Source organism: Corallococcus interemptor (assembly GCF_003668875.1).
Classification (GTDB): Bacteria; Myxococcota; Myxococcia; order Myxococcales; family Myxococcaceae; genus Corallococcus; species Corallococcus interemptor.
Window position 1 is genome coordinate 1 of sequence record NZ_RAWM01000052.1, and the last position, 53988, is coordinate 53988.

Annotated in this window: 44 protein-coding genes; 17 read left to right on the top strand and 27 right to left on the bottom strand. The window is 70.3% G+C overall.

Annotation, left to right across the window (positions count from 1 at the left end):
- Positions 1 to 478 (top strand): transglycosylase domain-containing protein (locus D7X96_RS19765; RefSeq protein WP_244219658.1); only part of this gene is annotated, 478 nt, incomplete at its 5' end.
- Positions 479 to 580: 102 nt separating this feature from the next.
- Here the strand turns inward: D7X96_RS19765 and D7X96_RS19770 are convergent.
- Positions 581 to 1543, bottom strand: a complete 963-nt coding sequence (locus tag D7X96_RS19770; RefSeq protein WP_244219659.1) for a hypothetical protein — start codon at positions 1541 to 1543, stop codon at positions 581 to 583.
- Positions 1544 to 1621: 78 nt separating this feature from the next.
- Positions 1622 to 3490, bottom strand: a complete 1869-nt coding sequence (locus D7X96_RS19775; RefSeq protein ID WP_147468351.1) for a hypothetical protein — start codon at positions 3488 to 3490, stop codon at positions 1622 to 1624.
- A 121-nt stretch (positions 3491 to 3611) separates the two neighbouring features.
- Between D7X96_RS19775 and D7X96_RS19780 the strand changes: the two genes are divergently transcribed.
- Positions 3612 to 4754, top strand: a complete 1143-nt coding sequence (locus D7X96_RS19780; RefSeq protein WP_121770436.1) for a linalool dehydratase/isomerase domain-containing protein — start codon at positions 3612 to 3614, stop codon at positions 4752 to 4754.
- The gene (locus tag D7X96_RS19785) at positions 4751 to 5014 is read left to right on the top strand and encodes a hypothetical protein (protein ID WP_121770437.1); all 264 of its coding nucleotides are present in this window, start codon (positions 4751 to 4753) and stop codon (positions 5012 to 5014) included. The genes D7X96_RS19780 and D7X96_RS19785 overlap by 4 nt, the downstream gene beginning before the upstream one ends.
- Here the strand turns inward: D7X96_RS19785 and D7X96_RS19790 are convergent.
- The gene (locus D7X96_RS19790; protein WP_121770438.1) at positions 4969 to 6252 is read right to left on the bottom strand and encodes a metal-dependent hydrolase family protein; all 1284 of its coding nucleotides are present in this window, start codon (positions 6250 to 6252) and stop codon (positions 4969 to 4971) included. The two genes, D7X96_RS19785 and D7X96_RS19790, sit on opposite strands and share 46 nt — an antisense overlap.
- 129 nt (positions 6253 to 6381) lie before the next feature.
- On the opposite strand from D7X96_RS19790, the gene D7X96_RS19795 reads away from it, so the two are divergent.
- Positions 6382 to 7821, top strand: a complete 1440-nt coding sequence (locus tag D7X96_RS19795) for a hypothetical protein (RefSeq protein ID WP_147468352.1) — start codon at positions 6382 to 6384, stop codon at positions 7819 to 7821.
- A 27-nt stretch (positions 7822 to 7848) separates the two neighbouring features.
- Here the strand turns inward: D7X96_RS19795 and D7X96_RS19800 are convergent, their stop codons facing one another.
- The gene (locus D7X96_RS19800) at positions 7849 to 9786 is read right to left on the bottom strand and encodes an FG-GAP-like repeat-containing protein (protein WP_121770440.1); all 1938 of its coding nucleotides are present in this window, start codon (positions 9784 to 9786) and stop codon (positions 7849 to 7851) included.
- Between the two features lie 72 nt (positions 9787 to 9858).
- Positions 9859 to 11490 (bottom strand): cell wall anchor protein, encoded by a 1632-nt coding sequence (locus tag D7X96_RS19805; protein ID WP_121770441.1) that lies wholly within the window; start codon positions 11488 to 11490, stop codon positions 9859 to 9861.
- Between the two features lie 165 nt (positions 11491 to 11655).
- Here D7X96_RS19805 and D7X96_RS19810 point away from each other — a divergent pair, with 165 nt between their 5' ends.
- Entirely contained in the window at positions 11656 to 12246 is a 591-nt protein-coding gene (locus tag D7X96_RS19810) for a DUF938 domain-containing protein (protein ID WP_120549676.1), read from the top strand.
- 45 nt (positions 12247 to 12291) lie between these two features.
- On the opposite strand, the gene D7X96_RS19815 is transcribed toward D7X96_RS19810, so the two are convergent.
- Complete coding sequence (locus D7X96_RS19815) at positions 12292 to 12849, bottom strand: hypothetical protein (protein WP_147468353.1); 558 nt, start codon at positions 12847 to 12849, stop codon at positions 12292 to 12294.
- Positions 12850 to 12992: 143 nt separating this feature from the next.
- Positions 12993 to 13751: a DUF1338 domain-containing protein gene (locus D7X96_RS19820; protein ID WP_120549678.1), complete on the bottom strand. Its 759-nt coding sequence runs from the start codon at positions 13749 to 13751 to the stop codon at positions 12993 to 12995.
- Positions 13752 to 13870: 119 nt separating this feature from the next.
- Between D7X96_RS19820 and D7X96_RS40015 the strand changes: the two genes are divergently transcribed.
- The gene (locus tag D7X96_RS40015) at positions 13871 to 14020 is read left to right on the top strand and encodes a hypothetical protein (protein ID WP_158626603.1); all 150 of its coding nucleotides are present in this window, start codon (positions 13871 to 13873) and stop codon (positions 14018 to 14020) included.
- Here D7X96_RS40015 and D7X96_RS19825 read toward each other — a convergent pair whose 3' ends face one another.
- Positions 14021 to 15571: a hypothetical protein gene (locus D7X96_RS19825; RefSeq protein ID WP_121770443.1), complete on the bottom strand. Its 1551-nt coding sequence runs from the start codon at positions 15569 to 15571 to the stop codon at positions 14021 to 14023. It lies immediately after the preceding gene.
- 50 nt (positions 15572 to 15621) lie between these two features.
- Between D7X96_RS19825 and D7X96_RS41515 the strand changes: the two genes are divergently transcribed.
- Entirely contained in the window at positions 15622 to 15753 is a 132-nt protein-coding gene (locus D7X96_RS41515; RefSeq protein ID WP_255424959.1) for a hypothetical protein, read from the top strand.
- 28 nt (positions 15754 to 15781) lie between these two features.
- On the top strand, positions 15782 to 16360 hold the full coding sequence (locus D7X96_RS19830; RefSeq protein ID WP_121770444.1) for a hypothetical protein: 579 nt from the start codon (positions 15782 to 15784) through the stop codon (positions 16358 to 16360).
- A 7-nt stretch (positions 16361 to 16367) separates the two neighbouring features.
- On the opposite strand, the gene D7X96_RS19835 is transcribed toward D7X96_RS19830, so the two are convergent.
- Positions 16368 to 17120, bottom strand: coding sequence for a ferritin-like domain-containing protein (locus tag D7X96_RS19835; protein ID WP_121770445.1), 753 nt, complete (start codon positions 17118 to 17120; stop codon positions 16368 to 16370).
- Between the two features lie 95 nt (positions 17121 to 17215).
- The gene (locus D7X96_RS19840) at positions 17216 to 18139 is read right to left on the bottom strand and encodes an AraC family transcriptional regulator (protein WP_121770446.1); all 924 of its coding nucleotides are present in this window, start codon (positions 18137 to 18139) and stop codon (positions 17216 to 17218) included.
- 157 nt (positions 18140 to 18296) lie between these two features.
- Between D7X96_RS19840 and D7X96_RS19845 the strand changes: the two genes are divergently transcribed.
- A complete protein-coding gene (locus D7X96_RS19845) occupies positions 18297 to 19037 on the top strand; it encodes an SDR family oxidoreductase (protein ID WP_120549683.1) in 741 nt (246 codons plus the stop codon).
- A 66-nt stretch (positions 19038 to 19103) separates the two neighbouring features.
- Positions 19104 to 20675, top strand: a complete 1572-nt coding sequence (locus D7X96_RS19850; RefSeq protein WP_121770447.1) for a hypothetical protein — start codon at positions 19104 to 19106, stop codon at positions 20673 to 20675.
- Positions 20676 to 20726: 51 nt separating this feature from the next.
- Here D7X96_RS19850 and D7X96_RS19855 read toward each other — a convergent pair whose 3' ends face one another.
- From D7X96_RS19855 to D7X96_RS19870, 4 genes are all read right to left on the bottom strand, one after another.
- Positions 20727 to 24194: a methylmalonyl-CoA mutase family protein gene (locus D7X96_RS19855; protein ID WP_121770448.1), complete on the bottom strand. Its 3468-nt coding sequence runs from the start codon at positions 24192 to 24194 to the stop codon at positions 20727 to 20729.
- A 75-nt stretch (positions 24195 to 24269) separates the two neighbouring features.
- Entirely contained in the window at positions 24270 to 25253 is a 984-nt protein-coding gene (gene meaB, locus D7X96_RS19860) for a methylmalonyl Co-A mutase-associated GTPase MeaB (protein WP_120549686.1), read from the bottom strand.
- Positions 25250 to 27436 carry a methylmalonyl-CoA mutase gene (scpA, locus tag D7X96_RS19865; protein ID WP_121770449.1) on the bottom strand — a complete coding sequence of 729 codons (2187 nt, stop codon included), beginning with the start codon at positions 27434 to 27436 and terminating at the stop codon, positions 25250 to 25252. The genes meaB and scpA overlap by 4 nt, the downstream gene beginning before the upstream one ends.
- Positions 27436 to 29292, bottom strand: coding sequence for a methylmalonyl-CoA mutase family protein (locus D7X96_RS19870; RefSeq protein ID WP_121770450.1), 1857 nt, complete (start codon positions 29290 to 29292; stop codon positions 27436 to 27438). Before D7X96_RS19870 ends, scpA begins: the two co-directional genes overlap by 1 nt.
- Positions 29293 to 29436: 144 nt before the next feature.
- On the opposite strand from D7X96_RS19870, the gene D7X96_RS19875 reads away from it, so the two are divergent.
- Entirely contained in the window at positions 29437 to 29898 is a 462-nt protein-coding gene (locus D7X96_RS19875; protein ID WP_120549689.1) for a hypothetical protein, read from the top strand.
- On the opposite strand, the gene D7X96_RS19880 is transcribed toward D7X96_RS19875, so the two are convergent.
- Both D7X96_RS19880 and D7X96_RS19885 read right to left on the bottom strand, forming a co-directional pair.
- Positions 29875 to 30711 (bottom strand): NmrA family NAD(P)-binding protein, encoded by an 837-nt coding sequence (locus tag D7X96_RS19880; protein ID WP_121722656.1) that lies wholly within the window; start codon positions 30709 to 30711, stop codon positions 29875 to 29877. The genes D7X96_RS19875 and D7X96_RS19880 overlap by 24 nt on opposite strands.
- Positions 30708 to 31139 carry a nuclear transport factor 2 family protein gene (locus D7X96_RS19885; RefSeq protein ID WP_121770451.1) on the bottom strand — a complete coding sequence of 144 codons (432 nt, stop codon included), beginning with the start codon at positions 31137 to 31139 and terminating at the stop codon, positions 30708 to 30710. The genes D7X96_RS19880 and D7X96_RS19885 overlap by 4 nt, the downstream gene beginning before the upstream one ends.
- Before the next feature lie 58 nt (positions 31140 to 31197).
- On the opposite strand from D7X96_RS19885, the gene D7X96_RS19890 reads away from it, so the two are divergent.
- Entirely contained in the window at positions 31198 to 32199 is a 1002-nt protein-coding gene (locus D7X96_RS19890) for an AraC family transcriptional regulator (protein WP_121770452.1), read from the top strand.
- A gap of 158 nt (positions 32200 to 32357) precedes the next feature.
- Here the strand turns inward: D7X96_RS19890 and ileS are convergent, their stop codons facing one another.
- A complete protein-coding gene (gene ileS, locus D7X96_RS19895) occupies positions 32358 to 36101 on the bottom strand; it encodes an isoleucine--tRNA ligase (protein ID WP_121770453.1) in 3744 nt (1247 codons plus the stop codon).
- 166 nt (positions 36102 to 36267) lie between these two features.
- On the opposite strand from ileS, the gene D7X96_RS19900 reads away from it, so the two are divergent.
- Positions 36268 to 37440, top strand: a complete 1173-nt coding sequence (locus D7X96_RS19900) for a glycoside hydrolase family 26 protein (protein ID WP_121770454.1) — start codon at positions 36268 to 36270, stop codon at positions 37438 to 37440.
- 12 nt (positions 37441 to 37452) lie between these two features.
- On the opposite strand, the gene D7X96_RS19905 is transcribed toward D7X96_RS19900, so the two are convergent.
- The 7 genes from D7X96_RS19905 to D7X96_RS19935 form a co-directional block, all read right to left on the bottom strand.
- The gene (locus D7X96_RS19905; RefSeq protein WP_244219660.1) at positions 37453 to 39039 is read right to left on the bottom strand and encodes an SDR family NAD(P)-dependent oxidoreductase; all 1587 of its coding nucleotides are present in this window, start codon (positions 39037 to 39039) and stop codon (positions 37453 to 37455) included.
- An 81-nt stretch (positions 39040 to 39120) separates the two neighbouring features.
- Positions 39121 to 40287 carry a hypothetical protein gene (locus D7X96_RS19910; protein WP_121770455.1) on the bottom strand — a complete coding sequence of 389 codons (1167 nt, stop codon included), beginning with the start codon at positions 40285 to 40287 and terminating at the stop codon, positions 39121 to 39123.
- A gap of 79 nt (positions 40288 to 40366) precedes the next feature.
- Complete coding sequence (locus D7X96_RS19915; RefSeq protein ID WP_121770456.1) at positions 40367 to 41656, bottom strand: hypothetical protein; 1290 nt, start codon at positions 41654 to 41656, stop codon at positions 40367 to 40369.
- A gap of 66 nt (positions 41657 to 41722) precedes the next feature.
- Positions 41723 to 42607, bottom strand: coding sequence for a hypothetical protein (locus D7X96_RS19920; RefSeq protein ID WP_121770457.1), 885 nt, complete (start codon positions 42605 to 42607; stop codon positions 41723 to 41725).
- 25 nt (positions 42608 to 42632) lie between these two features.
- Positions 42633 to 43748: a hypothetical protein gene (locus D7X96_RS19925; protein ID WP_147442832.1), complete on the bottom strand. Its 1116-nt coding sequence runs from the start codon at positions 43746 to 43748 to the stop codon at positions 42633 to 42635.
- A gap of 235 nt (positions 43749 to 43983) precedes the next feature.
- Positions 43984 to 44412, bottom strand: a complete 429-nt coding sequence (locus D7X96_RS19930; protein WP_121770458.1) for a YciI family protein — start codon at positions 44410 to 44412, stop codon at positions 43984 to 43986.
- A 100-nt stretch (positions 44413 to 44512) separates the two neighbouring features.
- Positions 44513 to 45274 (bottom strand): SDR family oxidoreductase, encoded by a 762-nt coding sequence (locus D7X96_RS19935; protein WP_121770459.1) that lies wholly within the window; start codon positions 45272 to 45274, stop codon positions 44513 to 44515.
- A gap of 99 nt (positions 45275 to 45373) precedes the next feature.
- Between D7X96_RS19935 and D7X96_RS19940 the strand changes: the two genes are divergently transcribed.
- On the top strand, positions 45374 to 46273 hold the full coding sequence (locus D7X96_RS19940) for an AraC family transcriptional regulator (RefSeq protein WP_120550188.1): 900 nt from the start codon (positions 45374 to 45376) through the stop codon (positions 46271 to 46273).
- A 92-nt stretch (positions 46274 to 46365) separates the two neighbouring features.
- Positions 46366 to 46953, top strand: a complete 588-nt coding sequence (locus D7X96_RS19945) for a regulatory protein RecX (protein WP_121723775.1) — start codon at positions 46366 to 46368, stop codon at positions 46951 to 46953.
- 12 nt (positions 46954 to 46965) lie between these two features.
- Here D7X96_RS19945 and D7X96_RS19950 read toward each other — a convergent pair whose 3' ends face one another.
- A complete protein-coding gene (locus D7X96_RS19950; RefSeq protein ID WP_120550186.1) occupies positions 46966 to 47712 on the bottom strand; it encodes a hypothetical protein in 747 nt (248 codons plus the stop codon).
- Positions 47713 to 48009: 297 nt separating this feature from the next.
- Positions 48010 to 50451: an acylase gene (locus D7X96_RS19955; RefSeq protein ID WP_121770460.1), complete on the bottom strand. Its 2442-nt coding sequence runs from the start codon at positions 50449 to 50451 to the stop codon at positions 48010 to 48012.
- A 153-nt stretch (positions 50452 to 50604) separates the two neighbouring features.
- Between D7X96_RS19955 and D7X96_RS19960 the strand changes: the two genes are divergently transcribed.
- Positions 50605 to 51579: a YybH family protein gene (locus tag D7X96_RS19960; RefSeq protein WP_158626389.1), complete on the top strand. Its 975-nt coding sequence runs from the start codon at positions 50605 to 50607 to the stop codon at positions 51577 to 51579.
- 123 nt (positions 51580 to 51702) lie between these two features.
- Positions 51703 to 53145 carry a glycoside hydrolase family 6 protein gene (locus D7X96_RS19965; RefSeq protein WP_121770462.1) on the top strand — a complete coding sequence of 481 codons (1443 nt, stop codon included), beginning with the start codon at positions 51703 to 51705 and terminating at the stop codon, positions 53143 to 53145.
- A gap of 71 nt (positions 53146 to 53216) precedes the next feature.
- Here the strand turns inward: D7X96_RS19965 and D7X96_RS19970 are convergent.
- Positions 53217 to 53988: hypothetical protein (locus D7X96_RS19970; protein WP_158626604.1), on the bottom strand; the 772-nt coding region annotated here is incomplete at its 5' end.

Here is a 53988-nt window from a genome sequence, read left to right on the forward strand (position 1 = left end):
GGGCTGGGGCCGGTGGGTGCTCGGAGGCTGGCTGCTGTTCGTGCTCTGGCTCAGCGTGGGGTACGCGCGGCTGCCCGACGTGAGCGGGCTGCGCACGGAGAACCTGCGTATCACCGCGCTCATGGAGCAGCGGGCCGAGGAGGCGAATGAGGAGGGCAAGAAGCCCCGCGTGCGCCAAGCCTGGGTGTCCATGGGCGCGGTGGCCCCGCACGCGGTGGACACCGTGTTCATCTCCGAGGATGCGCGCTTCTACCGGCACGAAGGCGTGGACTGGAAGGAGGTGGAGAACTCCATCGACCAGTCCGTGCGCGAGGCCCGGCTGGGACGCGGTGCCTCCACCCTCACGCAGCAACTGGCGAAGAACCTCTACCTCTCCACGGCGCAGGGCGCGATGCTTGCGGCCATGCTGCACGCCCCCGCCGCTGGCTGCCCGCCCAGCGCCCGCAGACGCTGCGCACCCGCGCGGGCGTCATCCTGACGCGGCTGGAGCGCGAAGGCCGCATCAGCGCGGCGCAGGCCGAGCTCTCGCGTTTCTTCGGCGGAGGCCATCGCCCGGCTGCCCGCGGAGAGCTGAGCGGCGCTAGCGCCTGCGGCGCCAGAGCCTCAGCGTGGCCAACAGCCCCAGCACCGTCAGGCCCCCTCCCGCCTGGGTGCAACCGTCACTGGACGGGCCGCGGATGGGATCCGCGTCCCCGGGGATGCCACCGTCCGTGACGCCGCCGTCGTCGCCCGTGCCTCCGTCCGTGGCGGGCGGGTCACAGCTCAGCTCGAAGTCCACGCTCAGCGGCGGCAGCGTGAGGTTGGCTCGCTCCAGCGTTCCCTGGAGCGTGGCGCGGTGACGTCCGGGCGTGAGGCCCCGGCCGGGCGGTGGCGGGTTGCCCGGCGTGCAGACCGTGTAGAGGGACAGCAGCTGCCGGTTGTACTCGTACTTGTGGCTGTCGAAGTGGTCCGCGCCCGTCGAGTCCAGCCCGTGGTGATTGCTGAACGACCAGGGCTGTCCATCCACCTCCACCGTCCAAGTCATCCAGGGCAGGAACGGCACCAGCTCCGGTGACGGGGTGAAGCGCAGCGAGGTGAAGTCACCTTCCTGCGGACTCCCGCACTCCGCGTCCCCGAACACGGGGAACATCCCTCGCTTCGGCGTGTCCACGCCCAGCGTGCCCAGGGTCGTGGGCAGCGGAAGCTCCGGGCCCGCGGTGAAGGTCGCGGACTGCGTCAGCGTCTCCTGGAACTGGCAGAGGCCCTTCGCCTCGATGCGGTACTGCGTGCCCGGCACGAGCGGCGCCGTGGGGACCACGACGTGCGTCCCGCGTGCGCCAGCCGCCAGGGTGAAGGGCACCTGTGCGCCATCCGCCTGGAGCAGCTGGATGGTGGCGACCTCCGTGCTCTCCCGCAGCGGCGGCCTCACCACCAGCCCGGGCACGTTCGCGGGGACCGCTCCGCCGTCCTCGGGGAGCGGGAAGCGGACGTCGACGAGGCAGTTGGCCGCGACGCACGCCTCCGCGGAAGGCGGCGCGAGCGCTCCCAACCCCAGAAGGAACATCCCTGCCGCGCCCCATGTCCAAACGTGTCCGTGCATTTGCTTCATCAGACACCGGAGCGCGGGAGCGTGGGACATTCCTCAGGGGCGCTTCGTGCGCCGCCAGAGCCGGAGCGTGGCCAGGAGCCCGAACGCCGTGAGGCCTCCGCCCGCCTGGGTGCATCCCTTGTCCTCGGGCACCTCTGGCACTTCGTCCGGGCACTTGAGCTCGAAGGAGACCTCCAGCGGCGGCAGGGGCGTGCCGGACTGTTCAAGCACCGGGCGCAGCGTGGCCACGTGCTTTCCGGGCGCGAGCCCCTGGTCCGAAGGGGCCTGCTGGTCCGGCAGCACCTTGCAGACCGTGTAGACGGTGAGCAGGTCATGCGGGTACGCGAACCGGTCCGGGGGCATGACGTTGCCCGCCGCGTCCACCGCGCCGTGTTGCGCCGTGGCCCATGGCTTCCCATCCACCTCCAGCGTCCAGTGCACCCACGGCAGGAAGGGCACCAGCTCCGGCGCGGGCGTGAAGCCCAGCGTCACCGTACGGCCCTCCACGTCCACCGAGCACAGCGAGCCACCCCAGACCGGGAAGGTCGCGTTCTGCTCCGGACCCGCGCGCAGGGTTCCGGACGCCGCAGGCAATGCGACCGCGGGGTCTGCCGTGAAGGACGTCTCCAACGTGCCAGGCTCCTGCGGATATCTCCCGCAGAGGTTGCTGGCCTCCAGGTGATAGCGGGTACCCGGAACGAGCGGAGCCGCTGGAACCACGAGCCCGCTCCCGTGCGGACCCGGCAGGAAGGTGGCCTCCACGTCGGCGCCGTCCTCCGTGCGCAGGCGCAGGTTTCCGGAGTCCGCTTCGTAGCCGTTCGAGGACAGCACCACCAGGGCGGGCACGTTCGCGGGGACGCTCGCGTCCGTGGGCAGTGGAGCGTGGAACTTCTTTGCTTGGCATATGGGGCCGCCGCAGGCCTGCGCGGAAGGGGGCAATGCCAGTCCCCCGCCCACCATGAACGCCCCTACCGCCACACCCTGCTTCCATCCTCGACGCCAGAGACCCAGGGCCGCCAGTGCGCCCAGCAAAGACAGTCCACCTCCGGTCTGCGAGCACCCCTTGTCCTGGGAGTCATTGGGCACGGGCACGGGATCCTTCTCCATGCACGTCAGCTTGAAGGAGACCTCCAGCGGGGGCAGCGGCGTGCCGGACTGTTCGAGCACCGGGCGCAGCGTGGCCACGTGCGTGCCTTCCTCAAGACCCAGGTCCGACGGGGGCTGCTGATCCGGCACGGTCTCGCAGACCGAGTACACCGAGAACAGCGCATGCGGGAACCGGAGCCGGTCCAGCATCCCGAGGGTGCCCGCCGCGTCCACCGCGCCGTGCGGGGCCGTGGCCCATGGCTTTCCATCCACCTCCAGCGTCCAGTGCACCCACGGCAGGAAGGGCACCAGCTCCGGCGCGGGCGTGAAGCCCAGCGTCACCTGGCTGCCCTCCACGCCCACCGAACAGGAGCCGCCGCCCCAGACCTGGAAGGGCCCGTGCTCTTCCTGGCCTGCCTGGAGGGTCCCTGTCGCCGTTGGAAGCGCGGCCGCCGGGCCCGCGGTGAACGTCGCCGTCTCCGGAGGGCCCTCCTCCGACTCTCCCAGGCACGGGTCGCGGCCCTCCAGGTGATAGCGGGTGCCCGGGACGAGCGGAGCCGCTGGGACGAGGACGCCGCTTCCAAGAGGGCCTGGCAGGAGGGTCGCCTCCACGCCGGTGTCGTCCTCCGTGCGCAGCCGCAGGGTCCGCGCGTCGACGATGGGCCAGCCACCCGGCGACACCATCACCAGCGCCGGCACGTTCGCGGGCACGACCGCGTCCTTCGGCAGCGGGAACCGGGTCCACCAGGGGGAGCATGGGGCGCTGGTGCAGGCCTCCGCGGAAGGTGCGAGCAGCACCGCCACCGCGCACAGGGCACTCCATCCGAATCTCGTCATGGCCTTGAGACACGCCGGCCTGGCGCGTTGGGACATGGCACGCGACCGTTCAGTCCACGAAGGCGACCGTCCGGCTGGTGCGCCCACGATGCGTCCCTGTCCCCGGCGAAGACTGCCGGGCATGCGACGCAAGCTCGTGCTGCTGGTGCTGGCCTTGGTGGTGTGGCTGCCAGCACTCCACCTCCTGTTCCGTCCCCGCGACCGGCAGGCCTTGTCAGCGGCACTGGCCTCCCGCCAACGTGTGTTCTCGCTCCAGGAATCGAGCGCGGAGCGCGACGTGCTCCACCGCACCAACCCGGAGTGGGACCTGATGGTGCGCACCTTCTCCGTGCTGTCGTTCGCGAACCTCGCGCTGTCGGAGCCCGCGCGGAAGGCGGAGCACCTGGCCGTCGTGGACGCGCTCATCGCCCGGACCCTGCGGGACGAGCAGCGCGCGCATGAAGCCTTCTTCCTGCCCTATGTGCACGCGGGGCCCTTCAGGGACCCGGCGGGGCGCAGCCTCTTCGTGGACGGGGAGCTGGCGTTGATGCTCGCCGCGCGTCAGCTGGTGGAGGCGCGCTCGGAGTACGCGCCGCTCCTGCGCGAGCGCGTGGACCTCATCACCGGTCAGCTGGAGCGGGCGCCGGTGCTCGCGGCAGAGAGCTACCCGGACGAGGGCTGGACCTTCTGCAACACGGTGGCGCTCGCGGCGCTGCGCCTGTCGGACCGCGTGGACGGCCGGGACCATGACGCGCTCCTGCGCCGCTGGGTGGCCTCCGCGCGCGAGCACCTGACAGAGCGCCGGACGGGCCTGCTCGTGTCGAGCTTCACCTACGCGGGCGTGACGAAGGACGGGCCGGAGGGCTCCACGCTGTGGCTCGCGGCGCACATGCTCCAGGTGGTGGACGCGGACTTCGCGCGTGACCAGTACCAGCGGGCCCGCGCCGCGCTCCTGGGACAGGCGCTGGGCTTCGCGTGGGCAGGGGAGTGGCCCGTGGACGCGGACGCGGTGCAGGACATCGATTCCGGGCCCACCATCCCGTGGGTGAACGCGAACGCGGGCTCCAGCGGGCTCGCGCTCGTGGGCGCGGCGGCGTTCGATGACGAGGAGGCCCTGGACGGGCTGCTCACCAGCCTCCACTTCGCGGCCTTCCCGGTGCACGACGACACCGGCTTGCGCTTCGCGGCGGGCAACCCGCTGGCGGACGCCGTGCTGCTGTACGCGCTCGTCGAAGGACCGCTCTGGCGCCTCGCGCGGGCGCCCCACCTGGAGGCACACCGATGATGCGTCACCCGTTCATCCTGGCCGCGCTGGGCCTGGGCGCGCTCTTCCTGGCGCTGCACCTGGGCGGAGGCCGTGAGTCCGTGGGCGTGCTGTCCGGGACCGTCGTGGGCGGCCCCTGGCGCATGGGCTTCGGCGTCCTCTACGCGCTGGCCTGGTTCAGCGCGGTGCTGGTGGCGCCGGTGCTGCTGCTGGCGGGGCTGGCGGACGCCGCGCTTCAGCGCCGGTACACCGTGCCGCCCTTCATCACCCACCGCACCTGACGCGCGGCGGAGATGTCCTGCGTGGGGTCCCCCTCCACGGCGACGAGGTCCGCGTAGAGGCCGGCCTTCACCTGCCCGATGCGGTCCTCCCAGTGCAGCATGCGCGCGTTGCCGGAGGTGGCAGCCTGGAGCGCCTGGGCGGGCGTCACGCCGCTGGCCACCAGCAGCTCCAGCTCGCGCGCGTTCTCTCCGTGCGTGAAGACGCCCGAGTCCCCACCCACGCACAGGGGCACGCCCGCGGCCAGCGCGGCCTTGAGCCCTTCGCGCTTCTTCTTCGCGGACTCGGGCTCCGGGTCCACGCCGCGCTTCCAGCCCCGGTACTGGAGCATGGCGTCGCCCGCCGCCAGCGTGGGGCACAGGAAGACGCCCCGCTGGGCCATCAGCTTCCAGACCTCCGGCGTGCCGGCGTCGCCGTGCTCGATGGTCTCCGCGCCGGCCAGCACCGCGCGCTTCATGCCCTCCGGCGTGCTGGCGTGCACGGCCACCGGGCGCCCGCCGCTTCGGGCCGTCTCCACGATGAGGCGCATCTCCTCCTGGGAGAAGGTGGGCAGCGCCTCGCCGCGCGGGCCCCATCGGTAGTCGCCATAGACCTTGATCCAATCCGCGCCGCGCCCCATCTGTCCGCGCACCGCGCGCATGAGGCCGTCCACGCCGTCCGCCTCCTCGGCGCCCTGGGGCACGGTCCATTCGGACGCGAAGCCCTTGGGGCCGTAGCTGCCGGTGGCCACCAGCGCGCGCGTGGTGACGATCATGCGGGGGCCCGGGATGATGCCCTGGTCGATGGCCTGCTTGAGCCCCACGTCCGCGTCCCCGGCGCCCTCCGTGCCCAGGTCGCGCGTGGTGGTGAAGCCCGCCAGCAGCGCCGCCTTCGCGTGGTTCGTGGCCCGCGCCACGCGCAGCGCCAGCGACTCCTTGAGCACCTGGTCGTTCCAGGGGGCCTCGTTGTACGGGTGCAGGAACAGGTGCGAGTGGCCCTCGATGAGGCCGGGCAGCAGCGTCGTGCCGGGCAGGTCCACGACCTCCGCGCCCTCCGGCGCCTTCACGCCTTGCGCGGGCCCCGCCGCGACGATGCGCTCCCCGGTGACGACCACCACCCAGCCCGTGTGGGGCTTCGCGGTGGTGCCGTCGAAGACGCGCGCCGGGCGCAGCACGTAGGAACGGGCAGGGGGCGTCTGGGCCCGCGCGGACGCGGAGCCGAGGACGCCGAACAGGACGGTGGCAAGGAACAGGGCGCGCATGGTGGACGCGCAGTCTGCGCGCGCGGCCCTGACCGGGCCATGGGTTTGTGGGGCAGGCCCCACGGATTGCTTTTCTTCCTGCACACGGCCAGCGTGTCGGTGTCTGTTCTGCTTTTGCCGGGGATTGCCATGCATCGACTGCTTTCGCTCGCATTGCTGCTGTGCGTTTCTTGTGGCGACACGACGGACCCTCCCATGCCCCAGCCGGACGCGGGCATCGCTGACGCGGGCATCCCAGACGCAGGAATCCCAGACGCGGGAATCGCAGACGCTGGCATTCCAGACGCTGGCATTCCAGACGCTGGCATTCCAGACGCTGGCATTCCAGACGCTGGCATTCCAGACGCGGGAACCGAAAGCCCGGCCACCCTCACCGTCCACTCGGACTGGTGGGACTTCACCACCGACCTGGGCGCCATGCAGGGCATCACCGTCCTGCTGGGGGACGGCAGCCGCTTCCGTCAGCCGCTGGGCCGTGACGGCATCGCACGCTTCGACGACCCAGCCATCACCGGCCCGCAGGACATCACCATCGTCATGGTGGGGGAGCGCGACGTGGTGGCCAGCACGACGCTGGCCGTGGAGGGCTCGGAGGTGTGGATCCGCTCCGGCTTCGGCCTCCTGGGGGGCGAGCTCCCGTCCACCGTTCAGGCCACCCTCACCGGCCAGGTGACGAATCTGGCGGGAATCCCCGCGTTCGTGCGCGTGGTGGGGAAGGGCTTCGCGGGCAACACCTATACGGATGCGGATGGCGTCTTCAGTGTCATCGTGCGGGGCGAGGTTCCCGGCAAGGTGGCGCTGAGCGCCAGCAGCCTCACCGGGGACGTCGAGTCCGTGGGGATGCTGCGGGGCATCACCGTGGGAGGCGGACGGACCGTCAGCAACCTGGTCATTCCCCTGGACCACCGGATGGATCAGAAGCTGCCCGTCGCGCTCACGAACCTCCAGCCCTATGGCGGGGAGGCGGACGTCTCCGCCACCTTCATGCTCGGGTCGGAATCCCTCATCACCTCCAGCATCCGCGGTGCCACGCCCATTGGGGTCCCGGCCATGGCCCGGACGCCGCCGTTCGACACCGTGGACGTCCGGCTGGCCGTGACGGCGGGCAGCGATGAGCGGATCGCGTCCGGGCGCGTGGTCGTGAACACGCCGCTGGCCTCCGCGGGCGTCACGTCCGTGGCCCTGCCCACGCCCGTGACGCTCACCTCGCCCTCGCCGGGCACGCTGGATGCGCCCGGCTCCGGGCCGCGCTCCGGGCTGACGCTGCGCTGGGGCGCCGACCCCGCTGCCCACGGCGTGACGGTGCGCCTGCTGTCCCAGGAGGACGGTCCGAAGCTCATCTGGTACGTCACCTCCCCCGCGACCTCGGGCAGCTTCACCCTCTTCCCCCTGCCCGCGGAGGTGACGCCGCTGCGGGAGCTGACCGCGGGGCGCTACGCCTTGCTGTGGTCCTCGCGCTTCCTGGGAGCGGGGAAGGGCTACCCGGACTTCTACAAGGAGGCCGCCGCCGCGAACGGACCGGACGCCTGGTCCACGAACGCCTTCGGCCTCGCCGACCTCCGGGACTGAAAGCGCGTCCACCTTCGCGCGCTGGCGTCACGGCGCCAGCGCGCGGAACACCTTGGTGTCGCCGTTGTAGTTGCCGGGGTTCCAGTACACCTTGTCCGCGCCGTCCCGGCCGTCGATGTCCGCGAAGAAGAAGTCCGTGTTCTCCGAGCCGCTGAAGCCCGTGTTGTCCATCACCGGGCTGCCCGCGAAGTTGGAGCCGGTGCTCGGGTACACCTGCATCCGGCCCTCGCGGAAGTTGGGCCGCCAGAAGACCTTGTCCGCCTTGCCGTCGCCGTCCACGTCCGCGAAGTAGAAGCGGGACGTGTCCACGCCGCTGGTGCCCGCCTCGTGCAGGAAGAACAGCGCGAACGCGCCCGCGCCGGTGGAGCGGTACACGCGCGTGCGGCCGCCTTCCTGATCCGGGTTCCACACGATGCGGTCCGCCTTGCCGTCGCCGTCCACGTCCGCGAAGTACACGCGGGTGTCGGCGCTGGTGTTGGCGCCCGTCGTGCTCGTCACCGCGGCGCCGAAGGACACGGTGCCGTTGCACTTCGACGCGAAGGTGTCGAAGGCGCCGGACCTCTGCGTGGGGTTCCAGCGCACCAGGTCCGCGCAGCCGTCACCGGTGACGTCCGCGAAGAAGAAGCGCGTGGCGTCGCTGGTGCTGGCCGCCTGGGTGACGTCCACGCGGCTGTTGAAGGTGCCGTCGCACTTCGCGGGGTAGATGCGCACCTCGCCGTCCCCCAGGGTGGGCCGCCAGAGGACCTTGTCCGCGCAGCCGTCGCCGGTGACGTCCGCGAAGAAGAAGCGCGTGGTGGCGACGCCGCTGGTCGCGCCCGTGTTCTTCACCGCCGCCTCGAAGCCGCCGTCGCACTTCGACTTCGCCACCCACGTCTCGCCCTCGCCCACCGCGTAGTTCCAGCTGATGCGGTCCGCGCAGCCGTCACCGGTGACGTCCGCGAAGAACAGCTGCGTGCTGGTGGACGTGCCGGAGGGCGTGGGCGAAAGGGTGGAGCCCGCGGCGAAGAGGGCCGGGCGGAGGGTGGCCAGGACCGGGTAGTGGTCCGACGGCGTGAGGCCGTTGGTCTCCGTCCGGTCGATGGCGGGCGCGGACGAGGTGAGCGCGCCCCCGTTGTGGAAGATGTAGTCCAGCCGGTTGTACTTCGTGGACGTGGAGCCGTTCCACGCGTTGTTGAACGTGGCGTCGTCCACGCCCGTCACGCCGTCGAAGCGCGCGGTGCGGAACAGCCGGGCTCCGGACTCCAGGTCCTCGATGGTCGTCTCCCCCGGCGTGGACTGCCCCTGCGCGTCGGAGTTGAAGTCGCCCATGGCGATGACCGGCAGACCGCCGGGCTTCGTGGCCAGGAACGACGCCATCTGCTCGGCTTCCTTGAGCCGCCCCAGCGAGCACTCCGCCCCGTAGGCGAAGTGCGTGTTGGCCACGAAGTACACCTGCCCGGACGTCAGGTCGCGCAGGCCCACCCAGGCAATCTTCTTGCCCTCCGCGTGGCTGAAGCACGTGGCGCTGGAGGCATAGGGGTTCACCAGCGCCTCGTTGCCCTGGCCCACCTCCGGAGCGATTTCGAAGCGGCTCTTCTTGAAGAAGATGAGCTTCGGGCTGCCGCCGCCGGGGTTGTAGACGCCGTAGGGCTTGTCCGTGCCCGTCAGCCCCGCGATGAGGTCCGCGGGGATGCTGGGCCCGCCCGAGGGGGACTGGGCCTCCTGCACGCCGACGATGTCCGCGTTGTTCGCGAGGATGCGCTGGAGCACGGCCGCCTTGCGGTTGGGCCACGCGCGCACGCCCGTGTCCAGCGGCCCGCGCACGTTGTACGTCATCACCCGGAACGCCTTGTGGCCCGTGGCCGCCAGCGCGCGCGTCTGCCCGGACAGCGTGTCAGCAGCGCGCGGCGTGTCCTCCTCCGGCCCGCAGGCCAGGAGCGGCGTGAGTACGGAGAGCAGCGCGAGACGGGAACGGAAGCTTCGCATGGATGTGATTATGCATGTAAAACGTGAAAAAACATCAATTCCGTTCCCGCCTCGGACCGCCGGTGTGGCGGGCTACTGGCGCACGACGCGCTTGAGCTTGAAGGGCGAGGGGGACTCGCTCATCGTGTAATAGGCCGTGCCGGTCGCGTCGTACTCGATGGCCTCGCCCTGGCCCTCCACGGTGTCCGTGAGGGAGACGGGCGTGGCGGCGAACGCGGTCTCGAAGGCGGCACCGGCGGCGGCGCGGAACTCATACACCTTGCGGTAGGTGCGCAGGATGAAGCGGTTGGCGCACGGGTGGATGGCGCCGGACGTGGCCGCGCCGTAGTTGGTGTCCGTGGTCGTGGGCAGCGGGAGGTTCGCCACGAACACGAGCGTGCTCATGGTGCCGGGCGTGGGCAGCGGCTGGGGGAACTTGTAGACCTTGCTCGCGCCTGAGTAGGACTTGGTGACGATGTAGATGTCGCCCGTGGTGGGGTGGACCATGATGGTCTCCGCGTCCTTGGGCGTGTCCGGGTACTGGAAGGGGAAGGCCTCGGCGGTGAGGTTGCCGCTCGTCTGGCCCGCGCCGATGTTGGGCTCCGGGATGCGGTAGACGGCGAAGGTGGACGGCGGCGTGGGGAAGTTGGCGCTCGAGCGGCCGATGTCACCCATGTAGATGCACTGGCCGGCGGGGCACGGGCCGGTGGCCACGTCCTCCCAGTCCGCGGGCGTCACGTTGGACACGGTGAAGGTGCCCTTCGTGCTCGCGTCCGCGGTGCTGATGGCGACGATGGCGGTGGTGTCCTCGTTGTGCGCGTAGAGCACGCCCGGGGTGAGGCGGCTGGCGGCGATGCCGGACGGCTCCACCAGCGCGGTGGCCGTCACGGTGCCCTGGGTGGTGTACGCGGTGGAGAAGGTGTCCCCCACGGAGCAGGAGGTGGTGGCGTTGGCCGCGCGCAGCGCGACGACCTGGGCGGTGTTCGTCTCCGCGTAGGGGGAGGAACCATTGAACGAGCCCTGCGCCCCCGCGGCGCCCAGGTCCTTGTAGGCGACGTTGTAGATGACGCCGGTGGACGAGGACACGAGGCAGGTGTCCACGGGCTCGGTGAAGCCCGCGGGCGGGACGATGGGGCTCGCCGGGCACGCGGCGCCGGTCCACAGCTGCGTGCCGAACCACACCGCGACGCCGTTGGCGGTGTTGGTGGTGAGCGCGGGCGTGTTGAAGCTGGCGGTGAGGCCGTTCTTCTGGCCCGTCTGCGCGTCGATGGGGTTGGCCGTGTCCACGCCGGAGAACGCGGAGATGCTGCCGGCCATGTAGCTGGCGATGTCGATGTTGAAATCGTACGTGGAGGGCTCGGACGCGGTGGCGACCTTGTAGAAGACCCACGCCTTGAGCTGCGAAGCGCTCTGGTCCGAGCGCACCAGCGTCCAGCCCGCGGGCGGCGTCGCCACGGCGGCCACGTTGTTGCGGTTGATGATGCGAGCGAGCAGCACGTCACCCGCGGCGGTGCCGGTGGGCTTCGCGATGCTCAGCGACGTGCGCGTGCTGCCGCCCGCCGTGGCGCTGCTCCGGTACGCGATGGTGGACACCGCCTGCCGGGCGGTCGCGGTCTCCTGCTCCGGGAGCGAAGGGGCGTCCGCGTCCAGCGGCCCGCACCCCGCGAGCGCGAACAGGGACACCGAGCACAGCATGCGTGAAACATTCCGGTTGAACAAACGCAAGGTCACTCCTGCCTGGGGGATGAGGCGAGTCAAAGGCAGGAGGTTTTCGAGCGGACCGGGAAAGTGTTGCGGATGCCCCGTGCGAAAGATTCGCGTGTTGGCTGTGATTGGAAACTTCCGCGAACGTCCTTCCCTCGCGTGCGCGGGTGTGGAAGAGGGTGGGGCATGAAGCGTCACGCGCCCGCTACCGAACGCAACCGCGAACCGCTCCTCGCCGTGCTCCGGGAGGTGCTGCCCGCGTCAGGCACGCTGCTGGAGGTGGCGAGCGGCACCGGCCAGCACGCGGCCTTCTTCGCGAGGGCCTTCCCGGGGCTGACCTGGCAGCCGACGGACGGCGACGCGGCGGCGCTGGAGAGCATCGACGCGTGGCGCGCGGAGGAGGGGCTGGTGAACGTCCTGCCTGCCCGCCTGCTGGACGCGGCGTCGGATGCGTGGCCGGTGGAGCACGCGGACGCGATGCTCTGCGTGAACATGATCCACATCGCGCCGTGGGCGGCCTGCCAGGGGCTGATGCGGGGCGCGGGGCGCGTGCTGCGTCCGGGCGGACGGCTGGTGCTGTACGGGCCCTACTTCGTGGAGGGGAAGGAGACCGCGCCGAGCAACCTCGCCTTCGACGAATCCCTCCGCGCGCGGGATGCGTCCTGGGGCGTGCGCGAACTGGGTGCGGTGAGCCGGGAGGCCGGGCTTCACGGGCTCCAGCGCGAGCGCGTGGTGGAGATGCCGAGCAACAACCTCACGGTGGTGTTCCGCCGGTAGGGCCTTCACCGGGACGGCGTTGTCCCCGCCGTCCCGGCGCGGGGGCTACATGCCGGGGCAGTGGCCGCCCTTCAGCTGACGGGCGGTCTCGTGGACCTCGTCGATGAGCTGGCGCTTCTGCATGGTGTCCTGGGCGGAGTAGGTGAGGGTGATGCCGTTGGGCGTGTCCGTCGCCACGACCCTGGCGGGGACCATGGGCGCCCCGGCTATGCCCTGTTCGCCGCCTCCGCCGGTGCCGACCTCGTCGCGACCGCTCTGGATCTCCGTGGGGCTGTCGCCCAGGTCCTCCTCCTGAGCGAGGTCCAAGGGGGTCTGCGCGTTGGCGCTCTTGGACTGCTCGTCCAGCATGCGCCGGGCGCGCGTCTGGAGGTCCGACACCTGCGATGGGTCGGACGTGGTGAACATGAGCGCCACGCCGTCGGACGTGTCCTGTGTCTGGACCTGCGTGCCCGGCACGGACATGGGGCAGCGCTGGTCCGCCGAGGACTGGGCGGATGCGGGCAGCGGCTGCTTCGATTCCTGCTTGTGCATCTCCTTCTTGGAACAGCCGGCGGAGAAGCAGAGCGCCGCGGCCGCGGCGAGCGTCAGCGGAAGTCGGGACATGGGCATGGTGTGCCTCCTCTGTCTGGGTTTGTCGTGCGGCAAGGTGGAGAGGCGTCCCGGCCCCTGCAACACGTCCTCCCCGCCGCGTGCCTGAAGGCCCCACCCCGGCGATGGAAGCCTTCATCGGCGAGCGGACACCCGGCTCAGCCCCGCTTCGTCATGTCGAACAGCGCGCGGGCCTGCGGCCCCAGGAACCCGTCGAAGCCTCCCGAGCGTTCGGCGATCTCGAAGTACGCATACGGCCAGGCACGCGTGCCACCGCTCCGGAGCGTCAGGGGCAGCGGGGCCGCGTGCGTGGCTGTCTGTCTCAGCGACGTGCCGGGCGCGCCCTCGATGTCTGCCTTCATGGGCACGCCGGCCTCGCGCATGCGCCGCTGCCACGCCTCCACGTCGTCCACCGCGCCGGTGAAGTGGTTCACCTTGCGGCCGAAGGCCAGGAGCCACGCGCCGTACTGCGTCTCCTTCTCCAGCTCCAGCAGCGCGGCCTCGTCCGGAGGCGGCGGCGCCGTGAACCACGCGGCAAGCGCCTCCACGTCCTCCGGAGGCGGCGGATCCACCGGCAGCGCGGCGAGCAATTCGCGGGCGCGCGGCGACAGCTCCTCCTGCTTCAGCTCCGACAGGAAGACGCGCGGCAGCCCGTCCGGGTGCGACAGATAGATGGCGGACAGGTGCGCATCCGGGAACGTGTACGCGCCGGCCGGCTTCCACCCGAACCGCTCGAACACGCGGGAGAAGAGGGCAATGCCTCCCTCCGGCCGCGCCAGGGTGCGGAACGCGACGTGGTCATTGCGGAAGTGCCCTCCGGACAGCGTCACGAAGGTGCGCGCGAAGGGGACTTCGGAGGCGTAGCGCTCCCACAGCAGGTCCAGGAGCCGAGAGGCGTCGGAGGCGGAGGTCGTCATGCGCGGCAGTCTACGCCGCGCTTCCGGGCGCTTTGAGCGCCATCCGCCTCCTGTATTGACAAGCTCAAGACCTGTCCAGGGTGTAAAAACTGTAAAACACGGAAACGAAGATGGGCGCGATGAGGATGGGGCTTGTGGCCCTGGTGTCGGGCCTGCTGTGTGGTTCCTGTGGCGACTTCATCTGCGGCCCCGCCACGGAGAACCCGTCCAGCTGTCCGCAGGACTGCCCCGACCTGTCTGACTTCTGCTACGTGACGCCCGCGGACTGATCAGCGCAGCTCCACGGTGAGCCCGCCGAAGGTCATGGCCTCGGCGTGGCCACCGTCTCCGGAGTGCGTCATCGGCGCATCCGCGAGCCCCACCGCCACCAGGGAGTCCCCATCCGCGTCCACGCCCAGCAGGTGGGTGTGGCGGTCCGGTGCCTCGGGGCCGGCCCGCCGGGTGCGCACCGTCAGGCCGTCCGTGGACGCGAGCGTGAGCAGCGCCCCGGCCCCGCGCGAGATGCTCATCCCTCCGGACCACCGGTCCCACCCGGCGGCGCCCACGGCGACCAGGCCCGCGTCCGTCCAGCGCAGCGCGGAGAAGTGGTCCGCGCGGCCCGTGTCCACGCGGTGCTCGAAGCGCAGCGCGCCCGAGTCGAGCGACAGCACGCCCAGATAGCCGTCGTACGGCGTCATCTGGTCCTGCACGCCGGGCGCGGACGGGTACCAGGCGATGGTGCCATCCCCACCTTCCGTCACCACGGTGCCCGCGAGCGCCACCTCTCCGCCGCGCACCGCCATGTCGAAGACGACGAACTCCGCCGCCCGGGCGGGGACGAAGACGTGCGTGCCAATGCGCGTGCCCACCGGCGTGAAGGCCGTCACGGCGAAGGGCTGACGCTCGGTGTCCGAGGGCGTGGTGACGTCCTCGCCGGACCGGCAGTGCACGGCGGTGAAGTCATTGAACGTGCGGCTGGAGGCCATGCAGCGCGAGCTGTTCCAGGTCCGCCCCACCACCAGCCGCCCCTCCGCGTCCACCGCGAGCAGCGGCCGGAGCGAGGCCTCGCGCCAGCGGAACTCGTCGTAGGCCCACGCGGCCGGCTGCGTGGAGTGGCGCCCGTCGACGATGCGCGTCCACTGCTCGCTGTAGCGCCCGTCCGCCCACTGGAGCGTCATCAGCCCCGACACCAGCTCCTGCGTGGTGGGCGCGTCCTCCGGGACGGCCACGAGCGACAGGAAGGCCACGGCCACGTCCTCGCCGCGCGCCTCGGTGCGCAGCCAGCCGTCGGTGAGGGCGTGGACCCAGGGCGACTTCATGCGGAACGCGGGGGAGGGCAGGGTGCCGCCCAGGTCGGCCTCGGGCACCGTCGCGGGCGTGGGCAGCGGCTGCCGCGACAGCACCTGCCCCTCCGCGGACAGGCGCACCAGGTCGTACGCCTCCGCCGTCGCGCCGGTGCGCTCGATGCCCAGGGTGACGTCCCCGGACGGGTGCACGGTGAAGTCGCTCAGGTGGTCACCGGCCGCGGCGTCGAACGCCCACAGCCGCGTGCCGTCCCGCGAGGACACGGTGAGCCGGCGCGTGTCCCGCCCTTCCGCGTCCCGCGTCGTCTCCAGCACGAAGGTGCGTCCGGAGGCCCGCCGGAGCTTGAGTCCTCCGAAGCCCGCGCGAGGCTGCACCTGGAAGGACGGCGTGCCCCGATCGAACGCCCGGACGAGCCCGGGCACCCCCGTGCAGTCCGAGCACTCCTCGGGGGGCGTGGGGCCCTCCGTCCCGTGGCAGGCGGAGGCGCCCCACGACAGCAGGGCACCCAGCAAATACCGCGTCCGGCGGAGGTTCATGGCTCGCATGCCCCTTCATACGGAGGCATGCGGTCCGGCGGGTCGTAGCCGTGGGCACGATGGCGGCCGTGACGCTGGAGGACGTGACGGCGTCCGCGGCGGAAGGGCGCTTCGTCTACCGCTGCGAGGACGGCGGCCAGCTGACGTGCACCTTCGATGTGTTGGAGGCCCCCGAGGAATGAAGGGCGGGGCCTGCTAGCCTCCGCTTCCATGGGCGTCCACGACTACCGATGCAGTGTCTGCGGTCCTCCGTCGTCGTTCGTGTGCGGTGAGAAGACCGGCAAGGAGTGCGAGGAGGACGGCATCGGCAACGACGAGGCCGTGCTGGACCTGTTCTTCTTCGCGGCCGATGACGCGCCGGAGGACGCGGAGGAATTCGAAAAGGCCCGGGGCCGCGCACGGCGCACGAAGACGCAGGCCTTCGGCTACGACTGGGGCGACTGGGAGTTCGTCCCCAGCCTCAACTACCGGCAGCTGCTCATGGATGACGACGACGCCACGGGCCTCTGGCGCATCGAGCCGTACGAAGAGGACATGAGCGACGGCAGCCCCGTGTCGCTGGAGATCCCCGAGGACGAGCGCGTCTGGGTGGTCAACTACTGCCCCACCTGCCATCCGCTGTTCGCCGAAGGCAAGACGCCCGAGGACGAACCCTGTCTGGAATACCTCCGGGCCATCGCGGAGAACCTGGACCTGGACTTCGACGGGGTGAAGGGGAGCGCGGACAAGCCGCGCTTCATCGCCACCGTGCGGGAGCTCGTGTCCCGGCGGCGGCCCGTGTCCCGCTAAGTGCTCTTCAGCTGGCGGCGATGCGCGCTCTGGTGACGCGGATGTCCTCCGGGAGGTTGGCCACCCAGTGGGTGACCTCTTCCAGGTGGAGCGTCTCCTCGCGCAGGACTTCGCGGAAGGCGTCCGCCAGGTCGGGCGGCCCCAGCTCCTGGGACAGGTCCACGAGCAGCGCCCAGCCGGCGTTGTTGAGGATTTCGGAGATGAGCACCGCGCGCAGCGCGTCCTGGAGCGTGGCGCACGGGTCGTCCACGGCCCGCAGCAGCCCATGGGGCCGTGAGTCCGCGCTGTCCCCGTGCGTCGTCAGCGGGGGCGTGTCCACGCCGAGCCGGTAGATGCACTCGCGGATGAGGTTCAGGTGGTCCAGCTCCTGGTTGTGCAGCTCCACCAGCCGCTCCGGCGTGGGGCCTCCCGGGTAGCTGCCCAGCGCATGCGTCTTCACCAGCAGGCCCGCGTAGAGCCGCGAGCTGGTCCGCTCGAAGGCCAGCCGCTCCCGCAGCTGTGCGACGAAGAGCAGGGGCGGGGGGCCCTCCACGGGCTGGAGCGCGGAGCCCACCACCTCGTGGAGGTCCGGCAGGTGCAGCTCGCCCAGGTGCCCCGCGATGCGCATCAGGTTCACCCGCAGGAACCGCACGGCGCTGCCCGAGGGGGGCAGGGATGCGTCCCGGAGGGGCTCGTCGCGGGCCACCTGCTCCAGGTCCCCGGCGGTGAGCTGCTCCGCCGTGCGCTTCAGCCCCCAGTCTCCACCTTCACCAGATGACATCGTGCCCCTCCCTCTGGGTAGGCCTCCCGGCGCGACGGCCCCGGAAGGGGGGCAAACGTGGAAACGATGTCCCGGGTCCGCATCGGCCCTGGGGACTACTCCCGCGCCGCCGCGGCGGAGCCCAGCGACTCGCGCAGCCTCGCGATGTCACGCGAAGGTGGGGCACCGAACATCCGGCTGTACTCGCGGCTGAACTGGGACGGGCTCTCGTAGCCCACGGAGTGGCCGGCCATCGCCGCGTCCATGGCCTGCGCCAGCATCAGGCGGCGGGCCTCCTGGAGCCGCAGCTGCTTCTGGTACTGCAGCGGGCTCATGGCGGTGACGGACTTGAAGTGGTGGTGCAGCGCGGACGGGCTCATGTGGACGGCGCGCGCCAGCCGTTCGATGCGCAGCGGCGCGGCGTAGTGTTCCTTGAGCCAGTGGATGGCGCGGGTGACGGACTCCCGGCGGCTGTCCGCCACGGCGATGCGCCGCAGCCGTTCGGAGTTCTCGCCGGACAGCAGCCGGTAGAGGATTTCGCGGATGACGAGCGGCGCGAGCACGGGGATGTCTTTGGGCGTGTCCAACAGCCGCACGAGCCGCGCCGTCGCGTCCAGGAGCGGCGCGCCCACCGGCCCCAGCGCCAGGCCCCGGACCATGTCCGTGGGGCCGGGAGCTTCCAGCGCCGCCTCCATCATCAGGCTGCCCAGCTGTCCCGGCTCCAGGTCCAGCCGGAAGCAGAGGTAGGGCTCCTCCGGCGAGGCCTCCACCACCTGCCCCGTGACGGGCAGGTCCACGGACGCGACGAGGCACTGGTCCGGGCCATAGACATACAGCTCATCCCCCAGGAGCACCTGCTTGCGGCCCCGCGCCACGATGCACAGCGCCGGCTCCTGCAGCGCGTGCAGGGGCGTGGAGGGGTGGGAGGCGCGGATGAGCACCACGCGGGGGATGGCGGTGGCGTGGATGCCGTCCAGGGGCGTGTGGCGTTCCAGGAGGGACGCCAGCTCGGACAGCTGCGGGCTCGGGGCGGTCGGCATGCGCGTTCGTTCTAACTCCTGTGGGGGACGGGTGCTCGTGCAGGAATGGGCAAGAGTCCGCGAGCATCCGGATACCGCCGTTTCCGCGTTCCTTGAGAGGGTGAAGTCATCCCCGGCGCCCTTTCCGCGCCGGGCCTGAAGAGCGAGGACGCAAGCGATGACGACGAACATCCAGGGCAAGGTGGTGGCCATCACGGGCGCGAGCAGCGGCATTGGCGAGGCGACAGCCCGCCTGCTGGCCAGCCAGGGGGCGAAGGTGGTGCTGGGCGCGCGCCGGGCAGACCGGCTGGAGACGCTGACGGGCGAGCTGCGGTCGAAGGGCGGCGAGGCTCGCTACAAGGCGCTGGACGTGACGAAGCGCGAGGACGTGGACGCCTTCGTGGCCTTCACGCTGAAGGAGTACGGGCGGCTGGACGTGCTCATCAACAACGCGGGCGTGATGCCGCTGTCCAGGCTGGACGAGCTGAAGCTGGACGAGTGGAACCGGATGATCGACGTGAACATCCGGGGCGTGCTGCACGGCATCGCGGCGGGGCTGCCGGTGATGAAGCGCCAGAAGTCGGGGCAGTTCATCAACCTGTCCTCCATTGGCGGGCACTCGGTGGTCCCGACGGCGGCGGTCTACTGCGCCACGAAGTACGCGGTGCTGGCCATCTCGGAAGGGCTGCGCCAGGAGGTGGGCGCGGACATCCGCGTGACGGTGATTTCTCCGGGAGTCACCCAGTCGGAGCTGGCGGAGACCATCAGCGACCCGGCGTCGCGCGAGTACATGCGTGAGTTCCGCAAGGACGCCATTCCGGCGGACGCCATCGCCCGGGCCATCAGCTACGCCATCAGCCAGCCCGCGGACGTGGACGTGAGTGAAATCATCATCCGCCCCACGTCGAGTCCGTACTGAGAGTGGTTGGGAGTGATGTCAGTCATGGCATAGGGTGGGCGTCCTCCAGAGGGGGAGGCCCATCCAATGCCGATGCTGAAGCGCCCGTTGTCTGCCTTCATGCTCGGCGCGTGTCTGTTCGCGCTGAGCGCCTGTGATTCCAAGGACGAACCCACCCCGGACGCGGGCACCCCCGTGGACGCCGGGACGGATGCCGGAACCGAGCCGGATGCCGGAACCGAGCCGGATGCCGGATCGGCGGTGGTCATCCCGGAGGGGCACACGCTGCTGACGCCGTCCGCGACGGAGGTCCACTCCGTTCCCTGGAAGGGGGTGGGGACGCCGCTCCAGTTCGCCTTCGTGTCCCAGGCCGGGCACCACTACGACTTCATCGTCGAGGCCGGCAACGAGGGCTACTTCCTGGAGATGCGGGACGCGGCAGGCAGGTCGCTCGAGCAGGGCACCCGGTCCCATTCCGTCAGCAGCCTCCCCGATACCTGGCATTGGTCCGGGCTCACGGCGGGCGCTGTCCATACGGTGGAGGTCTCGTGGTACTCCGAGTACTCCGAGGCGCCCCGGCTGCCCTTCTCCTTCCGCCTCGTGGACGCGGGCCTGGACGACCACGGCGACCTGTTCGCCACGGCGACGCCCTGGACACCCTCGGAGCAGGTCCTGGTGGGCGTGGGTGAGCACTGGGGCGAACGGGATCTGCTCTCCTTCCCGACGGTCGCGGGCAATGTCTACGCGCTCGACTGCACCTTCCCCAAGGAGTCCTGGTCCCTGGCCCTGCTGACCTCCAAGGGGAAGGTCCAGGCGTCCACGGGGAACCAGGGCCTCGATCCTGACCTGCGGGGGCGTGTGGCCATGAAGGCCCTGGACGGCACGGCCTACGCGCAGATCCGGGACATGAATGAGGCCGGCGCGTCCCATCCCTATCGCTGTACCCTCAAGGACCAGGGCGCGGAGGACCACGGGGACACCGTGGAGACCGCCACGCCGCTTCCGGCGGGCACCCCGGCGGTGCAGGGGAAGATGGATGTGGTGGGGGACCAGGACGTCTTCTCACTCGTCGTCCAGCCCGGGCATCATTACCGCGTCTCCTGCACCATGGAGGGCACGGAGCCGTGCCGGCTGTCCGCCGCCGCTCCCGGAGGCGGGTTCACGTCCCCCGCGACGCCGGACGATACCCGGATGGTCTTCAAGGCATCCCACGGCACGCACTTCGTGCGAGCCACCGGGAGCTTCGCCCTCGAGATGCTGTGGGTGGAGGAGAACTACACCCTCCAGTTCGAGGACCTGGGCGCGGATGACCACGGCGACATCCTGGCCACGGCGACGCCGCTGACGGGCCCGAGCCAGGCCGTGTCCGTCCGCATCCTGGACCCCTTCGACCACGACTTCTTCTCCTTCCAGGCCACCGCCGGGCAGCGCTACCAGTTCAGCTGTGATGGAAAGGAGACGTCGGGACAGGGGCCGCTCCGTGCCGACTTCCGCGATGCCCGGGGCAACTGGGTGCCGTCCTCTCACGAGTATGCAGGCACGCGCTGGTTTGAGACCCTCACGGCGCCTGAATCCGCGACCTACGGCATCGACCTGTGGGCGGACCTCTCGTCGTCGCTGGGGAGCTTCGCCTGCCATTTCGACGTGCTGCCCCCTTGATGAACCCACGCCGCGGTCCCGGGACACGTGCCCGGGACCGTGGCGCTCGCGTCACATGTTGCGCCGGTACTGACCGCCCACCTCGTACAGCGCGCGGGACAGCTGTCCCAGCGTGCAGACCTTGCAGGCGTCCATCAGCGCGCCGAACACGTTGCCGTTGTCCAGGGCCGCGCGGCGCACCGCCTCCAGGGCCGCGGGCGCCGTCTTCGCGTTGCGCTTCCAGAAGGCGTCACGCGCGGTGATGGCGTAGTCCTTCTCCTCCTTCGTCGCGCGGATGACCTCCGGCGGCGTCACCGTGGGGGAGCCCTTCGGATCCAGGAACGTGTTCACGCCAATGATGGGCAGCGTCCCGTCGTGCTTGAGCGTCTCGTAGTAGAGCGACTCCTCCTGGATCTTGGAGCGCTGGTACATGCGCTCCATCGCGCCCAGCACGCCGCCGCGCTCGGAGATGGCTCGGAACTCGTTGAGCACCGCCGCCTCCACCAGGTCCGTCAGCTCCTCGATGATGAACGAGCCCTGGTTGGGGTTCTCGTTCTTGGACAGGCCGAACTCCTTGTTGATGACCAGCTGGATGGCCAGCGCGCGCCGCACGCTCTCCTCCGTGGGCGTGGTGATGGCCTCGTCGTAGGCGTTCGTGTGCAACGAATTGCAGTTGTCGTTGAGCGCCAGCAACGCCTGCAGCGTGGTGCGGATGTCGTTGAAGGCAATCTCCTGCGCGTGCAGGGAACGGCCGGACGTCTGGATGTGATACTTCAGCTTCTGCGACCGGTCGTTGCCGCCGTACTTGTCCCGGATGGCCTTGGCCCAGATGCGGCGCGCCACGCGGCCCAGCACCGCGTACTCCGGGTCCATGCCGTTGGAGAAGAAGAACGACAGGTTGGGCGCGAAGTCGTCGATGTGCATCCCGCGCGACAGGTAGTACTCGACGAAGGTGAAGCCGTTGGCCAGCGTGAAGGCCAGCTGGGAGATGGGGTTCGCCCCGGCCTCCGCGATGTGGTACCCGGAGATGGACACCGAGTAGAAGTTCCGCACCTTCTGGTCGATGAAGTACTGCTGGATGTCGCCCATGACGCGAAGGGCGAACTCCGTGGAGAAGATGCAGGTGTTCTGCGCCTGGTCCTCCTTGAGGATGTCCGCCTGCACCGTGCCGCGCACCGCCTGCAGCGTGGACGCGCGGATCTTCGCGTAGACGTCCGCCGGCAGGACTTCATCACCGGACACGCCCAACAGCAGCAGGCCCAGCCCGTCGTTGCCCTGCGGCAATTCGCCCTGGTAGCGCGGGCGCGGCAGGCCGCGCTCCTGGTAGAGCGCGTCGATCTTCTTCTCGACCTCGTCCACCTTGCCGTTGGCGCGGATCCACTTCTCGCACTGCTGATCCACCGCGGCGTTGAGGAAGAAGCCCAGCAGCATGGGCGCCGGGCCGTTGATGGTCATGGACACGGACGTGGACGGGTCCGCCAGGTCGAAGCCGGAGTAGAGCTTCTTCGCGTCGTCCACGTTCGCGATGGACACACCCGAGTTGCCCACCTTGCCGTAGATGTCCGGCCGGTGGTCCGGGTCTTCTCCGTACAGCGTCACCGAGTCGAACGCCGTGGACAGGCGCTTCGCCGGCAGGCCGCGCGACACGTAGTGGAAGCGCTTGTTGGTGCGCTCCGGGCCGCCCTCGCCCGCGAACATGCGCGCGGGGTCCTCGCCCTCGCGCTTGAGCGGGAAGACGCCCGCGGTGAACGGGAAGGCGCCTGGCGCGTTCTCCCGCAGCAGCCACGTCAGGATGTCGCCCCAGTCCTCATACCTGGGCAGGGCAATCTTGGGCACGCGCAGGTGCGACAGCGTCTCTGAGATGAGGTCCAGCTCGATGACCTTGTCGCGCACCTGGAACTGGTACTTGGACGCGGCGTAGCGCTTCTTCGTCGCGGGCCACTCGGCCAGCAGGCGCCGGCAGTCCGCGTGCAGGCGGCTCTCCAGGTCCTGGTACAGCGCCACCAGGTCGCCCAGGTACGCGGGCTCGCCCTCCACGCGCTCGGTCACCTGCACCACGTCGTCCGCGCTCTTCGGCTCGACGATTTCGAGCTTCTTCTTGCCCACGTTCTGGCGCAGGGCCTGGATGGTGCCGTGCAGCTGGTACATGCGCCGGGCGATGGCGGCCTGGGCGCGCACGAAGCCGTCGTAGCCCTCGCAGGCTTCGACGATCTCGGCCAGGTAGCGCGTGCGGTCCGGCGGGATGATCCACTTCTTCTCGCTCATGCCGGGCGTGAGGGAGAACCGGCTGTCCAGCTTCGCGCCCGTCTTCTTCACCAGCGCGTCGATGATGGCCCGGTACAGCGTGTTCATGCCCGGGTCGTTGAACTGCGACGCGATGGTGCCGTACACGGGCACCGCGTCATCGGTCAGGGTGAAGGCGTTGTGGTTGCGCTTCCACTGCTTCTTCACGTCGCGCAGCGCGTCCAGCGACCCGCGCTTGTCGAACTTGTTGATGGCGATGACGTCCGCGAAGTCGAGCATGTCGATCTTCTCGAGCTGCGTCGCCGCGCCGTACTCGGCCGTCATCACGTAGAGCGCCACGTCCGAGTGCTCGGTGATTTCCGTGTCCGACTGCCCGATGCCGGAGGTCTCCACGACGATGAGGTCGAAGCCCGCCGCCTTGCAGACCTCGATGGAGTGGGCGACGTGCCGGGACAGCGCCAGGTTGCTCTGGCGGGTGGCCATCGAGCGCATGTAGACGCGCGGGTTGTCGATGGCGTTCATGCGGATGCGGTCGCCCAGCAGCGCGCCGCCGGACTTGCGCTTGGACGGGTCCACGGAGAGCACCGCGAGCGTCTTGTCCGGGAAGTCCGCGAGGAAGCGGCGCACCAGCTCGTCCACCAGGCTGGACTTGCCGGCGCCGCCCGTGCCGGTGATGCCCAGCACGGGCACCCGGGGGGCGTCCGCGACGGCGGTCTTCAGCGCCGAGCGCAGCTCTTCGCCTGCGTCCGCGAAGTTCTCCGCGATGGTGATGAGCGACGCGATGCGCTCCGGCTCGCGGGGCAGGGGCTGCTTCAAGAGGCCCTTGAAGTCGGACGGGCGCTTCTCGAAGTCACATTGGGAGATGAGGTCGTCAATCATCCCCTGCAGGCCCATGGCGCGGCCGTCGTCCGGGGAATAGATGCGCGTGACGCCGTACTTGTGGAGCTCTTCAATCTCCGTGGGGAGGATGGTGCCGCCGCCGCCGCCGAACACCTTGATGTTCGCGCCGCGCTCGCGCAGCAAATCAATCATGTACTTGAAGTACTCGACGTGGCCGCCCTGGTAGGACGTGAGGGCGATGCCCTGGGCGTCCTCCTGGATGGCGCAGTCGACGATCTCCGCCACGGACCGGTTGTGGCCCAGGTGGATGATCTCCGCGCCGGAGGACTGCATCAGGCGGCGCATCACGTTGATGGCCGCGTCGTGTCCGTCAAAGAGGCTGGCGGCCGTGACGATGCGGACGTGGTGGCGGGGCCGGTACGGCTGGGGAGCAGTGGTCGGTTGGGGGTGTCGCACGGGCGTACACTAGGAGTGCGGTGCAGGCCCGGCAAGCGATTGAGACAGGCTTTGCCCGTGGGGCGACGCGGCTTGTCAGCCCTGCGATTGAGGCAGGAACGCCCCCAGCACACGCAGTGCGGCGGAGGTGGGCGTCGCGCGTCCTTCGCGTACGGCCTGCTCCAGCGTGGGCACCAGGGCGGCCACCTCGGGGTGCGCCCGAAGGGCTGCTCGCAGACCGTCGTTCACCATGGCCCACATCCAGCCCACCTGCTGCTGGGTGCGCCGGTGCCGCAATTCTCCAGAGGCCTCGCGCCTGGAGACGACGTCCACCACGGAGGCCCACAGCGTGTCGATGCCGGTGCCCTCCATGGCGCTGCACGTGGTGACGACCGGCTCCGCGCCGGGGCGCATCAGGTGCAGGGCGGCGCGGTACTCCGCGCGGGCCCGCGTGGCGCGCGGCAGGTTGTCGCCGTCCGCCTTGTTGATGGCCACCATGTCCGCGACTTCCAGGATGCCGCGCTTGATGCCCTGCAATTCGTCACCGGCGCCCGCCAGCATCAGCACCAGGTAGAAGTCCACCAGGTCCGCGACCACCGTCTCGGACTGGCCCACGCCCACCGTCTCCACCAGCACCACGTCGAAGCCCGCGGCCTCGCACAAGAGCAGCGTCTCCCGCGTCTTGCGCGCGACGCCGCCCAGCGTGCCGCTGGAGGGGCTGGGGCGGATGTACGCGGCCGTCTCACGCGCCAGCCGGTACATGCGCGTCTTGTCGCCCAGGATGCTGCCGCCCGTGACGCTGCTGGACGGGTCGATGGCGAGCACCGCCACCTTCTGGCCGCTGCCCACCAGGTGCATGCCCAGCGCGTCGATGAAGGTGCTCTTGCCCACGCCCGGCACGCCGCTGATGCCCACCCGGCGGCTCTTGCCGGTGTGGGGCAACAGCCGCGTGAGGACCTCCTGCGCGAGCGCGGCGTGCTTGGGGTGCTCGCTCTCCACCAGGGTGATGGCGCGCGCGAGCACCGCCCGGTCGCCCGCGCGCACGCCGTCCACGTAGGTGTCCGCGGGCAGCAGCTTCACGCCGCCTCCTGCTCGGCGGCCAGCTTGTCGAGCAGCTCGATGGCGGCCTTCGCGATGACGGTGCCCGGGCCGAAGATGGCGGAGGCGCCGGCGGCGCGGAGCGCGTCGTAGTCCTGCGGCGGGATGACGCCGCCCACCACGACCATGATGTCCTCGCGGCCCAGGGCCTTGAGGGCGTGCTTGAGCTGCGGCACCAGCGTCAGGTGGCCCGCGGCCAGCGACGACGCGCCCACCACGTGCACGTCGTTCTCCACGGCCTGGCGAGCGGACTCCTCCGGCGTCTGGAACAGCGGGCCGATGTCCACGTCGAAGCCCAGGTCCGCGAACGCGGTGGCGATGACCTTCTGCCCCCGGTCGTGGCCGTCCTGGCCCATCTTCGCGATGAGGATGCGCGGCCGGCGGCCGAAGCGCGCCAGGAAGTCATCCGCCTTCGCCCGCGCTTCGGAGATGCCCTGCGCCTGTCCTGCTTCCGCTGAGTACACGCCCGTCACCCCGCGCACGGTGGCCTCGTAGCGCCCGAAGACCTTCTCCAGCGCGTCGCTGATCTCCCCCACGGTGGCCTTCGCCCGGGCCGCGTCGATGGCCAGCGCCAGCAGGTTGCCCTCGTTGCGGCGGCCGGCTTCCGTGAGCGCGTCCAGGCGGCGGCGGACCTCTTCGCCGTTGCGCTCCGCGCGCAGCTCGCGCAGGCGGGCAATCTGCGCCTCGCGCACGGCGGAGTTGTCCACCTTGAGGATTTCAATGTTGTCCGGGCGCTCCGGCGGGTACTTGTTCACGCCGATGATGGCCTGGCGTCCGGAGTCGATGCGCGCCTGCGTGCGCGCGGCGGCCTCCTCGATGCGCAGCTTGGGCAGGCCCGCTTCAATGGCCTTGGTCATGCCGCCCAGCGCTTCGACCTCCTGGATGTGGCCCCAGGCCTTCTGGGCCAGCTCGTGGGTGAGGCGCTCCACGTAGTAGCTGCCGCCCCACGGGTCGATGACGCGCGTGGTGCCGCTCTCCAGCTGGAGGTACAGCTGCGTGTTGCGGGCGATGCGCGCGCTGAAGTCCGTGGGCAGCGCGATGGCTTCATCCAGCGAGTTGGTGTGCAGGCTCTGCGTGTGGCCCTGCGTCGCGGCCATGGCCTCCACGCAGGTGCGCACGACGTTGTTGTAGACGTCCTGCGCGGTGAGGCTCCAGCCGGACGTCTGGCAGTGCGTGCGCAGCGCCAGGCTCTTGTCGCTCCTGGGGTTGAAGCCTTTGATCAGGCGGGCCCAGAGGAGGCGGGCCGCGCGCATCTTGGCCACCTCCATGAAGAAGTTCATCCCGATGGCCCAGAAGAACGACAGGCGCGGGGCGAACGCGTCCACGCCCAGGCCGGCGGCGAGGCCCGCGCGCACGTACTCCACGCCGTCCGCGAGCGTGTAGCCCAGCTCCAGGTCCTGCGTCGCGCCGGCCTCCTGCATGTGGTAGCCGCTGATGCTGATGCTGTTGAAGCGCGGCATCCGCTCCGCCGTGAACTTGAAGATGTCCCCGATGATCCGCATCGAGGGCCCGGGCGGATAGATGTACGTGTTGCGGACCATGAACTCCTTGAGGATGTCGTTCTGGATGGTCCCGCTGAGCTGCTCGGGCTTCACGCCCTGTTCCTCGGCCGCGACCACGTAGAGCGCGAGGATGGGGAGCACGGCGCCGTTCATCGTCATCGACACGCTCATCTGGTCGAGCGGGATGCGGTCGAACAGGATGCGCATGTCCTTGATGGAGTCGATGGCGACGCCCGCCATGCCCACGTCGCCCGCGACGCGCGGGTGGTCGCTGTCGTAGCCCCGGTGCGTGGCCAGGTCGAAGGCGATGGACAGGCCCTTCTGCCCGGCCGCGAGGTTGCGGCGGTAGAAGGCGTTGGACGCCTCGGCCGTGGAGAAGCCCGCGTACTGGCGCACCGTCCACGGCTGCTGCACGTACATGGTGGAGTACGGGCCGCGCACGAACGGAGGCAGGCCCGGCAGCGAGCCCAGGTGCGCCACGCCCTCCAGGTCCTCGCGGGTGTAGAGCGGCTTGACGGGGATGCCCTCGGGCGTGTCCCAGGCTTCCGCGGCGGCCGTGGCCTGGCTCGCCCTGGCGCGCTGCTCTTCCAGCACGGAAGCCGGCGTCTGGGTTTCAGGGGCGTCGAAGGCGACGCGGGAGAAGTCCGGAACGGTGGGGCGCATCAGGCCACTCCCAGGTGCGTGTGCAGCGTCTTCAGGAGCTGGAACAGGTCCGCTCCCGCGTAGAGGAAGAGGTCCACGCCGGCCGCGCGGAAGGCGGCCTCGTGGTCACCGGGGCGGCCCGCGACGGCAATGGTGCGGGCACCCTTCGCCTTGAGGGCGGCGACGTAGGCGGGCACGGCCTCCGGGTAGAGGGAGTCCGGGCCGGAGATGACGGCGAGCGTCGTGCCCGCCTTCGCGAACAGCTCCGCGGCGGCGTTCGCGTCCGCGAAGCCGTGGTGCTCCACGGCTTCGATGCCGCCCACGGCGAGCACGTTGGAAATCCACGTGGAGCGCGCGGTGTGCTCGGCCACGGTGCCCAGGTTGGCCATGAAGGCGCGGGGACGCACGCCGTGCGCCGCGTGGTAGCGGTCGCTCGCGTCGCGCAGGGACTCGAAGGCCTCCGCCACGCGCACCGGGCCCGGCGACGTGACGGCGCGGGCCTCGCGCTGCACGGGGGCTTCGTGGAGGTGGGGGAACTCGCTGACGCCCACGATGGGGAGCTTGCGCGTGCGCACGGCCTTGTCGCGCGCGGTGCGCGTCTCCGTGAGCACGCGGGCCACGTCGCCCTGCGCGATGGCGCGGGACATGCCGCCCAGGGCTTCGATGCGCTGGAGCTCCGTCCAGGCCGCGCGGGCGAACTCGCCGGTCAGCTGCTCCAGGTAGTAGCTGCCGCCCGCGGGGTCCGCGACGCGGTTGAGGCTGGACTCGTCGCGCAGGATGAGCTGCGTGTTGCGCGCGAGGCGGCGGCTCTGCTCGTCGGGCGTGCCCAGGGGCTCGTCGAAGGGCGAGGTGCTCACGCTGTCCGCGCCCGCCACGACGGCGGCGAAGGACTCCGCGGTGCCACGCAGGATGTTCACCCACGGGTCGCGCCGCGTCTTGGTGGCGCTGGCCGTGCGCGCGTGCAGCGCCATGGCCTGGGACTCCGGCGCACCGCCGGAAGCGGCGACGACCTTGGACCAGAGCAGCCGCGCCGCGCGCAGCTTCGCGATCTCCGGGAAGAACTGGCCGCCCACGGACAGGGCGAACTGCATGGACCGCGCGGCCTCACCCGGAGACACGCCCGCGCGCTCCAGATTGCGCAGGTACTCCACGCCGGTGGCGATGCTCCACGCCAGCTCGTGCACGGACGTGGCGCCCGCGTCCGCCCAGGGGCGCGAGGACACCAGCAGCGCGCGCAGGCCCGGCGCGTCCTTGAGCAGCGACGAGACGATGGGCGCGGCCTCCTCCAGGGTGCGGGCCACATCCACCTTCGATGCGCCGTACCGCGCGATCACCGCGATGGGGTCGATGCCCAGGCTGCCGCGCAGGCCCTGCTTCGCGGCGCCGGCCTTCTTCGCCAGCACCTCCAGGAGCAGGGACGCGGGCCGCAGCACGTCCGAGGCCGGCTCCAGGTGCACGGGCGTGCGGTCCAGCGGCACGTGCCGGAGCAGCCGCTCCAGCGTGGCCTCGTCCTTCACGTCCAGGCCGTGGGGCGCGTCCAGGAGCAACCAGACACCCTGTGTACCGCGCTCCAGGTCATCACGGAGCGCGTCGGCGGTCGCGGCCAGGTCCGGGCCCGCGTACTCCTGGCACAGGAGCCATCCGCCCTCGGTGTGGCCCAGGGGGTGGGTGCCGCGCACGTACGGTGCGACGCCGGGAGGCTCCGAGGGCGCCGGGGCGTCCTGGGGCGTGTAGAGGGGCTGGAGGGACAGGCCGCCCTCCAGGGGCGACTGGAGCACCGTGAAGGGCTTGCCCTTGAGGTCCTTGTCCACCAGCCGGCGCCACTCCTCGACGGAAGGGGGCGCGAAGTCCGCTGCGGTAAGAGGCACGTCAGCCATGCCCCTCCCATAGGCGCATTGCCCTACCCGGGGCAATGGGCTGGTGAGCCCGCCAGCCCCGGGAGTGACCGGCAGTCTCCATGCGTCAACGGAGCGGCCAGGGGACGCACGTGCCGAGAGGTCGTACGGATAGACTCACGAACCATGAGCCCCAAGACAAAGCCCGCCGCGCGCGAGCCTGGCCTCGAAGACCAGCTCCTGCTGGACGGAGTCCAGCGGCTGTCCGAGGAGACGGGCAGCGCCGGGGCGCCCCTCACGCCGGGCGCAGTGCGGCTGCGCGCGCTGGGGACCCTGGCGAAGGGCTCGGGTCTGGTGCTGCTGGGCGCCGCCATCATGGCAGGCCTCGTCTGGGTGGGCCTTGGAGGCGACGGCGCCTTGCCCATCCTCCTGGTGGCGCCCACGTACTTCATGGGCGCCGCCTATGTCGTCGCGGGGCTCACGGGCGTGCTGACGGGACGCCCATGGGACCGCACGTCCCTCTGGGTGAAGCTGCCGATGATGATCATCGGTTCCCTCCTGGTGCTCACGGCCGGCATCGCCATCAGCGTCGTGAGCTCGAAGGCCCTGCGCTCGGACACGGACTCAACGCCGAGCGCGAGCGAATGACTCGAAGTCGCGCGGCGCGCGGCCGGTGACCCGCAGCACCGTGTCCGTCACGCGGTCCTCGGCGCCGTCGCGGATGAGCATGTCGAGCATCGTGAGGAACCGCGCGTACACCTCCGGCATACCGGCCGCCTGGAGGTGCCGCTGCGCCTCCTCCGGCGTCGCGTGCACGTGCCGGATGAGGCGGCCCGTCACCCGGGACAGGATGGCCGCGACGTCGTCGTAGCTCAGCGCCTGGGGGCCGGTGATGACGTGCGCGGCGTCGTGAGAGCGCTCATCCGCGAGCGCCCGGACGCCCACCGCCGCGATGTCCTCCGCGGCCACGAAGCCCACGCGTCCCTGTCCCGTGGCCGTCACCAGCGTGCCGTCGCGCTGGAGGCTGTCCGCGTGGTGGTGGCCTGGGAGGACGAAGTTCTGCATGAACCACGAGGGCTGGAGCACGCTCCACTCCGGCGCCTGCGTGCGCAGGAAGTGGTGCACCTGTCCCAGCCCCGGGCCTCCTTCCGGAACGACGGACGCCGAGAGCAGCACGACCCGCCGCACGCCACCGGACAGCGCGCGCTCCAGGACGGGTGTCATCAGGCTGGACGGGTCCTCCACCAGCGCGGGCGCCAGGATGTACATGCGGTCCACTCCCTCCAGCGCGGCCCCATGCGTGGACGGATCCGCCCAGTCGAAGCGCACGTGCTCGGCGGCGGCGACGGGCGGGCGCGTGTCGCGCGTGGCGGTGCGCACCGTGAAGCCCTCCGCCGTGAGGCCCTGCGCGATGGGGCGTCCCGTGTTGCCGGCGGCTCCAATGACAAGGATGCGGGTCATGCGCGCTCCTGCGTGAAGGACTCGAAGGTGCCCCGGGGCGCGGCCAGCGGGTTCCAGTATTCGCGGTAGTGCACGATGCGGCCGTCGCGCACCTGCACCCGCATCACGTAGTCCTGTTCGTAGGGGATGTTCCCGGGCTGCAGCGTCGCGGAGCCGTGCACCTCCAGCCAGCCCGTCGTGGAGTCCTCGCCCGGGTAGCGCCGGACGTTCGTGAAGATGAGGTCCTGGAAGTGCGTCGTGATGGGCGCGAAGTAGGCGCGGATGGCGGCGATGCCCTCCAGCCGGCCCGGGCTGCCGAGCGAGGGGGCGTAGGGGAACTCGACGACGGCGTCGTCCGCGAAGAGGGTGAGCCAGCGTTCGACGTCCGTGGCGATGAGCGTCAGGTGCGCGTCCATCAGCCGGGTCAGGTCAGCGGAAGTGCGGTCCATGTGCGGCCTCCAGCAAGAGGTGATGGACCAGGAATAGGCCGTCCGTTATGGACGCTCCATGCCGCTGCGTCCGAAAGAACTGTCTTTCCGTCCAACGCCCCCGGAGCTGGAGACCGACGTGGTCTCCGACGTGCTGGAGACGCTGCGCTTCAAGACGCTGCTCTTCGGCCGGGTGGAGCTGGGGGCTCCCTGGGCGGTGCGCATGCCCCGCAAGGCCAACGCGTCCTTCTACGTGGTCGCGCGCGGGAGCCTGCGCCTCCAGGTCGAGGGCACTGCGAAGCCGGTGTTCTTGTCCGCCGGAGACGTGGTGCTCCTGCCCCGAGCCCCCGCGCACACGCTGGATGACGGCAGCCGCCGCACTCCCGCCGCCAGTGACTTCGTGCCGCCGCAGCAGCTGCGCCCCTCCGCCGCGCCGCTGGGCGGACCCGGGCAGGTCACCACGCTGGTCACCGGCTGCTTCCAGTTCGGCGCGGACCCCGCGCATCCGCTGCTGCGGGCGTTTCCCCCCGTCATCCGCCTGTCCACGCAGGACGGGCAGGGGACGCCCTCGCTCGCGGCGACCGTGCAGCTCATCACCGCGGAGACCGCCTCGCCGGGAGCGGGGAGCGCGCTGGTGCTGGGGCGGCTGGCGGACGTGCTGCTCGTCCATGCGCTGCGGGCCCAGACGGCGCTCGCGGGCACGAAGCAGGCGGGATGGAAGGCGCTGGCGGATCCCGCCGTAGGGAACGCGCTCTCGCTGATGCACGAACAGCCCGGCACTCCGTGGACGGTGGAGCGGCTGGCCCGGTCCGTGGGCGTGTCCCGCTCCGGGTTCGCCGCGCGCTTCCACGCGCTGGTGGGCGAGACGCCGCTGCACTACCTGGCCAACTGGCGGATGATCCGCGCCGCGCGCTGGCTGCGTGAGTCCACCGACAGCCTGGACACCATCGCCGAGCGCGCCGGCTACGAAAGCGCGCCCGCCTTCAGCAAGGCCTTCAAGCGCCGCTGGGGCATGGGGCCCGGCGCGTACCGGCGCGCTCCCACGGACGGTGAAGCCGGGCCGCTCCGCGTCGACACGTAAGCTGGGAGTCCACCAGGAAGGGGACCTCCACGCGGGCCCTCACGCTGGAGTCGTACAGCGCGGGCAGGTGGCGCCCTGCCTCGTGACACCCGCCCCCTGACGCGGCAAGCCGGGAGGCGCCCATGCCCTCCCGGTCCTCGCCGCGTCACACCCGGGGTTCAGGCCCGCTCGACGCGAAGCTTCGCCGGGAGGCCGTTGAGGCTGGCCTCCTCCTCCGAGCCGGTGAGGCCCTCGGGGCCCACGTGGATTTCGGAGGCCAGGGTCTCTCGGGCAATCTCGTCGCGGGCGGCGTCGACGACGCGCTTCACGCGGTCATCGCCGTCCACCCACAGGCGGATGCGGTCGGTGTAGCCCAGGTTCATGTCCTTGCGGGACCCCTGCACGCGCGCCAAGAGCTCGCGCACCAGGCCCTCGTCCACCAGGGCCTCGGTGAGCTGCGTGTGCATGACCACCACGCCCACGTTCCCGCCCGCGGCGGCGTAGCCCGGCTGGGCTTCCACCAGCGTCTCCAGCTCCTCGGCGGGGAAGACCATGTCCTCGCCGCCCACGTTCAGGGCCACCTTGCCCGTGGTGAGCAGCTCCTGGTGCAGGGCGCGGCCATCCCCCGAGTCGAACGCCTTGCGCACCGGCGCGAGCTTGGGGCCCAGCCGGCTGCCCATGGCGCGCAGGTTGGGGCGCACTCGGTAGCGCACCACGTCCGCCTCCGGGCTGCCCGGCTCCACCAGCTTCACGGTGTGCACGTTCAGCTCGTCGGAGATGAGCGCCTGGTACACCGCCACACGCTCCGTCAGCTCGCGGCGCGACAGGATGACGTCCGCGCGCGACAGCGGCTGGCGCACCTTGAGCCGGTTGTCCGTGCGGACCTTGAGGCCCAGCGACACCAGCTCGCGCACCGCGCCCATCTCCGCGGCCAGCCCCTCGTCGATGAGGCTCGCGTCCACGTCCGGGAAGCGCGCCAGGTGCACGCTCTCCGGCTGAGATGCGCCCCACGGCTTGCCCACCAGGTTGCCCCACATCTCATCCGCGAAGAACGGGATGAAGGGCGCGGACATGGCGGTGAGGGTCGTCAGCGCCTCGTAGAGCGTGAAGTACGCATCCTGCTTGTCCTGCTCGAAGCCCGGCGCCCAGAAGCGCTCGCGGCTGCGGCGCAGGTACCAGTTGGACAGCGCGTCCACCAGCGCCACCATCCGCTGGGCCGCGTCGTAGACCTGGTACGTGTCCAGCGCCTTGGCCACGTCGCGCAGGGTGAGCTGCACCTCGGAGAGGATCCACCGGTCCAGCACCGGCCGGGCCTTCACCTCGCGCCAGCCCTGGCTCTTGCGGATGGCCAGCCACGGGGCGTCCGTGGAGCCCGCGGTGCCCTTCGCCGGGTTGAACCCGTCGATGTTCGCGTAGATGGTGAAGAACGAGTAGACGTTGCGCAGCTTGACCTGGAAGTCCTTCTGCAACAGCCGCACGTTCGCCAGCGAGTGGCGCGTGTTGGACCAGGTGGGGCTGGCCGCGTAGAAGAACCACCGGAACGCGTCCGCGCCCGGCGCCTTGGTGGCGGGGTCCTTGAGCACCACGCGCTCGCCCGGCGCCATGCGGGGCACCTCCACCGGCATCACGTCCGCGCCTCGCGCGGAGGGCTTCACGTCCAGCTGCTGAAGCTCCTGCGGCGCCAGCAGCACCACGCGGCGCTTGAGCTTCTTGTGGACCTTCACCGTCACCGTGACGGGCTTCTCCGGCCGGTCCGGGCGGAAGAGCTGCACCTTCGCGCCCTCCTGCGTGTCCAGGCCCTCCAGGTCCTCGCGCGCGATGAGCGCCACGCCGGGCTCCGCCGGGACGCCGGCCTCCGTGGCGGTGAGCACCGCGAAGTCCATGCGCACCTCGTCCAGGATGATCTCCGGCGGGGTGTAGTTGCCCTTGGACTTGGACTCCTTCTTGCCCTCCTTGTCGGAGACGTGGCCGAGCACGATGCAGCTCTTGTACGGCATGGGCCACTCGCGCTGGGGCGTCAGGCCCATGCGCTTCTGCGTCTCCTCGTCGAAGATGAGCGTGCTGACCATCAAGAGCGAGTAGAACCAGCCGCGCGTCTGGTCGATGGCCTCGGAGATGAAGTCCGCCGGGAACGCGCGGTTGAAGATCTCCTTGCTGCCTTCCGCGTGCGGGAAGCCCCACTGCGCGAAGGGCATGCAGCCGGAGTCGAACCACACGTCCACCACTTCCGGGACGCGCTGGAACTTCCCGCCGGCGCCGGCCTTCTCGTACGTGACCTTGTCGATCCACGGCTTGTGGACCAGCAGGTGCTCCGCGTTGGCCTCGTGCGGCTTGCCGGCGAGGAACGCCTTCAGCTCCGCCTCCACGGCGGCCACGTTGTTGCCCGGCTTCTGGCGCAGCTCCGCGATGGAGGACACGGCCTCCGTCTCACCCGTCTCCGAGTGGATCCACAGCGGCAGCGGCGTGCCCCAGTAGCGCTCGCGCGACAGGGCCCAGTCCACGTTGTTGGCCAGGAAGTCGCCGAAGCGGCCGTCCTTGATGTTCTCCGGGACCCAGTTGACCTGCTGGTTGTTCGCCTTGGCCTGCTCGATGACGGAGGTGGTGCGGATGTACCAGGCGGGGCGGGCGTACTGGATGAGCGGGTCTTCGTCCGCGCGCCAGCAGAAGGGGTACTCGTGGCGGTACTGCTCCGTGTGGATGAGCAGCCCGCGCTCCTTCAGGTTGCGCTGCAGGTCCTTGTCCGCGTCCTTCACGAACTTGCCGGTGACGAGCGGCACCTCTTCGGAGAACGTGCCGTCTGGCTTCACCGCGCAGCGCATGCCCAGCGCGTCCGGGTCCTGGAAGCGCGTGGCGTCCTTGCGGTAGGCCCGGTAGTCGTCCTCGCCGAAGGCAGGGGCCGTGTGGACGATGCCCGTGCCGCTGTCCAGCGTGACGAAGTCCGCCGGAATCACGCGCCAGCCCACCGTGTCCTGGCCGCCGTCCTTCAAGGGCAGCGTGGCGTCGGCTTCCTTCGCGAAGTACGTGTCGAAGGGCGGCGTGTAGCGCTTGCCGACCAGGTCGCTGCCCTTCTGCGTGGACAGCACGGGCAGGTCCTTCTTCATCTTCTTGGCCAGCTCCTCGCGCAGCGCCGCGGCGAGGATGAGCTTGCGGTCGCCCGCGTCCACCGTGACGTAGTCCACGTTCGGGTTGACGGCCGCGTACATGTTGGACGGCAGCGTCCAGGGCGTCGTCGTCCAGATGAGCAGCGACGTGTCCGGCGCGTCGCGCAGCGGGAAGGCCACGTAGACGCTGGGGTCGTCCACCGTCTTGTAGCCCAGGCCCACCTCGGCCGCGGACAGCGCGGTGCCGCCGCGCGGCCACCACCACACCACCTTGTGGCCCTGGTACAGCAGGCCCTTCTTGTAGAGCTCGGAGAGCGCCCACCACACGCTCTGCACGAAGCCCCGGTGATAGGTGACGTAGGCCTCGTTGAGGTCCACCCAGAAGCCGATGCGCTGGGTCAGCCGCTCCCACTCGGAGGTGTAGCGGAACACGGACTCGATGCAGCGCTCCGTGAAGGGCTCCACGCCGTACTTCTCGATCTCCGCCTTGCCGTGGATGCGGAGCTCCTTCTCCACCTCCACCTCCACCGGCAGGCCGTGCGTGTCCCAGCCCGCCTTGCGCGGCACGTAGTGGCCCCGCATGGTCTGGTAGCGGGGGAACAGGTCCTTGATGACGCGCGTGAGGACGTGGCCGTTGTGGGGCAGGCCGTTCGCGGTGGGCGGGCCCTCGTAGAAGACGAAGGGAGTCTTGCCTTCGTTCGCCTTGAGCGACTTTTCGAAGATGCCGCGCTCCTTCCAGAAGGCCAGGATGCGGCGCTCCTCGGCCGGGAAGTCCATCTCCACGGGGACCGCGTTGAACAGGGGCGAAGGCGTTTCAGGCATGGTGGCGTGCTTGATACCACCGGCCCGGCCCTTTGGCAGTGAATCCAGGGCCTTGCGAACCCGCCCGCATGCCGGTGGACAGATTCGTCTAAGCTGAAATCCGTGCAATTCGTGCGTGGAAGGTGACACCCTGGCCGCTCCCCGGGCAGCCACTGGAGGTCCCCGCGTGACGCACGTCCCCTCGAAGTCATCCCTTTCCTGCCTGCTGGCGGCGCTGGTGCTGTGCCTGGGCGCGGGCCCCGCGGGCGCGCAGGTGTCCCGGACGCTGAGCACGCCGGGCCCCACGGCGCAGGCGCAGAAGGTCTACAACCTGCTGACGGACCTGGAGAACAACAGCCGCAACGGCGGGACGAAGCAGACCATCCTGGGCCAGCACTGCGAGGCCCAGAAGGAGTCCTACGCGGGCGAGTACTGGGTGAAGGTGGGGGACATCTCCGGCCGCCGCCCGGGCTTCGTGGAGTTCGACTTCGGGCCGGGCAACTACCACGCGACGTACAGCGAGCCGTACGTGGACTACGCGGTGGGCTTCGCGCGCGACCGCTTCGTCTACGGCGAGGGCATCGTGGGGTTCAGCTTCCACATGTCCTATCCGGGCGCGTCCGTGAAGAGCTGGGAGAACAACTTCCGGCAGTCGTGGATGGATTACAACTGGTTCGGCCGGGTCATCAACTGGCAGGCCAACACCGCCGAGTACCAGGCGCTGCTGCGGGATTTGTCCTTCGCGGGAGACAAGCTCGCGTACCTCCAGCAGCAGGGCGTGCCGGTGCTGTTCCGCCCCTTCCACGAGATGAACAAGAAGGGGAGCGCGTCGCCGTTCTGGTGGTCGAACCAGGACCCCGCCCAGTACAAGCAGCTCTGGAACATCGCGCACGACTACCTGGTGAAGACGCGCGGGCTGAAGAACCTCATCTTCGTCTGGTCGCCGTACGAGTGGGACGGCACCTACGGCGGCGACCCGTGGAACTACTACCCGGGCAACGACCGCGTGGACGTGGTGGCCGTGGACATCTACCACGGCAATCCCTACTTCCCGGCGCAGTTCTACACGGGGCTCGGCGGCTACAACAAACCGCGCATGCTGGCGGAGACGGACAAGCTGCCGGTGCGCTGGGGCGACAGCCGCTACGGCACGGTGTCTGAGTTGGACGCGCGGCCGTGGGCCCTCTATTCCATCTGGGGGGACTCGCTCGTCTACAACCTGGGCACGACGAGCCCCAACGACTGGAACGTGTCCAGCAACTACAAGGCCATCAAGGACACGTATGGGTATTACAGCGGTTACTGGCGCGTGCTGACCGGCGGGAGCAACGCGACCTACAACTGGGGCGCGCTGCGCTGAGGGCTCGGAGGCTCACCAGTCCGTGGGGCGGTAGTCCTTGAAGAAGTTGCCCCAGACGTACTCGCCGGTGTTCACCGCGGTGATGATGGGGTCCACCACGCGTGCGGCCCCGTCCACGATGTCCAGCGGGGGCTGGAAGTCCTGCTCCTGCGTCTTGCGCTCGGCGAAGTGGACGGGGTCTTCGTCCGTCACCCAGCCGGTGTCCGCCGCGTTCATGAAGATGTTGTCGCGCGCGTAGTCCGGCGCGGACGTGAGCGTCATCATGTTCAGCGCGGCCTTGGCCATGTTGGTGTGCGGGTGCCGGTCCGTCTTCGTCCAGCGGGAGAAGCTGCCCTCCATGGCGGACACGTTGACGATGTGGCCCGGCCTTGAGCGGTCCTTGAGCATCAGCGGCTTCAGCTTCCCGCACAGGATGAAGGGGGCCACCGCGTTGACCAGGTGCACCTCCAGCATCTCCGCGGTGCGCACCTCCGACAGCTTGAGGCGCCAGGAGTTCGTGGCCCTCAGGTCCACCTGCTGCAGGTCCGCGTCCAGCCGGCCTTCCGGGAAGAGGGTGCGCGTGTCGCCCTCCTGCTCCATGGCGTAGGGGAGCAGCGACAGCGCCGCGGAGGAGTGGATGCCCAGCGCGGGGTCGCTGCTGCGCCAGGTCGCCACGGGCAGGGACGGGTTGCCCACGTCACCCGAGCCCAGCATGGGACGGAGCGCGGCGACGCAGGCCTCGTGGCCGGCGAGCAGCGGGCGCAGCTGGGGAGGCAGGGTGGTGGTGTCGCGCAGCTCGCCGTCCAGCAGGTGCTGGTAGAAGCCCGGCGGCCGGCGCACGGTCTGCGCGGCGTTGTTGATGAGGATGTCCAGCCGCTCGTGCGTCTGTTCGATGTGGCGCGCGAACAGCTCCACGCTGGGCGCGTGGCGCAGGTCCAGGCCGTGCACCTGGAGCCGGTGGGCCCAGTCCGCGAAGTCCGGCTCGCGCGCGTAGCGGTGCACCGCGTCCTTGGGGAAGCGCGTGGTGGCGATGACCGTGGCCCCCGAGCGCAGCAGCATCAGCGACGCCTGGAAGCCAATCTTCACCCGCGCGCCGGTGATGAGCGCCACCTGGCCGGAGAGGTCCGCGCGCTGCGTGCGCCGCGCGTAGTTCAGGTCCCCGCACGGGATGCACATGGCGTCGTAGAAGAAGTGGACCTGGCGGAACTCCACCTTGCACACGTAGCACTTGCGCGGCACCTCCAGCAGGCGCTCCGGCGCGGCCTCCGGCGGCGGCGCGGGCAGCGCGGGCAGGGAGAGCACCGGCGCCTTGCGCAGCACGCGGATCTCCGTGCTGGAGCGCACGGCGCGGTCGTTGGCGCGCACCACGTCCTTCTTCTCCTTGCGGAGCGCGTTGATCATCCGCGACTTCGTGGCCTTGTCCGGGTGGATGAGGCGGCCCGCGGCGGCCATCAGCGCGTGGTGGTCCTCCTGGGGGAGGTGGTGCAGGAGCGCGCGGTGCTCGGCGAGCTTTCCGAGCAGCGCGGTGGCGCGGCGCACGTCCTCCACGGAGACGTCGGGGGGCAGGGCCGTGCCGGTGGCGGACGGGGGCGGAAGGGTCTCTGCGGCCGGGTTCTTCACGCCCTGGTGCTTACCCTCCCGGGCGCTCCGGGGAAAGGCGCGGCTCACGCGGGCCTGGAGGGCGGGCGGCCGGGCCCGCTTTCAGCCCAGGCCCAGGCGGGGGAGCGTCACCTCGCGCACGCGGGGGATGCGGAAGCGGTAGAGGAACGCGTCGGCAAAGTAGTGCGCCAGCACCACCGCGTTGGTGGCGATGACGCCCAGCGACCACAGCGGCTGCTGCCGGAGGAAGAAGTCCGAGGCCGCGCCCTGCGTGACGCCGTCCACCAGGGTGACGAAGGGGCTGTTGGCGATGCCCACCAGGATGATGGGCGCCATCACGGCCAGCATCGCCGCCCACACGCGAGGGCCTCGCAGGCGGGTGGTGGTCTCCGAGGGCGTGGGCTGGAGCATGCGGCCCGTGAGGAAGAAGTACTCCAGGCCGTGGATGCCCGCGCTCAGGATGGCGCCCCACAGCGGCCAGACGATGTAAATCGCCACCACCGCCACGTGCGCCAGGACGTACACGCGCCGGGGCCCGCTCTGTCCCGGGGGCCCGCGCAGCGCGAGCAGCAGCTTCGCGGCGAAGACGCCCCAGACCGCGAGCAGCACCCAGGTGAGGCCGTGCGGCAGCGAGCCGGACTCCGCCTGGCCGATGTTGATCATCGGCCGCGAGCCCAGGGCGCTGGTGACGGGCAGGGCCAGCGAGCGGAGCATCATCAGCGTCAGGGCGACGGGGACGAACTGGCGCTGGAGCGTGCGCTCGGACTCGGACAGGGGCGGGGCTCCGCCGGCGCGAGCCCTGAGGCCGTGCAGCGCCCAGAGCCCCTTCACCTGCGAAAGCGTGTGGTGCGCCGCGAGGACGTGGATGCCCGCGCCCAACAGCAGCGCGAGCAGCGGCGCGTACGTGTCCGCGTACCAGAGCAGCGCGAAGGTGAGCGCGAACACCGCCGACGCTCCGCCCACCAGCAGCCGGGACTGGTTGGGCGTGGTGTGCAGCAGCTCGCGCCGGGTGCCCACCAGGAGGAAGGTGAGGATGACGTGCGCGCCGTTGAGGAAGACGTACTGCGACGTCCACCGGCCAATGGCCTGGGCGAAGCCCTGCGAGCCCTCGCCGGTGAGGCTCGCGAGCCACACGGACGCGAGCATCAGCAGCGTGGGCAGCACCAGGATGCTCAGGTCCGCCCGGGGCGAGAAGAGCCACAACCCCTGGAAGCGCACGGACGCCGGGGCCGAGGACGCTTCGAGGGCGGGGGCGGGCAGGGTGGACATGCGCGCCGCAGTATAGACGTGTGTGGGACGGGGAGGGTCCGGTGGGCCTCCTCCTCCCACGCAGGGCAGGCGGGGAGGTTCAGGGCGATGGGGTGAAGAGGCTCCGGTACACGGCCCAGGTCGTCCGGTCTCCAGGAAGCTTCCCCTGCCAGTAGCGCAGCATCAGGAAGCCCTGGAGCAGCACGAGCAGTACCAGCACCCCGGCCATGAGCCGGCGGGACGCGGGCCGGCGCAGGGTGGCGAGGAGGCCGGCGAGCCCGGGCGCGAAGAACGCGCTCGCTTCCGTATAGGCGCGGTGGCCGAAGCTGCGGCCATAGGGCCAGTGCCACCACGCGGACACCAGGTACGTGTGCAGGATGAAGAAGAGGAGGAACGGCAGCAGGTAGGGCCGCAGCCGCTCGCGGTCTCGCACGAAGCCCCATGCGGCGAAGAGCCACACCGGCGCCCAGAAGAAGAGGCCCTTGCGGATGCTGAAGAGGACCGCGAGCACCATGGGCCGGTCGAACTGGAAGCCGAAGCCCTGGTACGAGTACACGAGCCAGTGCCCCGTGGCGTAGTGCCAGAAGCCGAAGAGCACCGACATCACCGCGGCGAACGCGAGCCCGGCGAGCGCGAGGCTCGGCAGGTGCGCGCGCAGGAACGCGAGTCGCGCGCGCTGGGTCGCGCCATCGTGGACGCCGTAGAGCGGGATGAAGAGCAGCGCGAGCGCGTTGGGGTTTCGCACCAGCACGATGAGCCCCGCCACGAGCCCCAGGAGCAGGGACCGGCGCGCCGTGGGCGCCGCGTACCAGCGGGGCACGAGCAGCATCAGCGCCGCGAAGAGCGCGAACGAATAGACGTGGCTGAAGCAGGCGTCGGCGGTGCCGTAATGGAACAGGTTGGTGGCGAAGGTGACGGCGGTCAGCGTCGCCAGCACCACGGCGGGCGGGTAGAGGTCCTGCAATGCTCGGGACAGGAGCGCCAGTCCGATGACGAGCGCGAGCAGTCCGTTGAGCGCCACCGCGACTTGATAGGGCGAGGAGAAGCCATCCCGGGGCGCGCCCACGAGGCCCGCGCTGGCGTGCGCGAGGAAGAACGCGGGCAGCGTCAGCAGCGCCTGTCCCGGCGGGAAGCGGTTGAGGTAGCGGTGCGTGCCCGCGTCCAGCGTGAGGCCCACGTTGGGGTCCCAGTACTCGCCCCAGCTGGCCACCTCCTTGTGGAAGGTGGGGTCGTGCTGGATGAAGAGGGCGGGCAGGTAGACATAGTGGCCGTACCCGTCCGACTGGATGAACGGCAGGTCCTTGTCCGCGCGCTGGAAGTAGAAGAGCACCAGGCCCAGCAGCCCGAGCACGCCCACCACCGGCGCGAACAGCCTCACCGCGCGGTGCATCCACGCTCCTGTGGGAAGAGTGGCTGCGGTGGACGGCGAGGCGGGCGTCATGGGACGCCCGGCACTCTAGCGCGCCGGAGCCTGCATCACCGGCCGGCCGATGGAGATGCGCCCGTTCTCCGGTGGCTTCGGATGGAAGTTGTTCTTGGGGCCGAACTGGAACGCAGTGGGCGCGCCCTGGTCATCCACCTGGAAGTGGAGGGCCCCCGGGCCCAGGCCGCCACAGGTGGGCGTCTGGCCGGGCTGGTACTTGCGCGGGTCGTAGTCCTTCCCGCAGCCCGCGAAGCTCCGCAGGGCCTTCAGCGGCAGCACGGACGTGCCGTGCGCGGCGTGGTGCTTCAGGGTCGACGCGTCGAGCACCGGCACCGCCCAGACCGCGGGCGCGCCGTCACCGGCGGGGGACACCTGCGTCGCGGGCCCCATCACCAGCAGGATGTGGCCGGTGTCCTTGTTATGGCCCGTGCCGCCCTGGCACCAGTGCCCCAGGCACCACGCGATGATGTCCCCGGGTTGTACCTGCCGCAGGTCCGTCACCGCCGTGAACGGCGCGCCTGGAGCCGGTGACGTGCCCAGGGACTGGAACCAGGCCTGCCAGACGTAGGCGCGGGGCCAGGGCCGCTTCTTCTCCTTCGGGAACTCCTCCGTCTTGAACTTCATCACCGCCGCGTACTGCGACGGCAGCACCTTGCCCACGAGGTAGCTCACCCAGCCCGAGCAGTCCGTGTATGCCGTCCAGCCGTCCTCCTGTTGCTGGATGAGCGGCTGTCCGTCCGGCGTCTGCGTGTACGCGTAGCTCGTCTGGGTGAGGCCGTTGTTGATGGCCTGCGCGGTCTCCAACAAAGGCTTCACCCCCGGAGGCAGCTCCGGCGGTGGGGCGGCCCGCGCGAAGGCGCCCACGAGGAGACCGCAGACAACGGTGAGCGTCTTCAGCGGGTGCCTGGCCATGCGCATTGCGACCTCGAAGGGACGGGCGATTTCAGCGGGACGTCTGGCGACCGGTGCGACGTACCGGCACGCGTGCGGCCGTTTCTTCGTCGAGGGGGACTTCGCGCATGAAGGTTCCCTTTCCACCCACGGGATTCCGATTCGGCTTCCACCCCTTGGGGAGCTCGACGGAAATCCCCGTTGGGTGGACGTACAGGGAATCGTCGGCTTTGAACGGGTAGCCTTTGCTCAATGCCTGGGCAATTCTGCTCGACACCCTGCCCGAGCCCCGACTGCTCAGTGCGGAGAGGATGTCCTCGTCGAGCCCGAGCCTGACCTCCTTCTCGAGGCCTACCGTCCTGAAGGGCCGACCTCCGTACTGCCGCCTTTGTGGACTGGACCCGGACTGAACCGCCTCGGCGAACGGGGCGTAGTAGCCGGTGAAGAAGTTGTCACCCTCCTGCGGCGACATGGGAGGGGGCACGCGTCCCTTGCCCGGCGGGTCGATGACCTGGACGCGATAGTTGCCATGGTAGGAATCGACCATGGACGCCAGGTGGGCGTCGGGCGCAATGCCGCCGCCACCAATCAGCGCCCCACCCGCGACTCCACCGCCGATATGTGGGTTCCCAGGCCAGTGCGTCATGTTGGCGAGGCTCTGGGCCTGAGCGAGCGCGGCGAGGAGCGGGGCGGCGCCCGCGGGGCCCGCGGCGTGCCCCTTGTTCTCCCAGACGACGAAGTTGCTGACGACAAGGGTGCCCGGATGCACGTCGAAGATGACGATGTCCGGCCGCTGCGGGCCAAGAACGAACTGCCCACCATTGGCTTCGGCCCGGCTGAGATGAAACGGGTACAGGAGCGAACCGCCGCCGGCACCTGCCAGGTACTCGATGAGGGCGCCGCCGATGGCCGTTCCCAGGTGGTAGCCCAGCTGCCCTTTCTCTGTCGCGTCGACACCCATCGCCACCGGGCTTGGGGGCAGATTGGGCACTCCGGCGCCCGCGGCCACACCCGGGGCCATCCCGACGGCCGGGACGGCCACGGGCACACCCGGCACTGCCCCGACTCCCACCGGAGCGCAGGCGACACAGAACGAGTAGATCCGCCAGGAGATCTCATCGACGACCCAACCGGGCGGATAGACGCCAAGACGAAGCTGGGCGTTCATGAGCTGCGCCCATCCCAACGTCACCGGGTTTGGCATGGGGGGCGTAACGAGAGGAGCCCCCACCCCGCCGACTGCGCAACCCGCTCCGGCACCATACGGGAATCCGTATCGAATGTTAGGCATTCTGGGTCACCCCCCCCGGGTCCATCCGTGCGATTGGCTGACTGTCTCAAACTGTCGCCTCACGCTCAACAGGTGGCGCTTGTCATTCGCCGCCACCTGCGCCACGGACGCGTCACGGACGTGTCTTGAAGGTCTGGCTCCAGCTGGGCGCCACCTTCTCGATGAGCGTCACCAGCTCCGGCGGGATGTCTCCAGTGCCGGTGAGGGGACGGACCTCCATCACGTCGTCGTTGCCCATGCCGCCCGGGTAGCGGCGGGCCCACTCGATGGCCTCCTCCTTCGACTTCACCTCCAGCACGTAGAAGCCGCCGATGAGTTCCTTGGTCTCCGCGTAGGGGCCATCCTTCACGGTGGACTTGCCGTCCTTGAAGACGACGTGCGCGCCCGGAGAGGGGCTGAGGCCCTCGGAGGCGATGAGCACGCCGGCCTTGTGCATCTCCTCGTTGAACTTCATCTGCGCGATGAAGACGGCCTCGTCGAAGGGCGCTTCCGAGTGCGTGGGTTCAATCGTGGAGGGGCGGGGGATGAGCATGAAGCGCATGGGGGCTCCTGGAATGGGGAAGGAAATGCGTGGCTCCATCCTCGCGACGAATGGCCATGCCGCGGATCGACACGGGAATTAAAGAGCGCACGCCTCCATCCTAGGTTCCTGCCCTGGCCATCTCCACGGCGTCCGCGCCCGCGGGCAGGCGGAGCGGGGAGGACGGGTCGTTCACCGCGCGCCAGATGGCCTCCACCACGTCCTGCGACCGGGTGACCGGTCCGGACGCATGCGCCGCCCTCTGCTCGAAGATGCTCCGCACGAAGCCGGCGTACGCCTCGGGGGCGTTGACGCCCTGATCCTGTCCCCGGGCCTGGGCGTTCTTCGAGAAGGACGTCTCGGGCGAGCGCCCCGGAATCACCAGGCTCACCCGCACGCCGAAGGGCCGGAGCTCCAGCGCGAGCGATTCGGTGAACATGTTGAGCGCCGCCTTGCTCGCGCTGTACACGGAGAGCAGCGGGAGCGGCTTGAGCGTCGTGCCCGACGAGACGTTCACGATGACCCCCGCCTTCTGCTGCCTGAACCCGGGCAGGAACGCCTGGGTCACGGCCATGGCGCCGAACAGGTTCGTTTCGAAGGTGCCGCGGATCGTCTCCATGGTGGTGCCTTCGAAGATGCCCATCAGGCCGACGCCCGCGTTGTTGACCAGCGCGTCGATGGGGCCCGCGTCCTCCACCACCTTGCGGATGCTCGCCGGGTCGGTGACGTCGAGCGGGAGCACGCGCAGGTGCTCCGAGCGGGGCAGCACGTCCTCGCGCGGCTTGCGCATCGTGGCGATGACCTTCCAGCCGTGTTCGAGGAAGTGACGGGCGGTGTCGAGTCCGAAGCCGGATGAGCAGCCGGTGATCAAGATGGTCTTCATGGCGGTTCCTGTCAGTGCGGGGTTCGGTGATGGATATACGGAGCCCGGTCCGGACCTGCTACAACAGGGAGTCCATATTTCATTCGCAGGAGTCCGGTCGTGGTCGATCCCCTCGCCGAAGTGGTCTCGCTGCTCCAGCCGGGCGCTCCGTTCTCGAAGTTCGTCAGCGGCGCGGACAAGTGGCGGGTGCGGCGCGCGGAGAATGGGCGGCCCTTCTACTGCGCGGTCCTCCTGGGGCGGAGCCGCCTGGCCATTGATGGGCGTGAGCCGGTCATCCTCGAGAAGGGGGACTTCGTCCTGGTCCCCGCGGCGTTCGACTTCACGATGACGAGCATCGAGCCGCCAAAGGGGAAACACGAGACCCCGCGCATCGTGTTGCCCGATGGAGAGATCCGCAACGGCGTGCACGACGGCCCCCCAGACGTCCGGATGATGGTGGGGTACTGCACCTTCGCCTCCCCGGACGCGAGCCTGCTCGTCTCGCTGCTCCCCCAGTTCGTGCACGTTCACGGCGAGCAGCGGCTCACCACCCTCGTGGAGCTTTTGAAGGACGAGTCGCGTGAACGCAGGCCCGCGCGTGAGGTCATCCTCTCCCGCCTCATGGAGGTGCTGCTCATCGAAGCGCTCCGCTCCACCGCGGGCCTCGAGGCGTCGCCGGGCCTGCTGCGCGGGCTCGCCGACGAGCGCCTGGCGGTGGCCATCCGGCGGATGCACGAGCGCCCGACCGAGCCATGGACCGTGGCGCAGCTGGCGAAGGAGGCCGCGCTGTCCCGTTCCACGTTCTTCGAGCGCTTCAGTCGCGCGGTGGGCGTCGCCCCGATGGAGTACCTGCTCGGCTGGCGCATGGCCAAGGCGAAGGACCTGCTGCGGCGCAAGAAGGAGGTCACCGTCTCCGAGGTCGCGGAGCAGGTGGGCTACAGCTCCGCGAGCACCTTCAGCGTCGCCTTCACCCGCCACGTCGGGCTGCCGCCCACGCACTACGCGCGGGAACAGCAGTAGGGCACCCGGGCAGACGGGCCCCGGGCGCTCCACCTGGAGGGGCAGCTGACACGTCCCCATGCGTCGGACCCCGGTGGTAGAGCTGTCCCGCCATGGACGACCCCACCGAAAGGGACCCGGAGCGCCGCCGGGAGCCTCGCAAACCGAAGCCGCCCCGGAAGGTGTCGCCGCGCTATCTGGAGAACGCGGCGCTGCACTACCTCAAGCGGTACGCGGCCACGGTGAGCCAGCTCAAGCGCGTGCTGATGCGCCGGGTGGACCGCTCCGTGAAGTTCCACGGCGGCGACCGCGCGGAGGCCGTGGGCTGGGTGGACGCGCTGGCGGAGAAGCTCATCCGCAACGGCCTCATCAACGACCGGACGTACGCGGAGACGCGCGTGCACTCGCTGCGCGCATCCGGCCGCAGCGCGCGCGTCATCACCCAGAAGCTGCGCATGAAGGGCGTGGCGCCGGAGCTGGTGCAGGAGAAGCTGGCGGAGGCCACCCAGGACGTGCCCGAGGACGCCGCCGCCCGCATCTGGGCGCGCAAGAAGCGCCTGGGCCCCTTCCGGCGCGACCCGAGCACGCGCGAGGAGAACCGCCAGAGGGACCTGGCGGCGCTCGCCCGCGCGGGCTTCCCCTTCGTCATCGCGAAGCGCGTCATCGACGGGACGGCGGACGACCTGCCGGCCCGCGACTGAGGGCGCAGGGGTTCAGTACATCTTCAGGTCGTACTTCGCGGTGGGCGTGTAGTCGTCTCCCGAGGGCCGGTTGCGCTTGTCCGTGAGCTTCACCGCGTAGACGCCCCCCGCCACGACGTTGGCCGTCACGCGGTACAGCTGGCATGACGGGAGGAACTGCGAGCAGACGGTGGACTGCGTGCTGCCCAGGAGCGCCCCCAACGTGCGGGTGCCGTAGTTGTACGCGTAGATTTCGACACGCATCGTGGGGCCGTTGCGCAGGTTGTAGGTCTCCACCGTCATCACCTGGTTCACCGGCGTGGCCACCAGCACCCAGTCCACGTCGTTCTGGCGGTGGAAGGAGTGGTTGAGCTGCGGCGTGCCCAGGTACGACGAGGCGGAGGTGTGCGTGTTGTCGCTCTCGTAGGCGTCTGGAGGCGCCAGCAGGCAGTTGGCGGGCGGGCTGAAGCCGTCATTGACGCAGACGTTCCCCACGCAGTTGCAGCCGGACGCGCAGTCCGACCCCGTCGAACAGGCGCGCTCGGGCGGCAGGTCGCAGTGCCCTTCGGGCGGCGGCGGGCCGAACCCGTCCGGGACGCAATAGCCGCCCTCGCACGCACAGGCTTGACGGCATCCGAGGCTGTTCACACAGGCCCGGGCCGCCAACGCCGACCCCTGCGACACCAGCGCCTCGGCCTCGGGCGCCTGCTGCTCCTCCACGCTCCCGCAGCCCACGACGAACAGCGCCAGCGCCGCCGCACTCCAACGAAGCATCTTCACAGGGGCACCCCGGGTGGGATTCCCGGAAAGGGGCGCGGGAGTGCGCCGCCTGGAGGGAAATCCTTGTTTCACCCAGGGTGAAGTCTGCCTTCCGGGGATGGGTCTGGCAATCCCTATCAGTTCCACCAATGGGTGAGACTCGGGACCTCGGAAAGTGCGCGCCAGTCCCACGCCACTGGCGAGAAGGTGGACGTGGAGCTGGACATCCAGGCCACGCCCTCGAAGGCCTGAAAACACCACGGCCCGGCGCCTTCAATAGGCGCCGGGCCGCGTTCAAGCCCCGATGTCTGGCTTTGGCTACTCCTGGAGGTGCGTGACGCTCAGCGCCGCGTCGCTGGAAATCTCCGCCTCCGTGTAGCGCCGGTCCACCCACTGCTTCTGGGAGAACATGGCCGTCTGGTCCGCGAACCAGGGCGAGGCCGGGTTCGTGGACTGGGAGTAGGTGAGCACGGACTTCGCCACGGGCCCTGAGTCCGTGAAGGACACGGCCATGACGAAGCTGGAGCCCAGGATGGGCTCATAGGTGCCGTCCGGCAGCAGCTGGTTGGCGATCTGGTTGAAGCAGCCCTCGTCGTGGGCGCAGCCGTGCACCGGGTAGAAGACGCCGTTCTTGCGCTTGCCCTGCACGGAGCCTGTCGTCGCGTCCAGGGCGATGCCGCGCTCGCGCAGCGTGCGGATGGCGGTGCCCAGCGCCTGGGCCACCGCCGGGTTCAGCGTGTTGAGCGTGCGCGGCGTGTTGAGCGGGTCGTTCGCGTTGAAGGGCACCAGGTACGGGCCGCCCGTGACGCCCACCGCGTTGAGGATGAACACGCGCCAGAGCAGCTCGCCCCGGCTGTCCACGTTGCCCTTCAGGTCCCACGCGGCCAGCACGGGGCAGGCGGGGCGCAGGTCCTCGAAGGTGAGGTCCGGCATCAGCACGAAGGGCGTGCGGCGGCAGAGCGCCACGGCGGCGTCGCGCAGCAGCTCACCGGAGTAGTTGCGGTTGTTGAACATCACCGTCTGGAGCTGCGGGAGCGTGAAGCCCTGGCCCTCCAGGCCGTCCGTGCCGGCGATGCGGCCCTGCACCATCTTCAGGCCCAGGCGGGTGCGCAGGCTGCGCACGTTCTTCTCCCCGCCCAGGATGCGCGGGAAGCCGGTGAGCGGCTGGGCGGGGTTGGGCAGCCAGTAGCTGTCGTTGGAGTTGGTGACGTAGTCCGCGCGCTGCAGGCGCGGCAGGCTGCCCGGGCCGAAGATGCCCGGCTCCACCGCGTCCGCGTCGCTGCCCAGCGCGCAGTCGGAGCGCGAGCCGTCCAGCACCGGCAGCCCCGCGCTCGCGAGCACCAGCAGCGGGATGGGGGACAGCACGCAGCGCGCGAGCTTCGCGTCGGTGACGTGCGGCACCACGCTCATGTCCGCGTAGTACGCGCGGCCCTGCGCGTCCGTGGCGATGGTGTTCACCCAGGGGATGCCCTGCCAGGTGTCCTGCGCCGTGCGCAGCTCGTCCACGTTCGCCGCGCGGTCCATGGCGAAGAACGCGTCCAGCAGGCGCAGGTTGGAGGCGTTGGCGTCATGGAACGCGTAGCCGGTGAGGCCGTTCCACGTCATCAGGCCGGCCGGGTACTCCAGCATCGGGCCCAGGTGCGAACGGTAGAACGTGTGCTGGCGTGACGTGAGCGAGCCGTCCGCCTCCTTCGCCTGCACCGTGACGGTGCGGGTCGTCATGTCGCGAACCTGGCCGTCGTACAGGTACTTCGTCGGGAAGCCCGGGACGAGCTTCAGCTCGAACGGGGTGAAGCGGTACGCGGTGGAGACGGTGTGGCTCCAGGCCAGCGTCTCGTTGTGGCCGATGAGGATGGCCGGCACGCCCAGCAGGCTCACGCCGGAGACGTTGAGCTTGCCCGGCACCGTGAGGTGCGCCTCGTAGAAGCGCTCCGAGCCCTCCCAGGGGAAGTGCGGGTTGGCCAGCAGCATGCCCTTGCCGTTGCGCGTGGCCTGGGCGCCCAGGCCGAAGGCGTTGCTGCCCAGGCCGAGCGTCTCCGAGCTGGGGAACACCTTGCGGTCCAGCGTGGCGGGCGCGGGCAGCGGCAGGGGCAGCGTGCCGTCCGGCAAGAGGGACGGGGGCTTCGCGTCCACCAGCGCGTCCAGGAAGTACAGCGAGCTGGCGAAGAGGCTCAGCTGGTAGTAGCGCAGGTACAGGTCGCGCTCGGTGATGGGGCGCACCCAGGCGGCGCCGCGGCAGCGCGGATCCGAGATGCCGTCCACGCCGACTTCGTTCAGGTAGCGGTTGATGCCGGCCGTGTAGCCGCGCACCAGCTCGCGCGCGTCCTGGGACGGGCCCAGGGGCGCGGGCTTCGCCAGCAGCGTGTCCACCGTGCCGTCGTCGATGATGGCCTGGTAGAAGAAGTCGCTCTTGAGGTTGTTGTACTGGCTGCCCAGGGCCGCAAGGTACGTGGCGTCCGGCCCGAAGTAGCGCGAGCGCTGGGCGTTCACCGTCACCAGCGAGTCCATCAGCGCGCAGAAGTTGTCCTGCGCGAACGCGTAGCCGTAGCCGTAGCCCACGCCGGCGAAGTCGTCCGCCAGCACGTGCGGGATGCCATGCGCCGTCCTGCGCACGGTGGCGGAGAGACTGCCCGCCCCCTGCTTCACCGTCGCGGTCGTGCCTTCCGGCGCCGCGGCGCGCGGCTCACAGGCGGTGGCCAGCAGCAGCGCCGTCAGCGGCAGCAGCCCGGCGCCACCGGTCCTTCCGTTGCGTCCATCCATTCGAGGGATTCCTTTTCGCGGTGGGGAAAGAAATTCCCTCCTAATTGTAGAAACGCATCATTCCTGGATCGTCCCGGGATACGGGGCGAGCGGAATCCGGTGTTTACGTGTATGGCTGGGGCCCGCGGGTGTTTCACGAAAGGAAACCAGCACATGAAACGGATGTTCGCGGGCGCGCTCGTCGTCGCGGCGTTGGGGACCCTGGGGTGCGGTGGAGCGAAGGCCACCGGGCCGGGCGCGGAGGCCGCTGGCACGGGTACGGCGCGGCAGTCCCTGGAGGATTCGCGCGCGAGCCTGAGGGCGGCGGAGCAGGCCATGTCGGACGCGGCGGAGAAGTCCGGTTCGGCGCAGGCGTTCGCGGACTTCGTCGCGGACGACGCGGTGCTGCTCGTGGACGGCGAGTACGCGCAGAAGGGCAAGGAGGCCATCCGCGCGTGGCTGTCCGCGCATCCGCTGGAGGCGGAGGGCAAGGTGCGCTGGACGCCGGTGCGCTGGGACGTGAGCGCGGACGGGACGCTGGGGTACTCGCTGGGTAACGCGTCGGTGGAGTCAGGCGGCACGTCGGTGCGGCCTTCCGGGCGCTACATCACCGCGTGGAAGCGCCAGCCGGACGGGCAGTGGCGCGTGGTGGTGGCGGTGCGCAACGCGGCCAAGACGCCGATGACGCCGCCCGCGGGCTTCACGCCGTCGTCCACGCTGCCGCTCCCGGAGCCTCGCGCGCTGGTGCCCGCGCAGGTGCTGGAGGAGGCGAAGGCCGCGGACCGCGCGTTCTCCGCGCAGTCCACCGCCGAGGGCATGGGCAAGGCCTTCACCGCCTGGGCCGCGGAGGACGCGGTGCTGCCGCAGGGGTCCGCCGGCATCTTCGGCCATGACGCCGTCGCGAAGGCCTACGCGCCGTTCACGCTGGACAAGATCGACCTGCGCTGGGAGCCGGTGCTGGGAGACGCCGCCGGTTCGGGCGACCTCGCGTACACGGTGGGCCGCGCCATCGCCACCGGCAAGAACGAGCAGGGCCAGCCGGAGGTGGACCACGTGAAGTACCTCACCGTCTGGCGCCGGCAGGCCGACGGACAGTGGCGCTACGTCGCGGACGGCGGCAACTCCAGCCCTGGTCCGCAGGGCCCGTGATTGGCCCCTTGGCGTGAGTGTTTCAGCAATATTCCGCCAAGAGCTGAAATAGCCGCTTAGTCTTGTATTCCCGAGTGGTGCATCGCAAGAAGGGAGCTCCCCCGTGGTGAGGAGTTCCCCTTCATGCGTACCCCTCGTGCCGTGCGTCGGCTGTCGTTCGTCCCGCTGTTCGCGCTCGCGGCCTGTGGACCGTCCGAGCCCGTCACTCCCGAGACTCCGGCCCTGACGGCGCAGGAGGCCGCGCTCACCGAGCTGATCATCAACGGCACGTTCAGCTCCGGCACGGTGGCGCCGTGGTGGAACAACGCCAGCACGCAGTCGTATGTGGAGAGCGGCCGGTGGCGCGTGGACGTGGCGGCGAACACGGCCAACCCGTGGGACGCCATCGTGGGGCAGAGCGGGCTGACGCTCACCGCCGGGCAGACGTACACGCTGGCGTTCACCGCCACCGCCTCGGCCTCCATCACCGCGCGCGCCACCGTGCAGCAGGAGGTGGCGCCGTACACGTCCACGCTCACGCAGTCGTTCACGCTGGACGGCACGTCGCGCCGGTTCTCCTTCCCCTTCACGTCGTCGTTCTCGTCGGGACAGGGGCAGGTGACGTTCCAGCTGGGCGGCCGCGCCAACGCCGTCACCGTGCGGCTGGATGACATCTCGCTCACCACGGAGAGCGGCACGGGCTCCGGCCCGGTGGCGATGACGAGCGGCTTCTATGTGGACCCCAACTCCAACCCTGCTGTCTGGGCGCGCAACAACAGCGGGGATGGCCGCGCGTCGCGCATCAACGCGTCCATCGCGTCGAAGCCGATGGCGCGCTGGTTCGGCAACTGGAACACCAACATCTCCCAGGACGTGTCCAACTTCGTGGCCGCTGCGGACGCGGCGGACAAGCTGCCCGTGCTGGTGGCCTACAACATCCCGGGCCGCGACTGCGGCAGCCACTCCGGCGGCGGTGCGGGCAGCGCGGACGCGTACCGCGCGTGGATCGCCACCTTCGCCGCGGCCATTGGCAACCGGCCGGCGGTGGTCATCGTGGAGCCGGACGGCGTCGCGCAGCTGGATTGCCTTCCCAACGACACGGAGCGCGCCACGCGGCTGAGCCTCATCCGCTACGCCTCCGAGCAGCTGCGCGACCGCGCGCCCAACACCTGGACGTACCTGGACGGCGGCAACGCGAGCTGGATTCCCGCCGACACCATGGCGCAGCGCCTGGAGTCCGCGGGCGTGCGCAACGTGCGCGGCTTCTCCCTCAACGTCTCCAACTTCCATCCCACCGCGCAGTCCACCACGTACGGCAACGCGGTGAACGCCGCGCTGAACAGCCGCTATGGCTACACGCGGCAGTACGTCATCGACACCAGCCGCAACGGCAACGGCTCCAACGGCGAGTGGTGCAACCCCGCTGGCCGCAAGCTGGGCGCCCCGTCCCAGACGGGCGGCGGCGCGGAGATGCTCCTGTGGGTGAAGACGCCAGGGGACTCGGATGGCCAGTGCGGCATCGCCCCGGGCACGCCCGCCGGACAGTTCAGCCCGGACCTGGCGACGCGCCTCATCGACGGCATCTGAAGCTCCTCCGGATGCGACAACGCCTTCCCCGGCGCGAGGCTGGGGAAGGCGTCGGGGTGATGCAGGGGGCCTTAGCTGGACTCGCTGACGCTGAGGCGCCGGCTGGCGCCGCCGTTGCCCTTGCCCAGGGCCTGGGTGCGCTCCAGGTTGGCCTGCGCCAGGGCCTCGCGCTTCTCCGGCGTCTTCGCGGTGCCGTCCTTCTGCACCGTCATCACGCCGCCGCTGCCGTGCTTCGCCTGGGCCTGTTCAATGCTCTTCTTCAGGTCGCTGGCCTTCACCCAGTAGGCGCCGTTGACGGGGTCGCGCACGCGGTAGAGGTCGTCGTCCGTGCCCCGGCTCTTGCCCGGGTTCACGCCGTCGATGGTCAGCCAGTGCAGCTCGCCGCTCTCCGGACCCTTGTCGCCCTCCGCCAGGGTCGTGTTGAGCAGCGCTCCGGAGTCCACCATCGCCAGGGCCATCTGGCCGTGCTTCAGCGCGCTGCTGAGCGCGTCCGTGTTGCACTCGTCGAAGCCGTTGGTGACCTTGATGCCCATGCTTCCGAGCATCGCGCCCATCTCGTCCGGGGTCGCGCCGTCATCCAGGTTCACGTTCACGCGGTCCCGCACGGACGTGCTCAGCGTGTCCGCCTTGTTGCGGACCTTCTCGCGGGCCTCCTGCTGCGTCAGCGGGGCGGCCTCCTCTGCACCGGCCTGCTCCAGGTAGGTGAGGGTGGCCTCCGCGCAGCCCTTCTTGCTCGTCTGCGCGACGGTCGTCTGGGGCGCGTTCCAGCCCTGCTCCTTCTGGGCCTGCGTCGCCTCGTTGGTGGGGATGGCGCTGGCGGCCGGGTCCGTACCCGGGGGCGGG

What these genes read in the sequence shown, in the direction of transcription:
- D7X96_RS19770 (WP_244219659.1), bottom strand. Translation starts at nt 1,543, where the DNA reads ATGTTCCTTCTGGGGTTGGGAGCGCTCGCGCCGCCTTCCGCGGAGGCG.
- D7X96_RS19775 (WP_147468351.1), bottom strand. Translation starts at nt 3,490, where the DNA reads ATGACGAGATTCGGATGGAGTGCCCTGTGCGCGGTGGCGGTGCTGCTC.
- D7X96_RS19780 (WP_121770436.1), top strand. Translation starts at nt 3,612, where the DNA reads ATGCGACGCAAGCTCGTGCTGCTGGTGCTGGCCTTGGTGGTGTGGCTG.
- D7X96_RS19785 (WP_121770437.1), top strand. Translation starts at nt 4,751, where the DNA reads ATGATGCGTCACCCGTTCATCCTGGCCGCGCTGGGCCTGGGCGCGCTC.
- D7X96_RS19790 (WP_121770438.1), bottom strand. Translation starts at nt 6,252, where the DNA reads ATGCGCGCCCTGTTCCTTGCCACCGTCCTGTTCGGCGTCCTCGGCTCC.
- D7X96_RS19795 (WP_147468352.1), top strand. Translation starts at nt 6,382, where the DNA reads ATGCATCGACTGCTTTCGCTCGCATTGCTGCTGTGCGTTTCTTGTGGC.
- D7X96_RS19800 (WP_121770440.1), bottom strand. Translation starts at nt 9,786, where the DNA reads ATGCGAAGCTTCCGTTCCCGTCTCGCGCTGCTCTCCGTACTCACGCCG.
- D7X96_RS19810 (WP_120549676.1), top strand. Translation starts at nt 11,656, where the DNA reads ATGAAGCGTCACGCGCCCGCTACCGAACGCAACCGCGAACCGCTCCTC.
- D7X96_RS19815 (WP_147468353.1), bottom strand. Translation starts at nt 12,849, where the DNA reads ATGTCCCGACTTCCGCTGACGCTCGCCGCGGCCGCGGCGCTCTGCTTC.
- D7X96_RS19820 (WP_120549678.1), bottom strand. Translation starts at nt 13,751, where the DNA reads ATGACGACCTCCGCCTCCGACGCCTCTCGGCTCCTGGACCTGCTGTGG.
- D7X96_RS40015 (WP_158626603.1), top strand. Translation starts at nt 13,871, where the DNA reads ATGAGGATGGGGCTTGTGGCCCTGGTGTCGGGCCTGCTGTGTGGTTCC.
- D7X96_RS19825 (WP_121770443.1), bottom strand. Translation starts at nt 15,571, where the DNA reads ATGAACCTCCGCCGGACGCGGTATTTGCTGGGTGCCCTGCTGTCGTGG.
- D7X96_RS19830 (WP_121770444.1), top strand. Translation starts at nt 15,782, where the DNA reads ATGGGCGTCCACGACTACCGATGCAGTGTCTGCGGTCCTCCGTCGTCG.
- D7X96_RS19835 (WP_121770445.1), bottom strand. Translation starts at nt 17,120, where the DNA reads ATGTCATCTGGTGAAGGTGGAGACTGGGGGCTGAAGCGCACGGCGGAG.
- D7X96_RS19840 (WP_121770446.1), bottom strand. Translation starts at nt 18,139, where the DNA reads ATGCCGACCGCCCCGAGCCCGCAGCTGTCCGAGCTGGCGTCCCTCCTG.
- D7X96_RS19845 (WP_120549683.1), top strand. Translation starts at nt 18,297, where the DNA reads ATGACGACGAACATCCAGGGCAAGGTGGTGGCCATCACGGGCGCGAGC.
- D7X96_RS19850 (WP_121770447.1), top strand. Translation starts at nt 19,104, where the DNA reads ATGCCGATGCTGAAGCGCCCGTTGTCTGCCTTCATGCTCGGCGCGTGT.
- scpA (WP_121770449.1), bottom strand. Translation starts at nt 27,436, where the DNA reads ATGCGCCCCACCGTTCCGGACTTCTCCCGCGTCGCCTTCGACGCCCCT.
- D7X96_RS19870 (WP_121770450.1), bottom strand. Translation starts at nt 29,292, where the DNA reads ATGGCTGACGTGCCTCTTACCGCAGCGGACTTCGCGCCCCCTTCCGTC.
- D7X96_RS19875 (WP_120549689.1), top strand. Translation starts at nt 29,437, where the DNA reads ATGAGCCCCAAGACAAAGCCCGCCGCGCGCGAGCCTGGCCTCGAAGAC.
- D7X96_RS19880 (WP_121722656.1), bottom strand. Translation starts at nt 30,711, where the DNA reads ATGACCCGCATCCTTGTCATTGGAGCCGCCGGCAACACGGGACGCCCC.
- D7X96_RS19885 (WP_121770451.1), bottom strand. Translation starts at nt 31,139, where the DNA reads ATGGACCGCACTTCCGCTGACCTGACCCGGCTGATGGACGCGCACCTG.
- D7X96_RS19890 (WP_121770452.1), top strand. Translation starts at nt 31,198, where the DNA reads ATGCCGCTGCGTCCGAAAGAACTGTCTTTCCGTCCAACGCCCCCGGAG.
- ileS (WP_121770453.1), bottom strand. Translation starts at nt 36,101, where the DNA reads ATGCCTGAAACGCCTTCGCCCCTGTTCAACGCGGTCCCCGTGGAGATG.
- D7X96_RS19910 (WP_121770455.1), bottom strand. Translation starts at nt 40,287, where the DNA reads ATGTCCACCCTGCCCGCCCCCGCCCTCGAAGCGTCCTCGGCCCCGGCG.
- D7X96_RS19915 (WP_121770456.1), bottom strand. Translation starts at nt 41,656, where the DNA reads ATGCACCGCGCGGTGAGGCTGTTCGCGCCGGTGGTGGGCGTGCTCGGG.
- D7X96_RS19920 (WP_121770457.1), bottom strand. Translation starts at nt 42,607, where the DNA reads ATGCGCATGGCCAGGCACCCGCTGAAGACGCTCACCGTTGTCTGCGGT.
- D7X96_RS19925 (WP_147442832.1), bottom strand. Translation starts at nt 43,748, where the DNA reads ATGAACGCCCAGCTTCGTCTTGGCGTCTATCCGCCCGGTTGGGTCGTC.
- D7X96_RS19930 (WP_121770458.1), bottom strand. Translation starts at nt 44,412, where the DNA reads ATGCGCTTCATGCTCATCCCCCGCCCCTCCACGATTGAACCCACGCAC.
- D7X96_RS19935 (WP_121770459.1), bottom strand. Translation starts at nt 45,274, where the DNA reads ATGAAGACCATCTTGATCACCGGCTGCTCATCCGGCTTCGGACTCGAC.
- D7X96_RS19945 (WP_121723775.1), top strand. Translation starts at nt 46,366, where the DNA reads ATGGACGACCCCACCGAAAGGGACCCGGAGCGCCGCCGGGAGCCTCGC.
- D7X96_RS19955 (WP_121770460.1), bottom strand. Translation starts at nt 50,451, where the DNA reads ATGGATGGACGCAACGGAAGGACCGGTGGCGCCGGGCTGCTGCCGCTG.
- D7X96_RS19960 (WP_158626389.1), top strand. Translation starts at nt 50,605, where the DNA reads ATGAAACGGATGTTCGCGGGCGCGCTCGTCGTCGCGGCGTTGGGGACC.
- D7X96_RS19965 (WP_121770462.1), top strand. Translation starts at nt 51,703, where the DNA reads ATGCGTACCCCTCGTGCCGTGCGTCGGCTGTCGTTCGTCCCGCTGTTC.